This window comes from Pseudomonas sp. HK3 (assembly GCF_052920985.1).
In genome coordinates this window covers 1-57,671 of sequence record NZ_JBREXD010000003.1, presented here as the reverse complement: position 1 = coordinate 57,671, position 57,671 = coordinate 1, and the positions used below count along the sequence as shown (strand labels likewise).

Annotated in this window: 60 protein-coding genes and 1 pseudogene (1 of these 61 running past the window's edge); 15 read left to right on the top strand and 46 right to left on the bottom strand. The window is 42.1% G+C overall.

The genetic code is table 11. The annotated features are described in order from the left end of the window. Nucleotides 1-571, top strand: the 3' portion of a protein-coding gene (locus tag ACU6U9_RS15575) for a YigZ family protein (RefSeq protein ID WP_446735935.1). 20 nt of this gene lie to the left of the window's left edge; the window shows 571 of its 591 coding nt (coding positions 21-591); its start codon lies off the left edge, out of view; it ends in the stop codon at nucleotides 569-571. Here ACU6U9_RS15575 and ACU6U9_RS15570 read toward each other — a convergent pair. The 9 genes from ACU6U9_RS15570 to ACU6U9_RS15530 all read right to left on the bottom strand — a co-directional run bounded on the left by ACU6U9_RS15570 (nucleotide 538) and on the right by ACU6U9_RS15530 (nucleotide 9,224). Next, nucleotides 538-921, bottom strand: coding sequence for a hypothetical protein (locus ACU6U9_RS15570; RefSeq protein ID WP_446735934.1), 384 nt, complete (start codon nucleotides 919-921; stop codon nucleotides 538-540). The genes ACU6U9_RS15575 and ACU6U9_RS15570 overlap by 34 nt on opposite strands. A 112-nt stretch (nucleotides 922-1,033) precedes the next feature. Continuing rightward, a complete protein-coding gene (locus ACU6U9_RS15565; protein ID WP_446735933.1) occupies nucleotides 1,034-1,483 on the bottom strand; it encodes a secondary thiamine-phosphate synthase enzyme YjbQ in 450 nt (149 codons plus the stop codon). Between the two features lie 82 nt (nucleotides 1,484-1,565). After that, nucleotides 1,566-2,801, bottom strand: coding sequence for an NADH:ubiquinone reductase (Na(+)-transporting) subunit F (nqrF, locus tag ACU6U9_RS15560; RefSeq protein ID WP_446735932.1), 1,236 nt, complete (start codon nucleotides 2,799-2,801; stop codon nucleotides 1,566-1,568). Between the two features lie 15 nt (nucleotides 2,802-2,816). Beyond that, complete coding sequence (gene nqrE, locus ACU6U9_RS15555; protein WP_446735931.1) at nucleotides 2,817-3,425, bottom strand: NADH:ubiquinone reductase (Na(+)-transporting) subunit E; 609 nt, start codon at nucleotides 3,423-3,425, stop codon at nucleotides 2,817-2,819. Then, nucleotides 3,425-4,090: an NADH:ubiquinone reductase (Na(+)-transporting) subunit D gene (locus tag ACU6U9_RS15550; RefSeq protein WP_446735930.1), complete on the bottom strand. Its 666-nt coding sequence runs from the start codon at nucleotides 4,088-4,090 to the stop codon at nucleotides 3,425-3,427. Before ACU6U9_RS15550 ends, nqrE begins: the two co-directional genes overlap by 1 nt. A gap of 1 nt (nucleotide 4,091) precedes the next feature. Further along, complete coding sequence (locus tag ACU6U9_RS15545) at nucleotides 4,092-4,898, bottom strand: Na(+)-translocating NADH-quinone reductase subunit C (protein WP_446735929.1); 807 nt, start codon at nucleotides 4,896-4,898, stop codon at nucleotides 4,092-4,094. Between the two features lie 71 nt (nucleotides 4,899-4,969). Then, complete coding sequence (locus ACU6U9_RS15540) at nucleotides 4,970-6,178, bottom strand: NADH:ubiquinone reductase (Na(+)-transporting) subunit B (RefSeq protein WP_446735928.1); 1,209 nt, start codon at nucleotides 6,176-6,178, stop codon at nucleotides 4,970-4,972. Between the two features lie 2 nt (nucleotides 6,179-6,180). Next, the gene (locus tag ACU6U9_RS15535; protein ID WP_446735927.1) at nucleotides 6,181-7,512 is read right to left on the bottom strand and encodes a Na(+)-translocating NADH-quinone reductase subunit A; all 1,332 of its coding nucleotides are present in this window, start codon (nucleotides 7,510-7,512) and stop codon (nucleotides 6,181-6,183) included. A 260-nt stretch (nucleotides 7,513-7,772) separates the two neighbouring features. Next, nucleotides 7,773-9,224 (bottom strand): glyceraldehyde-3-phosphate dehydrogenase, encoded by a 1,452-nt coding sequence (locus ACU6U9_RS15530; protein WP_446735926.1) that lies wholly within the window; start codon nucleotides 9,222-9,224, stop codon nucleotides 7,773-7,775. Nucleotides 9,225-9,513: 289 nt separating this feature from the next. On the opposite strand from ACU6U9_RS15530, the pseudogene mfd reads away from it, so the two are divergent. Further along, a pseudogene (mfd, locus tag ACU6U9_RS15525) lies at nucleotides 9,514-12,960 on the top strand (transcription-repair coupling factor). Then, on the top strand, nucleotides 12,957-13,658 hold the full coding sequence (locus ACU6U9_RS15520; protein ID WP_446735925.1) for a CsiV family protein: 702 nt from the start codon (nucleotides 12,957-12,959) through the stop codon (nucleotides 13,656-13,658). The pseudogene mfd and the gene ACU6U9_RS15520 overlap by 4 nt, the downstream one beginning before the upstream one ends. Before the next feature lie 119 nt (nucleotides 13,659-13,777). Here ACU6U9_RS15520 and ACU6U9_RS15515 read toward each other — a convergent pair whose 3' ends face one another. The 11 genes from ACU6U9_RS15515 to ACU6U9_RS15465 form a co-directional block, all read right to left on the bottom strand. Continuing rightward, nucleotides 13,778-14,530: an S-methyl-5'-thioinosine phosphorylase gene (locus tag ACU6U9_RS15515; RefSeq protein WP_446735924.1), complete on the bottom strand. Its 753-nt coding sequence runs from the start codon at nucleotides 14,528-14,530 to the stop codon at nucleotides 13,778-13,780. Nucleotides 14,531-14,545: 15 nt separating this feature from the next. Continuing rightward, nucleotides 14,546-15,175, bottom strand: coding sequence for a mechanosensitive ion channel family protein (locus ACU6U9_RS15510; protein ID WP_446735923.1), 630 nt, complete (start codon nucleotides 15,173-15,175; stop codon nucleotides 14,546-14,548). Then, complete coding sequence (locus ACU6U9_RS15505; RefSeq protein ID WP_446735922.1) at nucleotides 15,159-15,776, bottom strand: mechanosensitive ion channel family protein; 618 nt, start codon at nucleotides 15,774-15,776, stop codon at nucleotides 15,159-15,161. Before ACU6U9_RS15505 ends, ACU6U9_RS15510 begins: the two co-directional genes overlap by 17 nt. A gap of 2 nt (nucleotides 15,777-15,778) precedes the next feature. After that, complete coding sequence (gene nagZ / locus ACU6U9_RS15500; RefSeq protein WP_446735921.1) at nucleotides 15,779-16,771, bottom strand: beta-N-acetylhexosaminidase; 993 nt, start codon at nucleotides 16,769-16,771, stop codon at nucleotides 15,779-15,781. Beyond that, nucleotides 16,772-17,269 carry a L,D-transpeptidase family protein gene (locus tag ACU6U9_RS15495; protein ID WP_446735920.1) on the bottom strand — a complete coding sequence of 166 codons (498 nt, stop codon included), beginning with the start codon at nucleotides 17,267-17,269 and terminating at the stop codon, nucleotides 16,772-16,774. A 10-nt stretch (nucleotides 17,270-17,279) separates the two neighbouring features. Continuing rightward, nucleotides 17,280-17,912, bottom strand: coding sequence for a TetR/AcrR family transcriptional regulator (locus tag ACU6U9_RS15490; protein WP_446735919.1), 633 nt, complete (start codon nucleotides 17,910-17,912; stop codon nucleotides 17,280-17,282). A gap of 173 nt (nucleotides 17,913-18,085) precedes the next feature. Continuing rightward, a complete protein-coding gene (locus ACU6U9_RS15485; protein WP_446735918.1) occupies nucleotides 18,086-18,676 on the bottom strand; it encodes a hypothetical protein in 591 nt (196 codons plus the stop codon). After that, entirely contained in the window at nucleotides 18,645-19,343 is a 699-nt protein-coding gene (locus ACU6U9_RS15480) for a hypothetical protein (RefSeq protein ID WP_446735917.1), read from the bottom strand. The genes ACU6U9_RS15485 and ACU6U9_RS15480 overlap by 32 nt, the downstream gene beginning before the upstream one ends. Nucleotide 19,344: 1 nt before the next feature. Continuing rightward, on the bottom strand, nucleotides 19,345-20,130 hold the full coding sequence (locus ACU6U9_RS15475; protein WP_446735916.1) for an outer membrane lipoprotein-sorting protein: 786 nt from the start codon (nucleotides 20,128-20,130) through the stop codon (nucleotides 19,345-19,347). A gap of 18 nt (nucleotides 20,131-20,148) precedes the next feature. Further along, nucleotides 20,149-22,500, bottom strand: coding sequence for an efflux RND transporter permease subunit (locus ACU6U9_RS15470; protein WP_446735915.1), 2,352 nt, complete (start codon nucleotides 22,498-22,500; stop codon nucleotides 20,149-20,151). A gap of 26 nt (nucleotides 22,501-22,526) precedes the next feature. Next, nucleotides 22,527-23,225, bottom strand: a complete 699-nt coding sequence (locus ACU6U9_RS15465; protein ID WP_446735914.1) for a TetR/AcrR family transcriptional regulator — start codon at nucleotides 23,223-23,225, stop codon at nucleotides 22,527-22,529. A gap of 176 nt (nucleotides 23,226-23,401) precedes the next feature. Here ACU6U9_RS15465 and lexA point away from each other — a divergent pair, with 176 nt between their 5' ends. Then, on the top strand, nucleotides 23,402-24,004 hold the full coding sequence (gene lexA, locus ACU6U9_RS15460; RefSeq protein ID WP_446735913.1) for a transcriptional repressor LexA: 603 nt from the start codon (nucleotides 23,402-23,404) through the stop codon (nucleotides 24,002-24,004). Nucleotides 24,005-24,073: 69 nt separating this feature from the next. Here the strand turns inward: lexA and ACU6U9_RS15455 are convergent, their stop codons facing one another. The 6 genes from ACU6U9_RS15455 to ACU6U9_RS15430 form a co-directional block, all read right to left on the bottom strand. Continuing rightward, nucleotides 24,074-24,322, bottom strand: coding sequence for a hypothetical protein (locus ACU6U9_RS15455; RefSeq protein WP_446735912.1), 249 nt, complete (start codon nucleotides 24,320-24,322; stop codon nucleotides 24,074-24,076). An 88-nt stretch (nucleotides 24,323-24,410) separates the two neighbouring features. After that, nucleotides 24,411-24,857, bottom strand: coding sequence for a DUF6586 family protein (locus tag ACU6U9_RS15450; protein ID WP_446735911.1), 447 nt, complete (start codon nucleotides 24,855-24,857; stop codon nucleotides 24,411-24,413). A 2-nt stretch (nucleotides 24,858-24,859) separates the two neighbouring features. Continuing rightward, a complete protein-coding gene (locus ACU6U9_RS15445) occupies nucleotides 24,860-25,411 on the bottom strand; it encodes a YfaZ family outer membrane protein (RefSeq protein WP_446735910.1) in 552 nt (183 codons plus the stop codon). Nucleotides 25,412-25,571: 160 nt separating this feature from the next. Beyond that, the gene (gene htpG, locus ACU6U9_RS15440; protein ID WP_446735909.1) at nucleotides 25,572-27,461 is read right to left on the bottom strand and encodes a molecular chaperone HtpG; all 1,890 of its coding nucleotides are present in this window, start codon (nucleotides 27,459-27,461) and stop codon (nucleotides 25,572-25,574) included. A 330-nt stretch (nucleotides 27,462-27,791) separates the two neighbouring features. Then, nucleotides 27,792-28,232 (bottom strand): PaaI family thioesterase, encoded by a 441-nt coding sequence (locus ACU6U9_RS15435; RefSeq protein WP_446735908.1) that lies wholly within the window; start codon nucleotides 28,230-28,232, stop codon nucleotides 27,792-27,794. A 1-nt stretch (nucleotide 28,233) separates the two neighbouring features. Continuing rightward, nucleotides 28,234-28,737 carry a PaaI family thioesterase gene (locus ACU6U9_RS15430; protein WP_446735907.1) on the bottom strand — a complete coding sequence of 168 codons (504 nt, stop codon included), beginning with the start codon at nucleotides 28,735-28,737 and terminating at the stop codon, nucleotides 28,234-28,236. A 282-nt stretch (nucleotides 28,738-29,019) separates the two neighbouring features. Between ACU6U9_RS15430 and ACU6U9_RS15425 the strand changes: the two genes are divergently transcribed. Beyond that, complete coding sequence (locus ACU6U9_RS15425) at nucleotides 29,020-30,183, top strand: type III PLP-dependent enzyme (protein ID WP_446735906.1); 1,164 nt, start codon at nucleotides 29,020-29,022, stop codon at nucleotides 30,181-30,183. A gap of 68 nt (nucleotides 30,184-30,251) precedes the next feature. Here ACU6U9_RS15425 and ACU6U9_RS15420 read toward each other — a convergent pair whose 3' ends face one another. The 9 genes from ACU6U9_RS15420 to ACU6U9_RS15380 form a co-directional block, all read right to left on the bottom strand. Continuing rightward, nucleotides 30,252-30,542, bottom strand: coding sequence for a hypothetical protein (locus ACU6U9_RS15420; protein WP_446735905.1), 291 nt, complete (start codon nucleotides 30,540-30,542; stop codon nucleotides 30,252-30,254). Between the two features lie 49 nt (nucleotides 30,543-30,591). Beyond that, a complete protein-coding gene (locus ACU6U9_RS15415) occupies nucleotides 30,592-31,032 on the bottom strand; it encodes an acetyltransferase (RefSeq protein WP_446735904.1) in 441 nt (146 codons plus the stop codon). Between the two features lie 80 nt (nucleotides 31,033-31,112). Next, entirely contained in the window at nucleotides 31,113-31,628 is a 516-nt protein-coding gene (locus tag ACU6U9_RS15410; protein WP_446735903.1) for a ClbS/DfsB family four-helix bundle protein, read from the bottom strand. A gap of 184 nt (nucleotides 31,629-31,812) precedes the next feature. After that, nucleotides 31,813-32,259, bottom strand: a complete 447-nt coding sequence (locus ACU6U9_RS15405; RefSeq protein WP_446735902.1) for a methyltransferase family protein — start codon at nucleotides 32,257-32,259, stop codon at nucleotides 31,813-31,815. 60 nt (nucleotides 32,260-32,319) lie between these two features. Next, on the bottom strand, nucleotides 32,320-32,910 hold the full coding sequence (locus tag ACU6U9_RS15400; protein ID WP_446735901.1) for a Crp/Fnr family transcriptional regulator: 591 nt from the start codon (nucleotides 32,908-32,910) through the stop codon (nucleotides 32,320-32,322). A 330-nt stretch (nucleotides 32,911-33,240) separates the two neighbouring features. Continuing rightward, complete coding sequence (locus ACU6U9_RS15395; protein WP_446735900.1) at nucleotides 33,241-33,783, bottom strand: hypothetical protein; 543 nt, start codon at nucleotides 33,781-33,783, stop codon at nucleotides 33,241-33,243. Between the two features lie 130 nt (nucleotides 33,784-33,913). Beyond that, entirely contained in the window at nucleotides 33,914-34,330 is a 417-nt protein-coding gene (locus tag ACU6U9_RS15390; RefSeq protein ID WP_446733971.1) for a hypothetical protein, read from the bottom strand. Nucleotides 34,331-34,421: 91 nt separating this feature from the next. Next, the gene (locus ACU6U9_RS15385) at nucleotides 34,422-34,739 is read right to left on the bottom strand and encodes a hypothetical protein (RefSeq protein WP_446733970.1); all 318 of its coding nucleotides are present in this window, start codon (nucleotides 34,737-34,739) and stop codon (nucleotides 34,422-34,424) included. Nucleotides 34,740-35,164: 425 nt separating this feature from the next. Next, nucleotides 35,165-35,341: a hypothetical protein gene (locus ACU6U9_RS15380; protein ID WP_446735899.1), complete on the bottom strand. Its 177-nt coding sequence runs from the start codon at nucleotides 35,339-35,341 to the stop codon at nucleotides 35,165-35,167. 1,175 nt (nucleotides 35,342-36,516) lie between these two features. On the opposite strand from ACU6U9_RS15380, the gene ACU6U9_RS15375 reads away from it, so the two are divergent. Both ACU6U9_RS15375 and ACU6U9_RS15370 read left to right on the top strand, forming a co-directional pair. After that, nucleotides 36,517-37,152, top strand: coding sequence for a hypothetical protein (locus ACU6U9_RS15375; protein ID WP_446735898.1), 636 nt, complete (start codon nucleotides 36,517-36,519; stop codon nucleotides 37,150-37,152). Between the two features lie 179 nt (nucleotides 37,153-37,331). Further along, a complete protein-coding gene (locus tag ACU6U9_RS15370) occupies nucleotides 37,332-38,114 on the top strand; it encodes a zinc-dependent metalloprotease family protein (protein WP_446733966.1) in 783 nt (260 codons plus the stop codon). A 479-nt stretch (nucleotides 38,115-38,593) separates the two neighbouring features. Here the strand turns inward: ACU6U9_RS15370 and ACU6U9_RS15365 are convergent, their stop codons facing one another. From ACU6U9_RS15365 to ACU6U9_RS15350, 4 genes are all read right to left on the bottom strand, one after another. Then, the gene (locus ACU6U9_RS15365; RefSeq protein WP_446733965.1) at nucleotides 38,594-39,883 is read right to left on the bottom strand and encodes a uracil-xanthine permease family protein; all 1,290 of its coding nucleotides are present in this window, start codon (nucleotides 39,881-39,883) and stop codon (nucleotides 38,594-38,596) included. 16 nt (nucleotides 39,884-39,899) lie between these two features. Next, nucleotides 39,900-40,526 carry a uracil phosphoribosyltransferase gene (upp, locus tag ACU6U9_RS15360; RefSeq protein WP_446733964.1) on the bottom strand — a complete coding sequence of 209 codons (627 nt, stop codon included), beginning with the start codon at nucleotides 40,524-40,526 and terminating at the stop codon, nucleotides 39,900-39,902. A gap of 382 nt (nucleotides 40,527-40,908) precedes the next feature. Next, nucleotides 40,909-42,465 (bottom strand): ATP-binding protein, encoded by a 1,557-nt coding sequence (locus ACU6U9_RS15355; protein ID WP_446733963.1) that lies wholly within the window; start codon nucleotides 42,463-42,465, stop codon nucleotides 40,909-40,911. 58 nt (nucleotides 42,466-42,523) lie between these two features. Next, on the bottom strand, nucleotides 42,524-43,264 hold the full coding sequence (locus tag ACU6U9_RS15350; RefSeq protein ID WP_446733962.1) for a response regulator: 741 nt from the start codon (nucleotides 43,262-43,264) through the stop codon (nucleotides 42,524-42,526). 455 nt (nucleotides 43,265-43,719) lie between these two features. Here ACU6U9_RS15350 and nrdA point away from each other — a divergent pair, with 455 nt between their 5' ends. From nrdA to ACU6U9_RS15325, 5 genes are all read left to right on the top strand, one after another. Then, complete coding sequence (gene nrdA, locus ACU6U9_RS15345) at nucleotides 43,720-45,990, top strand: class 1a ribonucleoside-diphosphate reductase subunit alpha (protein WP_446733961.1); 2,271 nt, start codon at nucleotides 43,720-43,722, stop codon at nucleotides 45,988-45,990. 114 nt (nucleotides 45,991-46,104) lie between these two features. Next, entirely contained in the window at nucleotides 46,105-47,235 is a 1,131-nt protein-coding gene (nrdB, locus tag ACU6U9_RS15340; protein ID WP_446733960.1) for a class Ia ribonucleoside-diphosphate reductase subunit beta, read from the top strand. Nucleotides 47,236-47,248: 13 nt separating this feature from the next. Further along, nucleotides 47,249-47,719 carry a class I ribonucleotide reductase maintenance protein YfaE gene (yfaE, locus tag ACU6U9_RS15335; protein WP_446733959.1) on the top strand — a complete coding sequence of 157 codons (471 nt, stop codon included), beginning with the start codon at nucleotides 47,249-47,251 and terminating at the stop codon, nucleotides 47,717-47,719. Nucleotides 47,720-47,742: 23 nt separating this feature from the next. Further along, nucleotides 47,743-48,210: a thioredoxin-dependent thiol peroxidase gene (gene bcp, locus ACU6U9_RS15330; protein ID WP_446733958.1), complete on the top strand. Its 468-nt coding sequence runs from the start codon at nucleotides 47,743-47,745 to the stop codon at nucleotides 48,208-48,210. Between the two features lie 139 nt (nucleotides 48,211-48,349). Further along, nucleotides 48,350-48,988 (top strand): hypothetical protein, encoded by a 639-nt coding sequence (locus ACU6U9_RS15325; protein ID WP_446733957.1) that lies wholly within the window; start codon nucleotides 48,350-48,352, stop codon nucleotides 48,986-48,988. 72 nt (nucleotides 48,989-49,060) lie between these two features. Here the strand turns inward: ACU6U9_RS15325 and ACU6U9_RS15320 are convergent, their stop codons facing one another. Together ACU6U9_RS15320 and ACU6U9_RS15315 are read right to left on the bottom strand one after the other, a co-directional pair. After that, nucleotides 49,061-49,321 (bottom strand): hypothetical protein, encoded by a 261-nt coding sequence (locus ACU6U9_RS15320; protein ID WP_446733956.1) that lies wholly within the window; start codon nucleotides 49,319-49,321, stop codon nucleotides 49,061-49,063. 323 nt (nucleotides 49,322-49,644) lie between these two features. Then, nucleotides 49,645-50,493 (bottom strand): Na/Pi symporter, encoded by an 849-nt coding sequence (locus ACU6U9_RS15315; protein WP_446735897.1) that lies wholly within the window; start codon nucleotides 50,491-50,493, stop codon nucleotides 49,645-49,647. A 271-nt stretch (nucleotides 50,494-50,764) separates the two neighbouring features. Here ACU6U9_RS15315 and ACU6U9_RS15310 point away from each other — a divergent pair, with 271 nt between their 5' ends. The 3 genes from ACU6U9_RS15310 (at nucleotide 50,765) to pnuC (ending at nucleotide 53,631) form a co-directional block, all read left to right on the top strand. Continuing rightward, nucleotides 50,765-51,637, top strand: coding sequence for a hypothetical protein (locus tag ACU6U9_RS15310; RefSeq protein ID WP_446735896.1), 873 nt, complete (start codon nucleotides 50,765-50,767; stop codon nucleotides 51,635-51,637). Nucleotides 51,638-51,720: 83 nt separating this feature from the next. Further along, entirely contained in the window at nucleotides 51,721-51,993 is a 273-nt protein-coding gene (locus ACU6U9_RS15305; RefSeq protein ID WP_446735895.1) for a hypothetical protein, read from the top strand. 9 nt (nucleotides 51,994-52,002) lie between these two features. Continuing rightward, nucleotides 52,003-53,631, top strand: a complete 1,629-nt coding sequence (gene pnuC / locus ACU6U9_RS15300) for a nicotinamide riboside transporter PnuC (RefSeq protein ID WP_446735894.1) — start codon at nucleotides 52,003-52,005, stop codon at nucleotides 53,629-53,631. A gap of 40 nt (nucleotides 53,632-53,671) precedes the next feature. Here pnuC and ACU6U9_RS15295 read toward each other — a convergent pair whose 3' ends face one another. The 5 genes from ACU6U9_RS15295 to ACU6U9_RS15275 all read right to left on the bottom strand — a co-directional run. Continuing rightward, nucleotides 53,672-54,970, bottom strand: a complete 1,299-nt coding sequence (locus ACU6U9_RS15295) for a type II toxin-antitoxin system HipA family toxin (protein ID WP_446735893.1) — start codon at nucleotides 54,968-54,970, stop codon at nucleotides 53,672-53,674. Continuing rightward, on the bottom strand, nucleotides 54,970-55,368 hold the full coding sequence (locus ACU6U9_RS15290) for a hypothetical protein (RefSeq protein ID WP_446735892.1): 399 nt from the start codon (nucleotides 55,366-55,368) through the stop codon (nucleotides 54,970-54,972). The genes ACU6U9_RS15295 and ACU6U9_RS15290 overlap by 1 nt, the downstream gene beginning before the upstream one ends. A gap of 502 nt (nucleotides 55,369-55,870) precedes the next feature. Then, the gene (locus ACU6U9_RS15285) at nucleotides 55,871-56,389 is read right to left on the bottom strand and encodes a class I SAM-dependent methyltransferase (RefSeq protein ID WP_446735891.1); all 519 of its coding nucleotides are present in this window, start codon (nucleotides 56,387-56,389) and stop codon (nucleotides 55,871-55,873) included. A 149-nt stretch (nucleotides 56,390-56,538) separates the two neighbouring features. Then, the gene (locus ACU6U9_RS15280; RefSeq protein WP_446735890.1) at nucleotides 56,539-57,381 is read right to left on the bottom strand and encodes a methylated-DNA--[protein]-cysteine S-methyltransferase; all 843 of its coding nucleotides are present in this window, start codon (nucleotides 57,379-57,381) and stop codon (nucleotides 56,539-56,541) included. Nucleotides 57,382-57,424: 43 nt separating this feature from the next. After that, on the bottom strand, nucleotides 57,425-57,671 hold a 247-nt coding region (locus tag ACU6U9_RS15275), incomplete at its 5' end, for an SDR family oxidoreductase (RefSeq protein ID WP_446735889.1).

Sequence of the window (57,671 nt, the reverse complement as noted above, 5' to 3'; positions counted from 1 at the left end):
TGCCAAGCCATGCCACAGTGAAATTGAAATTAAGCGCAGCCAATTCTTAGGCTTCGCTGCACACACCCCCAATCTACAAGCCGCCAAAAATTTTATTCAATCGCTAAAAGACAGCTACCCAGATGCACGACACCACTGCTACGGGTTCATGGCTGGAGCACCTTGGGACAGCAATTTATATGGCTTTTCTGATGATAACGAACCTAGCGGCACAGCAGGTATGCCTATATTTTCTCACCTAAAACACAACAATATTGGTGAAATAACGATTGTGGTGGTTAGGTATTTTGGCGGCACCAAACTCGGCACAGGTGGACTAGCCAGAGCCTACAGTGAAGCGGCTAAAATAACGCTTGAAGCACTAGAGCTTCAGGATTTTGTAGAAATGGAAACAGTAAACTATACGTTTGAGTTTTCACAAGAAGCACAAATTAGAAGAATTATTACGAATGTAGGCGGTGACATTATTAACGCAACATACACAAGCCAGGTGAATTTAACCGCACGTATTCCCGTAGGCGAAGAGATTCAGCTACCTTATTCAGTCACTTTATCGCGCTCAACGATATAACGGGCAATGTGACGATAACCATCTTGTATCATGTCGTTAAAGCCCATGTGAACTTCAAAATCTTCTTGAGAAACTCGTCTGATACTCTGTATTTGGGCCTGAGTTTCAAGCTGTATGATCTCACCCGATGTAAAATAGAGACTTAATGAAATCACTAAAATAGGGAATTTAGGCTGGCTTTCAAAGCTGCTACTCCCATGAAGAGACGTTATTTCTTCTTCATTACAGCAGACACAAACGCCACGCGGAGTAATTTGACTACCCGAAAGAGAGTACGTACGAGAACCATCTAATGCCATTGCATCAATCGTTAAATATGGGTTCGATATGGTTTGGCTAATCGCGTTCATAGTCATATGTCAAAAAATATACCAATGCGTGTAATATAAGTAATAAACTAGATCGTTCATTTTTCAAACAATTGATACAATTTATAACAAAAATAGCACTCCTATCACATACTTAATTACTAGAAATAGCAATCGAGTTCTCAGTTTCCCCCATAATTGTGACCAAAAGACGCCTATTCCCAGCAGATTTCCTATATTCACCTAAATAAATCCCCTGCCACACGCCTAAATTAAACTGGCCATTTGTCACTGGAACCGTTAATTGTGCTCCCAATAAACTGCTTTTAATATGCGCAGGCATATCATCTAGGCCCTCATCAACATGTTCGAAGTAATCACAATTTTCAGGCACCAGACGATTCATGAACTGCAATAAATCCGAGCGAACCGTAAAATCAGCATTCTCATTCAAGGTAATACCAGCCGAGGTATGCTGAAGAAGTAAATGCGCAAGCCCAACTTTAAGGCCTTTTAATTCTGGCAATTGCTTCAGCAGCTCATCGGTAATTAAATGAAACCCATAAGGCTTCACATCTAATACTATTTCTTTTTGTAGCCACATATTCGGTTAACCTTTCAAAACAATCAGAAACAAAAAAGGCCCATAAAACAAAGTTTTATGGGCCTTTTTTTACGATAACTTATTAACCGCCAAAGTCATCTAGCATGATATTTTCAGGCTCAACACCTAAATCTTCAAGCATTTTAATCACAGACTGGTTCATGATTGGAGGCCCACACATGTAGTACTCACAATCTTCTGGCGCTGGGTGATCACGTAAATATTGCTCGAACAATACATTGTGAATAAAGCCCGTTAACCCTGTCCAATTGTCTTCAGGCTGTGGGTCCGACATAGCAACGTGCCAGTCAAAGTTAGAAAACTCAGCAGCCAATGCATCATATTCGTCATCATAGAACAGCTCACGTGCAGAACGTGCACCATACCAGAAGCTCATTTTACGTGAAGACTTCAAACGCTTAAGCTGATCAAAAATATGTGAACGCATAGGTGCCATACCCGCACCACCACCAATGAATACCATCTCGGCATCGGTGTCTTTAGCGAAGAACTCACCAAATGGGCCGTATACTGTCACTTTATCGCCTGGCTTCATGTTAAATACATAACTAGACATGATGCCTGGATTAATACCTTCAGTGCGTGGAGGCGGTGTCGCAATACGAATATTGAATTTCACCACACCGCGCTCCTCTGGGTAGTTAGCCATAGAGTAAGCACGAATCACATTTTCTTTACTAACGGTTTTAAGGTCAAAGAACTTAAAGTGATTCCAGTCGCCACGATATTCTTCTTCGATATCAAAATCAGAGAAGTTAATTTCAAATGGTGGAGACTCAAGCTGAACATAACCGCCGGCACGGAAATCAACATTCTCGCCTTCAGGTAGTTTAAGCGTTAATTCTTTAATGAAGGTAGCAACGTTAGGGTTAGACTCAACCGTACACTCCCACTTCTTAACACCAAAGACTTCGTCTTCAACTTCTACTTTCATGTCCTGCTTAACAGGTACCTGACAAGACAAACGCCAGCCTTCACGAGCATCACGCTTAGTGAAATGTGACTCTTCAGTTGGCAACATAGAGCCGCCGCCTTCTGTCACCAAACACTTACACTGAGCACATGTACCACCACCACCACAAGCTGATGATAAGAACACACCATTACTTGCAAGGGTTTGCAGCAACTTATCACCCGCTGCCGCTTTAATGGTTTTCTCTGGATCACCATTAATTTCAATTGTCACTTCGCCAGAGCTTACTAGCTTGGCACGCGCACTTAATATCACAGCAACCAAGGCAAGTACCATGGCTGTGAACATAAATACACCTAAAATAATTTCTGTATATTCACCCATACTCTGTCACCGTCCTTATAGAGATACGCCGGAGAATGACATAAAGCCAAGAGACATTAGGCCTACCGTCATAAAGGTAATACCTAAGCCCTCAAGGCCTTTTGGCACATCACTGTATTTTAATTTTTCACGGATACCGGCAAGTGCGGTAATGGCTAACGCCCAACCAACACCAGCACCAATACCGTAAACCACTGACTCACCGAATTGATAGTCACGCTCAACCATGAATAAAGACGCACCCATAATGGCGCAGTTCACAGTAATCAAAGGCAGAAACACACCTAAGGCGTTATAAAGTGCAGGTACGTACTTATCCAAAAACATTTCTAAAATTTGAACAATCGCAGCGATAACACCGATGTAGCTTAATAAGCCAAGAAAGCTTAAATCTACTTCAGGGAAACCCGCCCAAGCCAAAGCACCTTCTTTCAGTAAGTAGGTATAAATTAAATTATTCACAGGAACCGTAATCGCCAATACAACAATTACGGCAACACCCAAACCAATGGCCGTTTGGATTTTTTTAGAGATAGCCAAAAAGGTACACATACCTAAGAAGAAGGCTAACGCCATATTTTCAACAAATACGGCTTTCACAAATAGAGATAGATAATGTTCCATTAGTGGGCCCCTGATGTTTCAGTGTTTGGTTGAATTTTAAAATCAGCCTCTTCCACTTGAGCAGGAATCAAACTACGCGATGCCCAAATAAATAAACCAATAATAAAGAAAGCACTTGGTGGCAATAGCAATAAGCCGTTGCTGTAGTACCAACCACCATTGGTGACAAGCGGTAAGATCTCAAAACCAAATAATGATCCTGAACCTAGTAACTCACGGAAGATAGCAACAAAAATAAGCACAACACTGTAGCCTAAACCATTACCGATACCATCAAGAAAACTTAAGCCCGGTGGGTTTTTCATTGCAAACGCTTCAGCACGACCCATTACGATACAGTTAGTAATAATCAAACCAACAAATACAGAAAGCTGCTTACTGATTTCGTATGCATACGCTTTCAATATTTGGTCAACTACAATTACTAACGACGCAATGATCGTCATTTGCACGATGATACGAATGTTGCCAGGAATATGATTTCGAATCAGAGCAATTGCAAAGTTCGAACACGCAGTAACCGAGGTTAATGCAATACACATTACCAACGTTACATTTAAACTTGTGGTTACAGCTAGCGCTGAACACACACCCAGAATCTGTACTGCAATTGGATTATTAAGCAGTAACGGCTGAGTTAAAACTTCTTTAACAGATGTCGACATGTTAAACCCCCTGCTCTTTAAAACCAGCTAGATAAGCAGCAAAACCTTGCTCACCAAGCCAAAACTGCATTAAGTTAGCAACGCCCTTACTTGTAAGAGTCGCACCAGACAAACCATCCACTTGGTTCTTAGCTTTTGATGATTCAGGGTCCACTTTGCCCTTAATTACATCAATGGCCACGTCACCTGAAGCGTTATAAACTTGCTTGCCTTGCCATTGCGCTTTCCAAGATGGGTTATCAACTTCACCACCTAGCCCTGGAGTCTCAGCATGAGAGTAAAAGCCCAAACCAGCGATGGTTTCAGCATCACCTTCTAAAGCAACAAAGCCATACAAGGTTGACCACAAACCGTAACCATGGACAGGCAAGATAATGCGATCAATCGCACCGTCTTTTTCAACAAGATAAACTGCAGCAAAGTCTTCTTGGCGCTTAATGCTCGCGATGTCTTCGCTGCCTTTTAGCTTCTCACTGAACTTAGGATTTTTTGCTAACTTTTTCTGATCAAACTTTTCAACTGGAAAACCAGCAGACGCCAACTTGCTTAACTCTTCATCAGATGCGTATGAACCTGTCTCTAAGTTAACGATACGAGTTGTAACTTGCTTGAACTGTTCATCAATGGTCTTGCCTGGTACGAGTAAACCCGCCGCCGCCAAGATATTTTTCTTTTTATCTTCAAGTTTGTTTTTAACTTGAATCGGTTTTAATGCAACCGCTGAACCTGCCACGATGATGGAGCAGACAAGGCAAAGCAGCACGGCAACCATTATGGTTTTTTGAATGCTATCGTTTTTAGCCGACATTGCGAGCCATCCTCCGTTCAGACATTAGTGCTTGAACTAACTTAGACATATTTTTTCGAGCGATAGAGTTATTAACTGGCATTGCGTGCAACCCTCCGCTTGATATTTGCTTGAACGACAAAATGATCGATTAATGGTGCAAATAAGTTTGCAAACAAAATCGCCAACATCATGCCTTCTGGGAAAGCTGGGTTAATCACACGAATCAACACAACCATCACACCGATCAAGGCACCAAAGAAATATTTGCCGATATTTGTCATGGATGCAGACACAGGATCAGTAGCCATGAAAATCATACCGAAAGCAAAACCACCCACCACTAGATGCCAATACCAAGGCATAGCGAACATGGCATTCGTATCAGAACCGATAAAGTTTAGTAATGTGGACAGTGCCACCATACCGATCATTACACCGGCAACAATACGCCATGACGCAATTCCCATAACCAGTAGAACCGCACCACCAATAAACACAGCAATGGTACTGGTCTCACCAATTGAGCCTTGAATCGTGCCTGAGAATGCATCAAACCAAGTCAAACCTGAAGCAACAACGGCATCAATACCGCCTGTCGCAGCTAGGCCTAACGGCGTTGCACCAGAGAAACCATCAACGGCTGTCCATACTGCATCGCCTGAAATTTGCGCAGGGTATGCAAAGAACAAAAACGCACGACCTGTTAAAGCAGGGTTTAAGAAGTTTTTACCCGTACCACCAAAAATTTCTTTACCAATTACCACACCAAAACTGATACCAAGGGCCACTTGCCACAATGGAATATCAGGTGGGCAAATTAATGCAAAAAGAATCGATGTAACAAAGAAACCTTCGTTGACTTCATGACCACGGATAGTGGCGAATAGCACTTCCCAGAAGCCACCCACGATAAACGTCACCGCATAGATAGGTAAGAAGTACGTTGCACCAAAAATTAAATTATCCCAAATACTGTTAGCGTCATAGCCTGCAATCAAAGAGATAATCGCACCACGCCAGCCTTCAATTTCAGCTACGCCCATGCTATCTAATGCATTATTTGCTTGAAAACCAAGATTCCACATGCCAAAAAACATAACAGGGAAACAGCACAACCAAACAGTGATCATAATACGCTTAAGGTCGATACCGTCGCGCACATGAGATGTATTATTCGTGACTGACGGCGGAGAATACAAACCCGTATCAATCGCCTCATACAGAGGATACATTTTCTCGAATTTACCGCCTTTCGTAAAATGCGGTTCGAGGCCTTCTATAAACGATCTTACACCCATAATTATGCCTCTTTCTCAATACGCTCAAGGTTACCGCGTAAAATTGGACCATACTCATATTTACCAGAGCACACATAAGTACAAAGCGCTAAATCTTCTTCGTCCAATTCAAGTGCACCTAAATTAATGGCTGAATCCATATCTTCTACAATTAATGCACGCAGTAATTGAGTCGGAAGAATATCCAACGGCATAATTTTTTCGTAAGCGCCTACTGGCACCATCGCACGCTCACTACCATTGGTAGAAGTCGTTAGGCTCAATAACTTTTTAGGTAAAAGCTTAGACAGATAAATATTTTTAATTGAATGGCGATCGATACCTGCACGCAAGTAATGCAACAAATAACGCTCACGCCCTTCTTCTAAAACCGTTACCTGATTAGCAAAGCGACCTAGGTATGCTGTCGGCCCAGTAGCCGTCAGACCACCAAAAACAGAACCAGATATAATACGATTTTCACCGTCTTTCAGTTCACTTGCCGTAAGTTCAGTCAAACATGCGCCTAATTGAGTACGTACTAAGCGAGGCTTATTAACTTGTGGCCCAGCCAAAGCAATAACCCGATCGGTATTCAATTTACCTTCCGTAAACAGCTGGCCAATTGCGATCACATCTTGGTAACCAACATGCCAAACTGTTTTAGTCGCACTAACCGCATCAAGTTCATGAATGTGCGTACCCACCAAACCAGCCGGGTGAGGCCCAGTTACATCAACAACTTGCGCTTTACCGGCAGGGACAGAGGCAGCAGGTGACTTCGTCACAAATAGCTTCTTCGCTAAGCACGATAAAACAGCCAAACCATTCGCAAACGCTTCTTTTTGCTCTGCAATTACAATTGCAGGGTCTGCCGCCAATGGATTTGTATCCAATGTTGATACAAAAATAGAACTCGGTTCGCTTCCCGGTGCTGGCGCCTTAGAAAATGGACGCGTACGGATCGCTGTCCACAAACCGGACTCGATTAATTGAGACTCAACTTGTTGACGAGTTAAAGAGGCGAGTTCGTTAGCACTGAAGCTGTTAAACGTCACTTCTTCATTGCCTTGCACCTCAATAACAAGCGACTCAAATACTCGACGCTTACCACGGTTGATTTCAACAACCGTACCTGAGGCAGGAGCCGTATATTGCACTCCTTCGTTTTTCTTATCGGTAAAGAGCAGTTGCCCTTTTTTGACCTTGTCACCTACCTGCACAAGCATGGTAGGCTTCATGCCCACGTAGTCGAAACCCACCAATGCTACCCTAGAGACACCATTACCTTGAGTAATGTGTTGCTCCGGTTGTCCAGCAATTGGCAGGTCAAGACCTTTCTTGATATTAATCATATGCCTTGCCTAATCACAGTTTCGAAAAAAATCTTTGTGTGCGTCGCATGACGCTGCTTTTTTGCTTATTATTCAAACAGTTATAAGCCGAGTAAACGCTCTATTTCAACTGTCTGCCAGTATAATCATCCAATAACAAGGTGACTAGCTATAACTAAGCAATATTCTCAAAGCAATTGGGAATAAGTATAGCCAGAGTCATCTAGATTGCGCATATTTTGATCATACAAAAAAGCCGCTGTCTTGCAGCGGCTCTTTTTTTACTGATTAACCAGTGGATAGGCTGGGTAATTAACACCGCATAGTTGCTCTGCAATGCGCACTACCTGACAGCTATAACCGTACTCATTGTCATACCAAACGTACACATTCACACGATTTTTGCTCACGATTGTCGCTTCACCATCGACGATACCCGCACAGCGGTTGCCAACGAAATCACTAGAAACCACTTCAGGGCTAGCAACATAATCGATTTGCTTCTGCAAAGAAGAATGCAACGACGTATCACGTAAGAACGCATTCAAATCTTCACGAGACACTTCTTTATTAAGTGTCAAAGATAGAATCGCCATTGAAACATTTGGCGTTGGTACACGAATCGCGTTACCTGTTAGCTTACCTTTTAGTTCAGGTAGTGCTTTAGCAACCGCGCTCGCCGCGCCTGTTTCAGTAATAACCATGTTCAATGCAGCTGCACGACCACGACGATCACCACTGTGGTAGTTATCAATTAGGTTTTGGTCATTGGTATAAGAGTGAACTGTTTCAACGTGACCACAATCAACACCGTACTCATCGTTTAACGCTTTCAATACAGGGGTAATCGCATTCGTCGTACATGACGCAGCAGAAAGGATAGTATCTTCTGCTTTCATGTCGCGATCGTTAACACCATAAACGATATTCTTAATGTCGCCTTTACCAGGCGCCGTTAGCAATACGCGTGCAATACCTTTACAGGCCGCATGCTGGCCAAGGCCATCGGCATCACGCCATACACCGGTATTATCAATCAATAGCGCATCTTTAATGCCGTATTGAGTGTAATCAACCTCAGATGGGTTAGCGGCGTAGATGATATTAATGTAAGTACCGTTAACGATCAGTGCACTGTTTTCGTCATCAACCTGAATAGTTCCCTTAAAAGAACCATGAATAGAATCACGACGCAGCAAGCTTGCGCGCTTAACTAAATCATCGCCCTTACCTTTACGTACAACAATCGCACGTAAACGCATACCTGTACCACCGCCGGCTTTCTCAACCATGATACGTGCAAGCAAACGACCGATACGACCAAAACCATAAAGAACAACATCTTTACCTTCAGACGCTTCCGCTTGCTGAGCCGTTAACTCAGCTAACTGTTCTTTAACGAATGCTTCTAAAGAAGCGCCGTTACCATTATTACGGAAGTTAACCGCCATCTTACCAATATCGATATGGCAAGATTTAATGTCCATCTCTTTCAAGATAGTAATAACAGGGCAAGTTTCTTGAACAGAAAGCGCTTCTTTTTCTACCTGACGCACAAAGCGGTGGGCTTTTAAAATATCAATCACAGAACGATTGATCATAGGTCGACCGTACACAGACAACACAACGTTGTTCTTACGGTACAAACCACCAATTAATGGGATCATGGATTCTGCGGTTTCTTCACGCAACGTCCAATCAGACAAGCTGGCTTCACGAACATCTTGGCTCACGGATACACCCCCGACACTAAGCTAAAAAATTGTGCGGTATTATGCCCACAAAGCCCGTCAATCTCAATAATTATGCGCGCTTTAATGGCTTCCGCTCAAAGCATTGAACCTCATTGTTCACACTTTAAGCAATCAACACCTGCTAAGTGTAAGCAAAGTACTCTTGAATTCACAATTTTAAAAATTATCCACTAAAAACAAACAATACACTCAATCCCATGCACCAAGCCTTAACACGCACTATTGCTTTGAGTACACTAGCCCTCTTTAAAACTCTCTAAGGACAGTCATGGTGGCCAACCCTCCTGTGCCAAGCAAATCTGGTGATATTTTATCTTGGGGTAATATTCAGGGCTCTCACCTTGCACACGCCATCGCAAATACTGCTCACGACTATTCAGGCTTAACCATTGTCGTTGCCAATAACAGCAGTGACAGCCAAAGACTAACAGAAGAAATTCGTTACTTTTTTCAAGGTGAAGTGTTCAACCTGCCTGACTGGGAAACCCTGCCTTATGATTATTTTTCACCGCACCAAGACATCATAAGTGAGCGCCTAAGCACTCTGGTAAAATTACCTCAGGCAAAAAACAGCATACTGGTTATTCCTGCATTATCACTTCAGCTTAAACTGCCACCCGTCAATTACATTCTGGGTCACAGCTTTACGGTAAAAACAGGCCAAACACTCGACATAGACGAGCTAAAGCCAAAATTAATTTCTGCAGGCTACCAAGCCGTGGACAGCGTATTTGAACACGGTGAGTTTTGCATGCGCGGGGCTATCTTAGATATCTTCCCAATGGGTTCTGAGCAACCGTTTCGAATTGAATTATTTGATGACGAAGTAGAAAGCATTCGCTGGTTTAACGCTGAAACCCAACGCTCAACCGAAACCACAGATAGCATCGAACTACTGCCAGCAAAAGAAGTTCCGCTTGGATAAAAGCGGCATCCGGACATTCAAACACCGTTGGTTTGATTTCTTTGAGTGTGACCCAAAAGAGTCACCACTTTATATGGATGTGATAAAACAAATTGCACCGGGTGGCATTGAATATTATTTACCGTTATTTTTTGAAGAAACTGCCACAATATTTGATTACTTACCGATAAATTGCCAACTTATATTTAATCAAGACCTAGAGAAAAGCCTGCAACATAACTGGAAAGACATAGAACACCGCTATGAAGAGCGTCGCCATGACATTCGCCACCCGGTTTTGCCACCGAATGAAATTTACCTAAACGACAACCAAACCTTTGCACAGTTTAAACACTACGGCCGAATCAAAACCTTTACAGACAGCATAAAAGAGCAAGCAGGCCACCATAACTTCGCACTGCCTATATTGCCGTCGCTGCAAGTTAATCATAAACAAGATAACCCACTAGACGCCCTTGAATCATTTTTAATGAACAACAGCGAGACAGTTGTTTTTGTTGTGTTGAAAGTGCAGGCCGCCGCGAAGCCTTACTTGAATTACTTGAACGCATCAATATCAGCCCACAAATCATTGATTCTTGGTTTGATTTAAACGAGCACGATTTTGAATTCGCCATTACCACCGCCCCCATTGAAGACAGCTTTTACAGCCAAAAACTAAACGCGTGGTTAATAAGCGAGAACGCATTATTTGGTGAGCGAATTCGTCAAAGCCGCCGCCAAAAACAAGAGAAAGATCAAAGCGAAAATGTCATTCGCAATCTTACCGAACTCACAATGGGGGCGGCTGTCGTACACATTGACCACGGTGTTGGTCGTTATCGTGGCATGCAAACCATTGAGGTAGATGGTGACGCCACTGAGTTTGTCATGCTTGAATACGCAGACCAAGCCAAACTATACGTACCGGTTTCATCGCTACATCTTATCAGCCGTTACAGCGGTGCCGATACTGACATGGCACCCATGCACAAACTGGGCACAGAAAAATGGTCCGCACAGCGTCGTAAAGCACTGGAAAAAATTCGAGACACCGCCGTAGAACTCCTCGAAATTTACGCTAAGCGCGAAGCAAAACCAGGACATGGCTTCAAGTTTCCACGAGACGATTACGAAATTTTCAAATCAGATTTTCCATTTGAAGAAACCGTCGATCAAAAAAGTGCCATCAATGCCGTCATCACCGACATGATGAAACCCAACCCCATGGACCGCCTTGTTTGCGGTGATGTGGGTTTCGGTAAAACAGAAGTCGCATTACGCGCGGCGTTTATTGCGATTCAAAATGATATGCAAGTAGCCGTATTAGTGCCCACCACCCTTTTGGCACAACAACATTACGAAACCTTTAGTGACCGCTTTGCAGACTGGCCAATAAAAGTAGAAAGCTTATCTCGCTTTAAAACCGGCCAAGCAAAAACCAAATCGCTTAAAATGCTCGAAGATGGCACCGCCGATATTGTTATCGGCACACACAAGCTATTACAAGGCGATGTGAAATTTAAAAATCTTGGTTTATTGATTATTGATGAAGAGCATCGCTTTGGCGTTCAGCAAAAAGAAAAAGTAAAAGCACTGCGAGCTGAAATCGATATTCTTACCATGACCGCCACACCGATTCCGCGAACCCTCAATATGGCCATGTCTGGTGTGCGTGATTTATCTATCATTGCAACACCACCGGCCCGCCGTTTAGCGGTAAAAACCTTTGTTAAAATCTGGGACGAACACTTAATTAAAGAAGCCATACTGCGTGAAATTTTACGTGGTGGACAAGTCTACTTTTTACATAACGAAGTAAAAACCATTGATAAAACGGCTGAGGACTTAGCAAAATTGATCCCTGAAGCACGCATTGGTGTCGCGCACGGGCAAATGTCTGAGCGCCAACTTGAGTCCGTTATGGGTGACTTCTATCACAAACGCTTCAACGTGCTAATGTGTACCACCATCATTGAAACCGGTATTGATATTCCCAACGCCAACACCATTATTATTGAGCGTGCCGATAAATTTGGCTTAGCCCAGCTCCACCAGTTACGCGGTCGTGTTGGCCGAAGCCATCATCAAGCCTATGCTTACTTACTTGCCCCGCAAGAAAAGAAAGTCAGCAAAGATGCCGAAAAACGTCTTGATGCCATTACCAATGCACAAGACCTTGGCGCAGGCTTTATGCTCGCCACGCATGACTTAGAAATTCGTGGTGCAGGTGAGCTATTGGGCGAAGAACAAAGCGGCCATATTCAAAACGTCGGCTTCAGTCTATACATGGAGTTGCTTGATCGTGCGGTTGAAGCCATCAAGGACGGACGTGAACTGAGCCTAGACAACCCAACCGGGCATCAAGCTGAAATCAATCTACGCATACCAGCCCTTATTCCCGAAGATTACATGCCTGATGTTCATAACCGACTCATCATGTACAAGCGCATCGCCAATGCAAAAAACAACCACGAACTTAAAGATCTACAGGTGGAAATGATCGATCGCTTTGGCTTATTACCTCAGCAAGTCAAATATCTTATCCAAGTCACAGAATTGAAATTCAAACTTGCAACATTAGGCATAGTGAAGTTAGATGCCGGAGACAGCCAAGGGCGAATGGAATTTGGTTCACAAACCACCATTGATCCTTACACCATGGTGCGCATGGTGCAAACAAAACCAGCAAGCTATAAGCTGGACGGCTCAAATGCCTTTAAATTTATTTTTGACATGCCTGACGCACAAACACGCTTCAGCACCATAAACCACGTTTTAGATTTGCTTTCGCAACCAGGTACGCCATGATCGCTCGCTTATTATTGATTTTTTCGCTTATTTTAAGCCCATTAGTGGCAGCCGAAGATGAAGCTCCGGTAAAAGAAGCCAGATGGTATCAAGTTAACTTAACGCTATTCCAACAAAAAAAGGATAGCCACCTTGATGAATCATTTGGTTTTACTCCCCTACCAATGGATATGGCTGATATCGTCAAGCTTAAAAGTAACCATCCAATGCCCCTCGCAAACTCAGGTATGAATGCAACATTGGCTTTTCATCACGAAAACGCCAACAACCTTGCATTTACAGAGCAAACCATTGATCAAGACTGGGCTGATAAAATGTCAAAACTCGACCCAGTCAAGCAACCTATTTTGTACAATGCGCAGTGGCAGCAACCTGTCTATGACCAAAAACATAGCCTGCCCATTTACATTGAAAGCTCCATACAACACCTTGGTGCCCCACAGCTAAAAGGTTTATTTTATCTGCATGTTTCTCGATACTTGCACAGTAAAATTGATTTACAGTTTATTCCCGAAAACGCCAATACATCAACGGACCTCATCAGCCTTCAACAAAGTCGCCGCATGCGCAGTAAAGAAGTTCATTACATAGATCACCCATTAGTCGGCGTAATCATTCGCATACTGCCTGTTAAGCACCCACTCGGACGAAAAAACACCAAACCAACCTTAGACTCAGCTTTAAACGTTCGTCTATAAATAAAAAAAGCCCCTTAGTGATTAATCAATTGAACTGCACCCCAAAAGTTGGACACTCAATCCAACCTTTGGGGTGCAGTTCAAATAAGGGGCTTTTTTATAAAATTTAAAAGAACACATTATTTCGACGCAAGAAAACCAGCAATAATCGCCTGCACCTTGTGCATTCCTTGATCCAATACTCGTCGTATATCATCCATGGTTATAAGCTCATCACTTTTACCTGCTGCCTTATTTACCACTAAAGACAAACTGGCATATGGAATATTAAGCTCACGAGCCAAAACCGCTTCAGGCATACCTGTCATACCGACTACATCACAACCATCATTTTCTAGACGTTTTATTTCAGCGATGGTCTCTAAGCGCGGTCCTTGTGTTGCTGCGTACACACCTCCGTGCTGAGTGATAATGTTTTTCGACTCTGCGGCAAAATACAATTTAGATGATAAATCTTGATCATAAGGATGGCTAAAATCTACGTGATCCAATGGCAGATAAACACCATCATAAAAAGTATCTTCACGGCCGTGAGTATAATCAATCACTTGATCAGGAATACAAATGGCCTCAGCATCCATGGCTTCGGTGATACCACCCACCGCATTTACCGCGATAATTTCTGTCACACCGGCTTCTTTGAGCGCCAACAAATTTGCCCTGTAATTCACTTTATGTGGTGGTAATTTATGTGGATGCCCGTGGCGCGCTAAAAACACAACAGGCTGTCCCATTAGCTCGCCAAACATCAAGGGCGCGCTTACGTCGCCTAGATCAGTTGAAATACGCTGTTCATGAGTGATATTTAAACCTGGGTATTCCGTCAGGCCTGTACCACCAATAATGGCGGTTAATGATGCTAATTGAGTCATAAGTTTGCCCTATTATTAATCACTACCGCCATCTGACTCACCCACATCCGGCCCATTCTTGCTGACTTTTCTTCCTTTATGCTCGGTGCGGTTTGATTCATCTGTCTTTAATAATTTACCCGATTGTGCCTTATGCTGAGCATGCTCTGCGTCATTACGATCAACATTCTGTAAAGGCACATTGTTTTCCATGTAAATACTTCGACTTGGAAATGCAATTTCAGCATCTTCATTATTAATAATCTCACCTACCTTAAACAAAACTTCTTGCTTGATAGAATGAAACGCTTCCCAGTTGGTGGTGTGCGTAAAGCAATATATGAAAAACTCTAAAGACGAGTCTGCAAACGTATTAAAATTCACCATCAAAGTTTGCGACTCATCGATCTCGTCATGGCCTTGCAGGAACGCTTCAATTTTATCGCAAATTGTATGCACTTGAGCAAAATCACCATAGCGCACACCAATTGTTTCATAAATTCTGCGATGACTCATTCGAGATGGGTTTTCAATGCTCACTTGTGTAAACACTGAATTAGGAACATACAAAGGTCGCTTATCAAATGTACGAATTCGGGTTACGCGCCAGCCAATGTTCTCAACTGTGCCTTCGATATTACGATCAGGACTACGAACCCCAGTCACCTACCGCAAATGGCTTATCCAAATAAACCATTAATCCACCAAAAAAGTTAGCCAATAAATCTTTTGCTGAAAACGCAATAGCCGCACCGCCCACACCACCAAATGCAATAATACCGCTAACCGACAAACCCAGCGTTTGAAACACAACCAAACATGTAATGGTAATAACAGAAATGCGCAGCAATTTAAAAATTGCTGTAATCGTTGTCTTGTCTGCCTTGGTTTTTACGTCACCTTTTAAAATTTGATCTTCACGTATCCGAATTAACCGCATGACAAACCATGAAAAGAATACAGACAGCACAATTACATATAAATGGCTTGCCTTAGGCAATAACTTAACTTCAAACTCCATTTGAATAATGCACAGCACGTAAATAAGGATGCACGTTAAAATACCGTAATGAACCGGCGCCTCAAGTGCGCCGGTAACGGCATCGTCAAATAAATTACGGGTCTTGCTGGCCTTTCTCTTCAGCTGACCAACAATCACCTTGGCCACAATATATACAATACCACCGACCAATGACCCCACTAAGGCTTGCACCCACCAGATTTCTAGTAAGTCCATCCAATTTTTAATATCCAACATTTCCAACATATTTAATCCAATTCTGCTAACAATGCTAAAGCATGCATATATGCCTGCTTATTTTCGTTTAAAGATGCGATAGGTTTGTAAGCCTCTAAGCTAAAAGGTTCCACACTTAAAGCTTCTAACCCTTTCAAAATTTCAATGGAGGCCTCAGCATGATTACACGCCAATAAAATATCGCAACCCGCGTTAACCGCTGCCAACGCACGCTGCTGATAATCACCTTTTACTGCCGCACCCGCCATACTTAAATCATCGCTGACGATACGCCCTTCAAACCCCATTTTTTTCCTTAAAATATCTTTGAGCCACACCTGTGAAAAACCCGCAGGCTCACTGTCAACGCTTTCATACACCACATGCGCAGGCATCATCCAGTCAATAGCGGGTAGTAACTGCTTAAACGGTTCTAAGTCTTGCTGTTCAATTTCTGTAAAACTGCGCTCATCAATCGGACACGCAACATGGCTATCTAAATTAACCCAACCGTGCCCCGGAAAATGCTTTGCTACGACGGCAAAATCCATTTCTTTTAAACCAGACATAAAGCTGGCCGCTAGAATTTTAATCACATTTTTATCCGCGCAAAAACCTCTGTCACCAATAACATTATTGCGATCATAATTAATATCTAATACGGGCGCATATGTGAGGTCGATGCCAACTTCTTGTAATTCATACGCTAAAACAATGGCCGCTGACTTTGCTAACGCAACCGCTTTATCAGGGTCATGCGAATACAGAGCGCCAATTCTCCCCATAGCCGGGACATGCGTAAAGCCCTCACGAAAACGCTGAACCCTTCCCCCTTCATGATCAACCGTAATCAATAACCGAGGGTTAATCGTTTTAATTTCTTTAACTAACGCGGCTAATTGATCACGGCTTTGAAAGTGGCGAGTAAATAAAATAATGCCACCTAAAAAGCGATGCTTGAGCCACTGCCTTTCTTCATCAGATAGCGCTGATGACTGCACATCTGTTATGAATGTTACTTGCATTTACACCTCGATCATCACTGGGCAACCGATCGGCACCCAATCAAATAACGTAATAACATCGCAATTTCGCATACGAACGCAACCATGGCTTTTTGCCACGCCCATTGGCTCACTATCAGGCGTGCCATGAATATAAATATACCGAGCCATTGAATCAACCGACCCCAATCGATTTTTACCCACCTCACGACCACACAGCCACAAAATACGCGATAATATCCAATCTCGTTTAGGGAACTGTTCTGCTAATAGCGGGGAGTAAATTTCGCCAGTGGTACGACGCCCAATAAAAACAGAATTAGTCGGCTGAGCTTCACCAATTTTTGCACGAATATAATGCGGCCCAACCGGTGTTTTGCCTGAGCCCTCATCACACCCGGCACCATTTAAAGCCGTAGACACGGAAAATTCGAAGATCTTTTGCTGATCTTCGAATGCCGATAATGTTTGATTATGAATTGAAATGTGCAAATAACGCACTGGATTACTCGCTAGCAAAGTTTGATGCTTACTTTGCCCGAATACCTGCCGCAAGGAAAGGCAAGAGATAGCCAACGACTTCTTCTTCTGTGCATTTAGTATCGAAATCATGCTCAACAATGGCACGCAAGTTTTCCATGCTCGATAAGGTAAATGCTGCGGAGCCAAGCATAAAGTGAAAACGCCAAAAACGCTCTACTGGTTGCAGATCAGGTGTAGCCTTGGTGATAAGTGACATGACGCGTCGGAATAAACTGCGATATTCCGTCTGCAAGAATTTACGTAAATGCCCCTGCCCCTGATTATAAGCCAAGCCCAATAAACGCATAAAAATAGCCAAACGACTGCGATCACCTTGCGTCACACTGGCCATAGCCCGTGCAACGAAGCGTAAAATATCTTCAATCGATAGAATCGTATCTGGGTGTTGTTGCTCATGGGCATCAAGACTGGACTCAACCAGCTTATAGAACGGGCCTAAAAAGCGAGCAAATACGGCCTGAATAAGAGCTTTCTTTGAGCCAAAGTGGTAATTGACCGCGGCCAAATTCACATCAGCACGAGCCGTTATGGTACGCAAAGACGTTTCTGCAAAACCATGTTCTGCAAACAACTCTTCTGCCGCGTCTAAAATCCGTGTAACCGTATCAACTTGTGCCATGGTGTAAACCCAAACAAACAACTGTTTGAAACATACGTTTAACTCAAAATCATGTCAAGTAATCAAGCCAACACACTGCTTTTTCAGCACATTGCCTCACACTTTATAGCACATACACAATAAAAAATGGGCTCCAATGAGCCCAAAAGAAAAGTCTGACTAAAAACAGGTTCTTACAAATAATAAGACATGGTTAACTTTATGAAGTCCTCATCACGAAAACCCCATAAAGGATTGTCGTCCTTAGGCGCAAACACACGAGCCTCAATTGATAACGTCATGTTATTCAACACCCGCGTATCCCCTTCGATACTCAAACTATAATCACCATACTCATAATCAACCAAAATACCTGCCAACAGCGTAGAAGATGCCGCATCGTTAGCCGCCCAACGGGTCGCCAACAATACATCATGTTCAAAGGCCCCTGCACTGGCCTCATCTTGACGAGAGTCATACAAGTGCTCAACCACCCAGCCAAGCTCAATTCGCGTATCAAAAATACCTACTTGGGTATATTCAAATCCCGCGGTTGTAGCAAAGTATTGCTCGTCATCGCCAATCGCTAAGTTCATGCCATTATAAAACACAGGCCACTTACCAGCTGGTGTAAGCATGTCATTTTCTGGCATGCCATCCCGTAATACACCTTCAAACTTCCAGGCCCAACCTTCTGTTAGGTACTGCATTTCAAGACCAAGCTGAGTGATTTGAGCGTAATAAGGCAACACCTCAGGAGCAAGAGGATTTGACCCCATCGACACCGAGGGACGCCTCACGACTGGTTCCATGAAATACCGATACCGCGTATTCGAACTCATCAATGTACGTATAAAAACGCGCAGCAACATCTACATGGTTTTCTTCATCTGAACTTTCGTATTGCGCATCTGCATAATTTTGCCCAAGGCCTAATCGCCCGTCTTCGCCGACAAACGTACGCTCACGATGATACGGCAACACAAATAAATCCAAATTCCCCCAGTCCCGCTCAAGCAGTAACTGCACCATGGGCTGGCCCAGTTTTTCTTCGCCATCTAAACTTTCAACCGCATCAGTTTGGTTAATAATATCCACTAGATGTTGTGACTCAGTCACACCCCAGAATACCTTACCAATACCCGCTTTAAGTTCGTATTCGTCAGCGACTTTATGCCAGATCAATTCGCGAATATCACCATGTGTACGCTCATCATCTGTTTCATCAAAGCGATAAAACGGTTTAAACGTCACGGAGTGATCATTTTCAAACGCTTTATATAACTCGGTGCGCAATGCGACCGAGTTATTGATACGAGTATCATTGTCGCTGCTCTGGCTATCTGCAAAGTAACCAGACACCTCATAATCAACCTGAGTCGTCACGCTTAACTCAGCCTGAGCCGCGTTCGTTAGCAGTACAAAACTCGCTAATAAAGAATAACCCTTCATATTACTTAGCTCGTTTTAAGCTATTTTTGGTAAATTCTCTGTCATTCAAGCCAACTTTAAATTCATAGCCTTTGTATTCTAAGCGAGTGCCTTTACCCGTTTGATGATTTTTCATCACGCTTAGAGCTGGGCGCCAGAATTTTTCTAAGTACAGCGTGTAGTCTTTATTTTCTAATGTTTTTAGCAAGCTTTTTTTACGATCATAAAACTCGATTTTTAACGCACGATATTCCGCTTTATCAATCCAAGCTATTTGCTTGGTGTAACCTGAATATTTATCCGTTGGAATACGTTCAACCACAAAGCAATCTTTGCCATCAAACGTTTCGTCACGTAGGTGCTTATAGGTATATTTTTCTATTTCCTGTGAACTAATGTCTTCGAAGGCAAATTCACTGCCGACAAACGGGCCCGATTTATTTTTGCTCGATATTTTTTTCACACGCTTAAGCGCAGGCAAATACAACCATTGGTCATCTGATTTTTCTTTGTGGGTGTAGGTCAACATAGCCACACCTTTTTGGTCAATTGGCGTATCAAAAATCATGAGTGATTTATCGCCCTCTTCACCAACACCTTCTAGTGTTTTTACACGCATATCACGCGGTGCTTCATCGCCCTTGCTGTCAACCAACACCATTTTCAATTCGACTTGCGTATCCGCAAATCCTTCATCGCGTTTATCAGCCTCAACCGCAATCGCCAAACCTTTTTCTTCTGGGGTCTGTGCTAAAACAGATACATTAAACAGGGTTAACAACACTGTTACTAAGAGGTATTTCATCATCTTAAAACTCCTTATTTATTATGCTTGAACTTTAATTTTATGATCAGGTGACGCAATTTCGCTCGAACCATTAGTACTATCTTCATTGTCATCTTTATCCAGCTTTAGCAGCAAAGGGGGTAAGAAAAAGAAATCAACAATTAAGGCCAACCCGATGGTTAACGCACTCATGATACCCATGTGTGTATTGATCGCGAATGGCGATAACGCCAGCACCATAAAGCCAGCACACAAAACAATCGTGGTCGCCGTTAACGCAACACCCACGGTATGGAAGGCATACTCGATTGCCGCTTCTGTTTTTAACCCAAGCTCTCGCTTAGCGCGCACATATTTCGTCATGAAGTGAACGGTATCGTCAACCACAATCCCCAAGGTCACACCCATCACTACCGATAAGCCCAAACCCACTTGCCCATCGAATACCGCCCAAAGCCCAAAGCCCATTCCTGCTGGTACTAAATTAGGGATCAAGCTAATAAAGCCAAGCTTCACTGATTTAATTGCCAACATAATAATAAATGAGATCAAGAATAACGCGCCCACAACACCACCAATCATACTTTTGATGTTACGTTCGGTTATATGTGCAAACATCACGGCGGTACTGGCACCCTCTGTCACCATATATGACGGTGCGTTTTCTTCTAACCATGCAACCGCACGATGATCCAAAGAAATAATTTCTTGAGCTGTAATTTTGTCAATTTGTACCGTTATACGACTTGCTGATTTATTACCGTTTACTTGGTTGGTCAGATCTAAACCATAAGGTAAAGAAAGTTCATATAGCAGCATATATTGCGCAGCCAGTTGACGATCATCTGGGACTTTATAATAGGCTTCATCATCCGCGTTCATATTTTTGTTTAAACGCTTCATCACATCACTAAAGCTATTCACGTGACGCACTTCAGGCTGGGTACGTAAAAAATCAGCAAACGCATCAATCGTATTCAAATAATCAGGATCAATGACACCCATTTCACCATCGGCTTTCAGTGAGTAGTTCATACTTTGTACACCAGTCAAGGTGTCGGAGATCATTTCACTGTCGCTTCTAAACTTGATGCTCCAATCAAAATATTCAATCGTATTATCATCTAGCTCATTCAGCGGAATCAGTGCAATTAACACCACAATCACAATTGAAAAACCAACCAACAGCGCACGATAATTTTTAATCACAAAATCCGAAATCATCTGCATTTTTTTATTTTCATTGAATGATTCAGATACTCTTTTAGATGGCAGCAACATCATTAACGCAGGTAAAAAGATAACCGCTAAAACAAACGCCGCTAACACACCAATACACACAATATTGCCTAAATCATGAAATGGCGGTGCATCAGAGAAATTAAGCGTCAAAAAGCCAATAGCCGTGGTCACACTCGTCAGTAAAACAGGTTGAAAGTTAATACGAATGCTTTCTACCATTGCCGCTTGCTTCGATTCGCCTTTGGCTATGCCATGGTAATAGCTCATCAAAATATGAATACAATCGGCAATGGCAAGTGTCATGATCATCACCGGCGCCGACAATGTGGTTGGCGTCACTTCAGGACCAGGCCAGCCGAATAAACCCATTGCAACGGCACTAGAAAACACAACAATGCTAAACGTTGCCAATGTGCCCCACATGCCTTTTAAAGAGAAAAACAACAACACTAAAATGAGTAAAATCATAATAGGGTAAAGCTGCTTAATATCTTGCGCACTGGCTTCAGGAAATGCGTTATTGGTCATGGTTACGCCAGTCAAATAAAAGCCCACCTCTGGGTAGGCTTCTTCATATTTGGCCACCATTTCTCGCACAAAACCCACTACTTCAGGCACTTCTTGTGCTTGATTAATACCGGGTAAGTTAATGGTAATATTAATACCCGTTGCTTTACCGTCATACGCAATAAGATTACCGGCTAATATTGGGTCTATTAAGGCAACCGCTTTTTTCGCTTGAATCTCTTCTGGGGATAAATCAGCCGAATATTCAAATAAACTTTCAACGATCATGTCGTCTTCTTCAGCATAGGTATGCTGAAAGTTCGAAATCGAATCAACTCGACGACTATAAGGCACCTGCCATGATTCTTCGGTCAGTTCTTCGACTAATGTCAGAATGCGGGTATTAAAGACTTCACCATCTTTAGGCACCATGGCAATGAGGATATTATCAACTTTATTGTATTGGTCTTGCAAATCTTCAAAAGCTTGTAAATGCGGATTATCACTACTGAAAAATGCGCGATAATCGGCATTTAATTTGATATTTTTCGCACCATAGCCACTGGCACCAACCAGCAAAATGGCGGACAACACAACCGCCCAAGGGTGACGAACAAGCCACCAGGTTATTTTTTCAATCATGTGATTTCCTTATTGTTATATTTGTATTATTTAACGTAAAAGATTTGTTTAGCTTGTGCCTGAACCATTGCAAAATCATGACTAACATCGTCTCGCTTAGCACCAAGACCATCTAAAAAAATATGTAAAGATTCAAAAAAATAATGCTTGGGATCGTCAAAGCCGAATTTTGACATTTCCCAGTCGTTGGCCAGTACATCTTGTACTCCCCATTTCATGGCCCACCAACCAAACGCACCCACTTTAATTTTATCGGCACTGATATCAGTTTGATCCGTAAAAAGGCCAATCACACGGGACAAAATATTTTGATCAATGATTGAAATAGCGTGTTGATGTGACTCGGTGACTTTTTTCTGGAATTCGGGGGATTTCACCATAGACACCAGACCCGCTGTTTCTGATTCTTGTTCAGCGTTAATAAAAAATGCCCAACTCACCATCACCACTTTATGGCGCAAGCCTGCACTATTATTAAGTGCAATATCTATGAGCGAGATTAAGCGCTCACCACAGCGAATCACTAATTTCGCAAGTACATCTTCTTTACAACTAAAGTGTTGATAGATGGTTCCTTTTGAGTAATCGGTTTGATTAGCAATCGCTTGCATGTTTAAACCATGAAACCCATCTCTTTTTAGTAACGACAAAGCCACCTGAAGAATTAATTCTTCACGTTCCATACGCATTTGATCTTTATGGCTTATTGCTTGTACTGATTTCAATTGATTGTCACTTTTATTATTTTTTGACACGCTGTCATTTTTTGACGCGACGTCAAATTTAAAGATATTAGCCAATAAGGTCAACTGTTAATCATTAAACTATTTTTGAATACTTTACACATGTACAGTACTGTATATAATCACAATATGTATATAAAAACAGATAAGAAGCCATAATGATCAAACTTACCGCTCGCCAGCAAGAAGTATTGAATTTAATTAAACAATCCATTGAGACAACCGGCTTTCCCCCTACACGCGCAGAGATTGCAAAAGAGTTGGGATTTAAAAGCCCTAACGCCGCTGAAGAACACTTAAAAGCACTTGCACGTAAAGGCGCAATTGAAATGACACCCGGTGCTAGCCGCGGCATTCGCTTAGCAGAAGATCAAAGTGGCATCCCACTTATTGGTCGTGTCGCAGCAGGCGAACCTATATTGGCGCAAGAACATGTCGAGCGTTATGTTGAATTACCAAGAGAGTTTTTTAAACCAAGTGCAGACTTTTTACTTGAAGTGCATGGCGAGAGCATGAAAGAAATTGGCATTATGGATGGCGACTTAATTGCCGTGCACAAAACTAACCAAGCCAGCAATGGCCAGATTGTTGTGGCCCGTGTAGGTGAAGAAGTAACCGTTAAGCGTTTTCAAAAAGACAAACACATCGTGCAATTACTGCCTGAGAATCAAGACTTTCAACCAATTGTCATTGACCTGCAAACAGAATCTTTAGAGATTGAAGGCCTCTATGTTGGGGTTATTCGCCGACATATGCACTAGCCTACCCTAAACACTAGGCATAAAAAAACGCTGCATGGGCAGCGTTTTTTTGCTCTGAAAACGGGCTATTTAATGAAAAATACGCTCTTCATAATCGGCAATGGCGGATGTATCTTCAACATGCACACCACTTAGCTCACCTACTTTACGCACACCCGCTTCAATCATTGCTTTCGCAATTTCGACATGTTGCTCAGGGAAGCTGTCTTTCGCATCACCCGAAAAGGTAATGCGTACTAATGGCTCGCCTTCACCATCGCTACGTTTTAGCGCAATGTCGCCATCGTCTAATTCTACAATTTCAAATACAGCAGCCATAATAACTCTCGAAACTTGGTGACACGATATAAAGGGTGCGGAGTATATCACTGCAAAACAAGCACTCCAACGCCTAAAAAATCAGCAATTAGTTTTCTTGATAGTGCAAACGCATACGCTGAATGGTTTTTTCTAATTCAATCAACCAGTTACGCAATAAGTCAACATAGTCAGACTGGGTTGTAATTAATTGTACAGACTGTACCACCGCGCTTTCATCAAAGCCTGTCAGCAACATCCGGTTATATTGCGTCAATAATGCCGCCAACCAACTGTTTGGCTCTTGGCTTAAAAGGCTCAATTCATACAGTTCAGCCGGCAGTTCTTTACGGGCAAATAGCTCAGCCAACGTACCAAAAGGCGGTAATCGATATTGAGCGACAAGCTCATTAGAGAAAGACATCAAACCAGCGTAGAGATGCGACAACGCAGCTTCTTCTTGCTGGCGCTTCTCTTGGTCAGCGCTTTGCTCAGCTTGCTTTAAGCAAGAGCGAGCAAAGAACACCACCTGATTGGTACGGCTAACTGGGCTCATGATTAAAAGTTGATGCGTAAGCCAAAATGGCCCGCATTCACAACGTCAATGTCACCCTTTTCATCATCCGCTTCAACAAAGCGGTAGCCCAAATACACCATCGCAGTTGGCAGCAGCATGAACTCGACACGGGCACCCACATCAATTAGGTTCTCAGTCGTCGAGAAAGACAACACGCTTGGCGCATAATATAAATGGCCGCCAAAACCCAAACCGTTTAGTTCAGGTGGCATATAGCGCGCAAAACCACCAATGGCCAATGCACCACTGTCATTGGCATCGGTGAAATAACCGTAAAACTTACCGCCTACACCAATGCGCAAACTGCTTTGCTGGCTACGAACGTCAACTGCATTTAAACCAAGAGACACTAAATCGCCGTCATCTTCATGGTGTAAAAAACCAGCGGAAACATGCATAGGGCTACCCATACGCGTGGCGTCATAATCAAGACCCGCCATGCTGTCATTAATACTTAAATCCAGCGTGCCTCCGGCATAAACCGTTGAACTCATCAATAAACAGATTGGGGCCAATAGGCGCAGCAATTTCATGAATCACCTTTATTATAAATTTGTAAATGAAAGATGGCGCTATGATACGACATGACAAAGCATAAACCTAGTCGTCGATTGCGTACTAGTAGGCTGATTTGAAACAAAAAAAATGGCTCACAGAATTTCCTCTGCGAGCCATTCTTCAGGCCATCAATGCTTAGTCGTCTAGTAAACCAACTAATAGTTTATTGATGCGATCCACATAACCTGCCGGATCCTGCAACTGGCTACCTTCTGCTAGTTGCGACTGCTCATAAATGATATCTGCCATTTCAGCAAAGCGGGCTTCATCACTTTGTTTATCCATTTTCACAATCAATGGGTGCTCAGTATTTATTTCAAGCACACGCTTAGCTTCTGGTAATGCTTGGCCGGCGGCTTCCATCATACGGCGCATTTGCATGCCCATATCATCTTTACCCACCACTAAGCACGCAGCCGATTCAGTCAAACGAGTTGAAATACGTACATCTTCAACTTTATCGCCTAGGGTGGTTTTAATACGACCAATTAGGCTTTCGTTTTCTTTTTCAGCTTTTTCTTGTTCCGCTTTATCGGTGTCGTCTAATGCTAGATCACCTTTAGTAATGTCTTCAAAGGTTTTGCCTTTGAATTCACTTAGGTGAGAGATCATCCACTCATCAACGCGATCGGTTAACAATAGAACTTCAAGACCTTTTTTACGGAACACTTCTAAATGCGGGCTACGTGAAGCCGTTAAATAGTTTTCAGCTGTTAGGTAATAAATTTTATCTTGGCTATCGTCTGCACGCTCAAGGTAAGTATCTAGTGATACCGATTGCTTGTCGTCTTCGCCTTTAGTTGACATAAAGCGGAATAGCTCAGCAATTTTTTCTTTGTTGGCGAAATCATCTGCTGGGCCTTCTTTAAGCACTTGGCCAAACCCATCCCAAAATGTTTGGTATTGCTCTGGGTCTTTTTTAGCCAGCTTTTTCAGCATGTCTAAAATACGTTTTGTCAGCGCAGTACGCATTGACGTAATGCTGGCATTTTCTTGTAGTATTTCACGGCTTACGTTAAGCGGTAAGTCATTACTGTCAACCACACCTTTAATGAAACGCAAGTAAGGTGGTAGGAACTGCTCTGCATCGTCCATGATAAAGACGCGCTGAACGTACAATTTTAAACCACGGTTGCCTTCACGGTTCCATAGATCAAACGGTGGACGCTTAGGCACATACAACAAACTGGTGTACTCAAGTTTGCCTTCTACCTTGTTATGAGACCACGTTAATGAGTCTTCATAGTCATGTGCAATGTGCTTGTAGAACTCTTGGTATTCTTCGTCTTTAACATCAGACTTGCTACGTACCCAAAGCGCTTTGGCACTGTTTACCGCTTCCCACTCGTCTTCAGCAGGGGCTTCGTCTTCACCAGTATGCTCTTTAATCATTTGCACAGGCACAGCAATATGATCTGAATATTTTTTAACAAGATTACGCAGGCGGAAACCATCTGCGAACTCTTTTTCATCGGCTTTTAAGTGCAACGTAATTTGCGTACCACGACCGGCTTTTTCAGTGGCTTCTATCGTGAAGTCACCCTCACCGGCTGACGTCCAAAGAACCGCCTCTTTTGTATCGCTACCTGCACGACGAGTCAATACTTCTACTTTATCCGCCACAATGAACGAGCTATAAAAGCCCACACCAAATTGGCCAATCATGTTTGCATCTTTTTTCTCGTCGCCTGATAATTTTTCTAAAAACGCAGACGTACCTGATTTCGCAATCGTACCTAGGTTCTCGATGACCTCATCACGATTCATACCAATGCCGTTATCTGAAATAGAAACCGTATTGGCTTCTGCGTCAAACTGAATGCTCACTTTGATCTCTGGGTCGCTTTCGAACAAGCTATCATCATTTAACGCTTCGAAGCGCAGCTTATCGCAGGCATCCGATGCATTCGAAATTAATTCACGTAGGAAGATCTCTTTGTTGGAATATAGAGAGTGAATCATTAAATGAAGCATTTGCTTCACTTCGGTTTGAAAGCCTAAGGTTTCTTTTTGAGCTGTTGTCATAAAGCCTCACTGTCCTTTATAAAAAAACGCTGAGGGACTTATATATGGGCAGGAATTTGGAATTCAAGGGGATTTTTTCAATGAAGGTGAGAATCACCTGTTTAAAGGCCGTCTGCCGATAAGTTGTTAATAAGCTGTATGTTATGCATACACCATGCGGAGTATGCACGCGCAATCGCTCAGTTATGAGCTGAATAAACCAGCGGAACCCGCAATCTCACACTTGCCACCAGCAATATTCAATACACTTATAAGCTCACCGACCACACTGCCACTACCTTGCATTAAAGCAAGCCTGAAAAACGCATGACGCCAAAGCCAGTTAATCCCCTAAGGTGCCAATAAAAAGTGCGCACGGGCCGTGGCAACGGCTTCTTCACGTTTTGTCTGCCAAGCATTGATGATCACATTAGCCACACGGGAACCTTGACGAATGACTTGGCACTCGGCGAAAGTATCTCGACCACCGCGTACAGCGCGTAAATAGTCCAATGAGAAATCCACGATCTTCGGCATGGCTGGTGTGTCCAGCATCATTAATAAATGAATCGCTGCCGACATCTCCATAAAGCCGCCCACGACACCACCATGCACAGCAGGCAAAATTGGGTTGCCGATATTGCTCGGGTTATCGGGTAGTTTAAAAATCACATCATTGCCAAAGCGCTGAAAATCAATGCCGATCAACTGGGCATACGGAATCGCATCGACCACAGGTTTATAATCACCACCTTCGTGGGCGGCTTGTAAAAGTGCTTTAAAATTCGACATATTATTTCCCTGCCCCCTGCTTAGCATCCAGCAGACTGGCACCTAAAACGGCATTTTTAAAATCAGGTGGTGATAAGTGAGAGCCAATACGCATGAACGTGCCCACACAATTGGCCACAGGTTCATTCACATCACCTTGATGCACCGTGCAACGGGTAAACACCACATGACGGCTCACACGGTATGCTTCGGCAAACGCAAAAATAGACTTTTTCGGCTCCGCCGCGCGCACGTAATCAACACGCAGATCTAACGTTGGGCACAGCTCAAACTCTGGCAATGCATTGATCACCATGGTGCCGCAGGCGGTATCCATTAATGTGGTCAGTACACCACCGTGAATCACCCCCGTGGATGGGTTGCCCACATGCTGCTCATTATAAGGCAGCTCAATGGTAAGGCTTTCTTTGCTCGCCTCTTTTATTTGCATGCCTAACACCTGGCAATGCTTTAACAAACCAACAAAACGCTGGGCACGACCTAAATATGGGTTGCTCTCGCTCATGGCTCTCTCAATAAGTTAATTAGATATTCTAAGAATAGACTGAATATTTGCCGCGGTTTATACAACAAAATGCGCCAACATTGTAGGCAGCAGGCCCTAATGTCACATTAAGCCCATCAATATGAGCGCATTTATCAAACCAAAGCCACTTTGATTAAAAATTGTAATCTTAAAGGCAATAATTTATCGCTGTACTGCACGCACAATCAGCCTATATTCCGCACTTTCACACCCATCAATGAACACTCATTAAATTTAACCCAGTAGGAGCATCACACACTGATGCAGATTCAACCTAAGGACTACTACGAAGGCGATACCTTCGAACGCATTAAAAAGCACGCTGACACACTAGACACACCTTGTTTAGTGATCGACACCGCGATGTTTGCTCGCCAACTAGATGAATTAATGGCGTGCTTTCCTTATGCAAAAACTTACTACGCAATTAAAGCCAACCCCGCTGAAGCGCTATTAAGAATTTTGGATGATCGCGGTTGTAACTTTGACGTGGCCTCACGTTATGAGCTCGACAAAGTGCTGTCTATTGGTGTGAAAGGTGATCATATTAGCTACGGCAATACCATCAAAAAAGCGAAAGACGTCCGCTACTTCCATGAGAAAGGGGTTGATTTGTTCGCCACTGACTCAGAAGCCGACTTACGTAACATTGCCCAAGCTGCACCGGGTGCACGCGTATTTGTGCGCATTTTAACCGAAGGTTCACAAACCGCAGACTGGCCGCTGTCGCGTAAATTTGGCTGCCAAACTGACATGGCACTCGACCTTTGCGTATTAGCAAAGGAACTTGGCTTAGTGCCTTACGGTATTTCGTTTCATGTGGGCTCACAACAGCGTGACATTGGTGCATGGGATTCAGCCATTGCTAAAGTAAAATGGATCTTCGAGCGCTTACAAGAAGAGCACGGCATTCAGCTTAAAATGGCAAACTTGGTTGGTGGTTTTCCGGCTAACTACATGAGCCGAACAAACGACTTAAAAACTTACTCAAAAGAAATCACCCGTTTCTTGAGCGAAGACTTTGACGATAACTTCCCAGAAATCATTCTGGAACCAGGTCGCTCATTAATCGCTAACGCAGGTGTCTTAGTGAGTGAAGTAGTATTAATCAGCCGTAAAAACCGCACCGGTTTAAACCGCTGGGTATTCACTGACATTGGTAAATTTGGCGGCCTAATCGAAACCATGGACGAAGCCATCAAGTACCCAGTGTACGTTGAAAAACAAGGCGAAACAGAAGAAGTGATCATCGCTGGACCAACCTGTGACAGCGCGGATATTTTGTACGAGGACTACAAATATGAACTGCCACTTAACTTGGCAATGGGCGATCGTATGTACTGGTTTTCAACCGGGGCTTACACCACAACTTACTCGGCCATCGAATTCAATGGCTTCCCGCCGTTAAAAGCGTACTTCATTTAGTTCATAATAATTAAATTAAAAAAAACGCTGCCCTTTTGGGGCCGCTTTTTTTTATTATAAAAGGGTCATTAATCATCTAAAAGATTAAAGGCATAACCCTCTGTCATCAACAATATCAATATCAAAGCACCGCCAATTGTAAGCGCTATTGCATACGAATCCAAACGGACTACTGCGAATGGCCCAGAAACTAACAGCAACCAAACTAATAAAAATGCGAATCGCGAAGCTTTTAAAGCCACCTTACATTTATCGCATTGAATCACGCGGCGTTTAAACGGGTTCCTATGCTTAGGTCCACGCTTAATCGCGTTATTATCAATTATTTCACCGCATGCTGGGCATTTTATTAAGTTCATATTATTCCCTTAAAAACACATGCCAATTTCATTCCTGCTTATATTTTGGCTATGTTTCTAGTAATTTCATATGAATCAATGGAAAAGGATTACCTTGCCCATCTAGTGGTGAACGGCCAACCGCACTAAAACCTAAATGCTTGTAAAAACCAACCGCATCTGGGTTCTGTTCATTTACGTCAACTTTATTAGCGGATTGATTGGCTATTGCATTGTTCAATAATAACGAGCCAATGCCTTTATTTCTGTCATCTGGTAAAATGAATAGCATCTCAATATTCTCAGCGGCCACACCAATAAAACCCATAATTTTGTGCTCATCATTTCTAGCCACACGCAAATCAACCGCATCAAAATAGTGTTCAAGTATTAATGGCTTAAGCGATGCAATATTGCTTTCACTTAAAAAGTCATGAGTCGCGCGAACAGATGCTTCCCAAATTTCAATCAGATCTTCATATTCATTTTTTGTCGTCTTATCAATTTTCATATTAACCTTTAGCAGACATAAGATATCACTAAGAGGAAATAAGCATTCACCAATATTTAAGCCACTTGCTATGTAAATATTTATTTTATGCCATTGCTCTTTTTAAACTTTCTCACTTTAGTGCGAATATTTTTCATTGGTGAGGACGTATTGAATTGCATCATTCGGCCTAATGTGTACTTTTCATACCAAGTAACATGATAAAGATCATGATCACTCAATGAGTGAACAAGCAATAATATATCGTTTATGGTTGATTTAAACTCAGTAATCAAATCGGCGTAATGCCACTTACTGTATTCAGTATGGAAGCTTTGAGCTAACAGCCCTAACTCATTCCATGCATAACCCTTTTCTGGAAAATCAACAGGTTGACCAGCCTGAGTAAGGCGATGCCACTTAAGAACCAACCGCCCCCAGCCAATTAAATATGCAAGTGTGTCACAGACACTTACCTCAGCACCCTTAATATTGCCTTCTACACCTATTTCTCGTGACAATTCATTCGGAATACTTAAATAATCAGCAAGAGTTTTATCAAACGAAAGTTCAATAGCCTGCTCTAATTCTTGCTTGTTTTGAGGGATTGATGTCAAGTTTGACTCCATTCACATAACGCTTAGGTAATAACAAGAAATCATTATTTAAAATAAGCGGCATAACATTAAACTTAACAATACCAATCCTGTACATATCAAAACTCATAGCTAAAAGACCCATCACAGCCAATTAAGGACGGAACACCCGTGCGCCACCCTCTTTTAAAATCAGACTATACCGCTATAACCACCGCCTAACGCTGTAGCAATATTCTTTATATTCAGAACCAAATTTGCTTGTCATGGCCTGCTCTTCAAACCCTATGTACCATCTATCCGTAATAATGAAAAACAAGCCGGTTAATACAAAAGATGAGATGCTTGCCCCCATCAGAAAAGAGAAACCCAGCAAGGCAATTACAAAACCTAAGTACATTGGGTTTCTGCTGTATTTGTATACGCCTTCGGTGACCAATACGTCTGGCTTTTCAAAGGTCATAATATTGGTGCCTAGCCCTTTAAACAGCTTTTTACCTGCCATCGCAAGCCGCAAACCAACAACAATAAATACGAGCCCTATCAAGTTATAAGGGTATGCCACGTTATGTTGGGAGCCCATCCCCCAACAAACAGCCACCATAAGCACAACAAAAATAACAAACAAGATAGGCGGTAATATCTTTTTCATATCAAATCTCCATAAAAGTGATTCATCATTTTAGGAAGTATTGATCGCCGTTACCTTAACCTATGTTAAGCCCATCTCTCTTCGAATCCTTGACAACGCAACATCCGTGATTCCAATATACATCGCTACCTGGCGAAGCGGTATAAACTGGCTGTCTTCTTTGAATTCATTTAAAAAATGTTCATAGCGCTCTTTTGCAGACATCAATAAGAAACTTGCTTCTCTTTTTTCTTTTTTGAGAACAAGACGCTCTAAAATTTTTCGTAAAAAAGCACCCCACTGGGCATTACTTTCTGAGAGCACAACAAGAGCATCGTATTTTATTGTTGCTACTGTGCATTGTGTAATAGCTTGGGCAAAAAAGGGGCTTGGGCTTTCCTCTATAACGGTGCTGAGGCTCGCGAATGCACCGCCGCTGCGGACTAAGGATTTATTACGCTCTTTACCCTCTTTATCAATATAGAAATATCGTCCAATGCCCGTAATAACAAAATGAACGTCTTTAGGCTTATCACCACAAGAAAAAACACACTCTTTTGGTGCGTATGTATGAAAAGAAAAAGCAGGCAAGCCTTTGTCCCACTCAGTCTGACTAAACGAAACTATTTTTGAAAATATACTATGCAATAACGAATGATGAGCACATTTCATAAGAACAGATCCTTGTTAAGTCATAACCCCAGTACTATAAATAAAGAATTCAGAATAAAACCACTTAACTTCGCGCTGTTAAATACTGTGACATTAAAAGTGACTACAGCCCCTTTAGTCACTACTACAATCAGACCCAGTGTCGGCTCCGTCATTGTGATCACAACTACCTACCGAATTTAGCAATAAGGGTAATAAACGCCGAAAGAAAAAGGATAAAACACAATAGGCAGTAATAAACTATAAACCCGATTATCTGAAGCAATATCGGTATACTGCCACGTGCTTGCTAGTCCGATGATGACAATAAGCCAAACCTCATGTAATCCCCTAACGAGACTTAACACCGCAACCAGATAATACTCTAAAAAATGCACGATTTGCTTTTTTCGACACAAGTTCAAATGGAGACTTTCGAGAGCGCTTTGCATACAAAAATACAATTAAATACAGCGTTAACCCTACAGTAATATTAGGCCATGCATTGAGCTCCCATTGATACTGCCAGCCTAATTCTACCGCACCAGAAAATGGTTCAAAGTAAGCAATCGGCGACTGATACCCATCAGGGCCTCTAGAACCAATTAAGTCACAAAATATATGTAAGTTAAATATAATGAACACCATATAAGCAACTTTTAACTTATTTACGCTTGCCGATAAATATGCAGCAATTGTAACAAGCAAGCAAAAGCCTAGGTTATGAAGAGCATGATGAAATTCTCCCCATAAATTTGAGCTGTAGCCAAACACCTTCAAAACCGGATCAATTAACAATCCAAACCCATCTATATCTGGTGCAATACCAGAAACTGTCATTATTCGACGCTCTCTAACACCGCCGTTGATTAGATTTGATGAAAGCCAACTCATCAATAAATGACTACTTGGGCTGATTATTAATACTCCTTCACGTAACATCTACATTTTGTAAAACAAGCAGTTTGTTTACTACGACACAAAAAAGACCAAAACTGTTCCACCCAATGCACTTACCTTAGGTCTAATCACCTATTTTATTGGCAAAAACACCATTTTGTATAAAACCCGCTGTAAACCTAAGTGAAATCCGACCCGCTGGACCTTCGACTATATCCCACAAGCAGATTTCTTCTTTAACTGTAGTGTTATAAATAAAATTACCTGCCTCCCAGCTACTGGCAATACAAACCTTTTTATTTTTCTCTCGCCAATATGATATTTCGTTGTACTCATGCTTAAACTTTAATGTTTCGGCTGGGTTAGAAGATACATAGTTCGTACCGTAAGTTCGATCATGCCTAAGATCAAGATATCCCTTTTCTTTATATCCATTAATTTCAATTTCCCACACCCAATAACCCGGAAGCTGGTTTTCTGTTCGGGTTAAATTAGAGCAACTGACGAGGAATAGAGAGCAGATTAGTATACTTGTTTTCATATTGCTTCACGCCTACCGATAAAAGGCGATATTAAATACCATACAAACTACTCTATGGTTCGCCAAACTTTAAATAGCCTTACTATCAAAGTTAATCAAAATACCAACTAAATGAGACAACCGTCGCAGCGACACCAACCACCCTATACATTGAGCTATTAGAGTTATCCCCATACAAACTCATAAATAAAAATGAAGCACTCAGCACAACAGGCAAAACTGACTTTTCACCCCTATCAACGTCTGAATTTTCAAAATTACCTTTAAACTGTGACTTGAAATTATATGCATCCATCCCTAGCGGATCATTGTAATCAATATTTTTATCTATTGTCAGCTCTAAAGATTCTGCAGAAACGCCTACAGATAAAACCTGGATGAAAACTAACACTAATAATTTCTTATACATACATTCCCCTACAATAAAGTCTAAATAGTCAGTAAAAACACACCGTAATCACGCCAAAAGCACGGGTCACATTCTTCACTATATGATCCTTTAGCACGACAATAATCGCAGCCACTTCGATTATAGACCATTATAAGTTATTGCGAGCCTATACCACCGCTAGTATTAATCGCAGGTAATTGGGACTCATATGTTTTGTGTAAAAGTGCCACATTAAAAATCTAACCTAAAGCGAGTATACCTAACCTTATTATGGTTAATCATATATTACTGCTCCACTTAGAAATTCGCAGAATCCTGATTTATAGAATTCTTTAATCCCTTTCGGTGTATTTTTGCTGCGCATGGCCTTCAGCGCATCTCGCTTTAAGATATAGCCTTCCAACAAAGTAATTGAATTTGGTAAGTGATAGGTTCCTATATCTTCAACCCTTTTCTACTGCAGCACTTAAGGCTTTGAGGCTTGCTAATGCCGCATCTTTTGTAAATGCGCTTTCTTCCCATTGATGGCTAGGCTCAATACTACTTTCACTTTTTGAACAGATATCGCCGGCATTTACAATATTTGATAATAGTACTAAAGCTATAAGTGTTATTTTCATGTAGTTCTCAACATAATGCATGAAAGCTGTGTCCCTGCGAAAGAAACAATTGATACTAGGACTTCATATTTATCACTACTACTTTCGATTAAACTTAACATCACTCACCACAAATCAACTCAAAAAATATACCTAACCATTACTAATATTTCATTCCTCTTCTGCCATATATAGTTTGTGCTTTAAAATAAGGCAAAAACTCTGATTTAAAATAATACCGAGTATCTTATGGTGCATAATTCAACCTAACTTTAAACTCACCATACAATTTACTCATTAAAATAGTGCATTACTCACCGCTCTAGCAATAAAGTTAAACTTAAAAATAGAAAAACACACTAATTCCGCCAATTAAAATCATTTACAAAATCATAAAAAAACTTAACTGCAACAAAACACAATTAATGAGAACAGCATCTCACTAACTTATACGATTAAATCTAAATTCTAGGTGAAAAATATTATTCATCCAACCTTCCCCAACAACCAACCAGCCTAAACGAAAAAAACATATAAAATTTATATTCAATAAACCCCTCAACTATTAAAACTATATAAAAAAAATTTTATTTCAATTTAAAATACAACTATCAAAGAGATCCTCATCACACTTTGCATTAAAAAATTTAATATTTACTGAGCTTTTTAACTACAATTACATTTAAATCTAATATTAAAGTAGTATTTAATTAAACATTAAAAAAACATTATTTATAAATTAAAAAAACTTAAATTTTTACAGATAATAAGTATTTACATTTATATAACATGAAGGTAGATTTCGATCACTTGCAAAAAACTTTAAAAAAAACAAAATTGATAATATTTTTAATATAAATTTTCATGAACATTATTAAATTAACACTACATCTACACCGCTCAACACCACTTATTAACCAAAAATAAACAGTATCAACTGCACAACCAAAATATAAAACCATTAAAAATAGTCTACTGTTACACACTTTAAATATTTAATTGTTTTTATTTACAATAAAAAACATATAAACAACACCACTACGATTCACTAAAAATAAAAAACCAAACACTAACCAGTAAAAGTATAGCTTTTAATACATGACCTGATTATGACTTAGTCATTTAAACAGCAAGCATGCATTAATTTTCACATCAATATAAAAACAAAACACTTAATTTTTAGAGGGTTATTATCTGTGAATAAAAAATCAATCGTTTTCATCAGTATTACAGCTGTCGCTATCGGCTCTTACGCTTACCTTTCAAGTAATAGTGATATCCATATGGTAGCCAACATGGGGATTACCCCCTCAAAAATCGACATAACAAAACCCGTAACCAAGCAAGAACCTATCGAAAAAAGAAAAACAATCGCTACGCCTCCAGAAAAGCCGCAACACACTAAGAGAACCGAACCCGTTCATATTGACGACCTAATGTTCACATCATCACAAAAAGCTGAAGAGTTTTTAAAAGCGTCCGGTAAATTACGGCCAGATCTAGCAGGCGAAGTTTATTTAGAAATTAATGCGGCGCAATTACTAGGATTAACCAAGGGCGACACTTTTAAGCTAGATATTCCAGAACTAAACATACTTCATGATATTGAGGTAAAAGAGGCCTACCAAGATCAGTTTGGCAATAAAACCGTCAAAGCACACCTATCAGACCAAGATGCAGCATACGGATCTGTCTTTACAATCAATGAACGCGCCATTTATGCAAATGTATCGACACCTGATGGCATATATGTAATGCAAGGCAATGGTCAATATGTCTGGATGGCCGAAACTAATGACCTAAGTAAAGAAGCGGTCATGGACCCTATGTGAAATTAAGACATCTTCATAAAAGAAAAATATGAATAAAAAGGTGAAGTAATCAATAGTGTTCAATCTGTCAATAAGATGGTCACTCTGTGATTTCCTATAACTTATAAGTGTTACCACCCTTTTTCAATTCAATTTTGATTGAAAAAATGCAAGACCACAATAATGAAAAGGAAAGTACCATGATAAACGCAATAACCAGAAAAAACTTGTTAGGCTTATCTCTTTCAGCATTAGTAAGCCTACCTGCTGTAGCAACCGATGTGATGATTGATGTTTATTATACTCCTGAGGCAGAAAGCAGAAGCTTTGATATCCAAACCGAGATATCTAATATGATTGAAACATCCAACCAATATTATGCAGATAGTGGCTTATCGATAGAACTAAAATTAGTCGCTAAGCCTTATGGTTTATCAACTAATTATGTAGCATCAAACCTAAGCGTTGACCGCTCTGCCGACGGCATCGAAAGTGTTTATAAAAATTCTTCGATCAGAAGATGGCGAGATGAATACAAGGCTGATTTTGTTGCTGTGTTAGGCTCTCGTGTTTCGTTCCCTGGTGGCGGTTATATTTGTGGTATTGCAGGTGATATATATGGCATGGCAATCAATCCTACTGACTATAAAAGATATCAAAGCTATGCCTATAACATTACGTCAACCGACTGCGGCAACCCAACCATGACGTTCATACACGAGCTTGGTCATAACATGGGTCTAGGCCATTCTGTCAGACAAGGTGCCGTTGGTGGTGTTTATGAATACGGTGTTGGCTATGGTGTCGATTATGAGTTTTCAACCATCATGGGATACCCTCATGAGTTCAATACAACTAATCAGTTAGCTGTTTTCTCTGACCCTGATCGTACTTGCACATCGGGCTATGCATGTGGTCGCAGTGACGCCGATGCACAAAAAGCTCTCAGCCTAGTAACAAAAGAAATTGCTGCATTTAAATAATCAATAGACGCTTTATTGAATAAGGGCCTTCATCTTAAGGCCCTTATTTTTTTGCATATCATGCTGTAAAGCATTTAGATTACATCTGCCAATGTTTTGTATATGACAATACTCATCTTACATCATGCAACGTTATATATTACTGATAACCATATGCATAATACATATATGATTGAATTTCATTCCCTTTGTGCAGTCCATATATCAACCTAAACTCTAGCACAAGCTGTCCACCATAGCGGTTAAGCTAACAATGTGATGCCTACAAATAAATGCGACACCTATTGAATGGCAATCTAATCTAAAACTTCAGCCACCCTGCTTTGTCGCAATAATGCACATCTATTTTTATGACACTGAACCCCAAGTTCATAAAGCAAAAATAAAAAAAGCCGCTTATTTTCATAAGCGACTTTTTCTTTTTATTTATTGCTCTACCTATCTTTCATTAATAATTAACGCTTCAAGCTAACGAGTGATTAATCGTCTTTTACCAGTTGATCCATCAATTCTTGCTCTTCGTGCAGGTCGTCGATGTCATCATTGGTATGAGGCAATATTAAGTTTAATGCGATTGCCACAAGGCCACATAAGCTTACGCCTTGTAAGCTGAAGTCACCAAAGGTAAACGCCATGCCGCCAATACCAAACACTAACGTGGTCGATACAATCACAAGGTTACGGCGCTCGTTTAGGTTAACTTTTGCTTTAATCAAAATATTCATACCCACTGCGGCAATGGAGCCGAACAGTAGAATCAGAATGCCTCCCATAACAGGTGTCGGAATGGTTTGTAGCAAAATACCAAACTTAGCAATGAAGGCTAACAAAATAGCGATACCCGCCGCCCACGTCATGATAACGGGGTTAAATGAACGGGTTAACATAACGGCGCCAGTGACTTCTGAATATGTCGTATTTGGTGGGCCGCCAAATAAAGATGCCGCTGATGTGGCTAAGCCATCACCTAATAAAGTACGGTGTAAACCCGGTTTTTCAACGTAGTTTTTGCCGGTTACGCTGCTGATCGCTAATACATCACCCACGTGCTCTATGGCAGGGGCAATCGCCACTGGCAACATGAACAAAATCGCCGCAAGGTGAAATTCGGGTGCAATGAAGTTTGGCATGGCGATCCAATCTGCATTGTTCACTTGCGCCATGTCGAGCATGCCACTGAAACCCGCAACCGCATAACCTACCGCAACACCCGCTAAGATAGGCACTAAACGAAAAATACCTTTGGCATACACAGCCACAATTAATGTACTGACTAAAGCAGACATTGAAACCAAAAGCGCTTGGCCATATGGGAACAATTCTGCGGCGCCATCGCCCGTTTTACCCATGGCCATGTTCACCGCAATTGGGGCTAAACCTAAACCAATAATCATAATGATTGGGCCAGTCACCACTGGCGGCATAATACGATGCAAAAAGCCTGGGCCGCGAATCGCCACAATACTGGCCAATACTACATACACTAAACCCGCACAAAAAAGCGCACCCATGGTGGCTGGCGTTCCCCATGTTTGCACACTGAAGGCAATCGGCGCGATAAACACAAACGACGATGCTAAGAAAACCGGCACGCTACGCTTTGTGACCACTTGAAATATAAGTGTGCCCACACCCGCCGTGAATAACGCCACGCTTGGGTCAAGGCCAGTGATTAACGGCATTAATACCAATGCGCCAAATGCTACAAACAGCATTTGTAAGCCCGCTAAGGCCGTTCGCCAGGTTTTGTTTTCAACTTGATTACTCATTAAACACCCTTACTTCTTATTTTGTACCGAAGATTTTATCGCCCGCATCACCCAAGCCTGGGATGATGTAGCCTTGCTCATTTAAATGACTATCTACGGATGCAGTATAAATGTCGACGTCAGGGTGTGCCGCTTGTACTTTTGCGATGCCTTCTGGTGCAGCAACCAATACTAATGCACGGATGCTTTCGCAACCCGCTTCTTTTAATAAGTCGATGGTGGCAATCATTGAGCCACCTGTGGCAAGCATTGGGTCAATCACCAACGAAATTCGCTGATCAATGTCGCCCGCTAGTTTGTCGAAGTAACTTACAGGCTCTAGGGTTTCTTCATCACGGTACAAGCCAACTACGCTGATTTTGGCGCTTGGTAATAATTCCAAAACGCCATCGAGCATGCCAAGGCCAGCACGCAAAATAGGCACGACGGTGATTTTTTTACCACGAATACGTTGTGCCGTAATTTTTCCGCACCAGCCATCCATTGTGTAATCTTCGAGCTCTAAGTCTTTGGTCGCTTCATAGGTAAGTAGATTACCGATTTCACCCGTTAGCTGACGAAAGCTACGAGTACTGCGATCACTTGCTCGCATCAAGCCAAGTTTATGCTTAACCAGAGGGTGGCTGATTTCATATACGCTCATGGGGAACCTCTATTGAACTTTGAAAATGTGTGCACTGACCGATTAAATGGAACGACGTCCAGAGTCAGTTTAACGCGATGATGCGAATTTTGTCACAGACAGGAAAAACAGGCGACAACAAATTGACCAAACGATCAACTTACCCGCTTTTTTAGCGCTTTTTTGCAAAAAAATATGTCCAACCCCATTTTTAGAGCAAAAAAAACCCGCCAAAGGCGGGTTAAAAGTAGAACCGAAGTTCTCGCTACATTCTCACTGTACTCCCTTACGGAAACACGAATGCATCATGAAACCTATTGAAATGCTTATCTGTAGCAGAAATGTATACTATTGTAACATCTTGTAAAATCAGGCTTTTTTTTAACCAAGTTTCAAATTTAGTCTATCTAGTAATGGATACTTGATGATTTTGCGGCCACAGCAAACTCATTTTTGCACCCTCCCAGCGGCTCTTATTAACAAAGGCTTGACCGCCATGCCAATAGATAATCCGACGTACAATCGACAAACCCAAGCCATAGCCGCCAGATGCTCGAGTGCGGCTATCGTCCAAGCGTGTAAAAGGTGAAAACACACGTTGCCAATCTTTTTCAGGAATGCCCTCGCCGTCGTCCTCAACATCAATGCGGCAAATACCATTATCAAAACTGTACTCTAACCAAACTTGGCCTTTGGCATAGCGGCATGCGTTGCCCACTAAGTTTTGTATGGCGCGATGCATATACCGGTATTCGACATCACTAAAAATTTGGTCTTCATTCACAGTTTGGCTATGCCAATTGATTTCAACTTTGTCTGTGCGTCTGCGCGTCTCTTCCACGACTTGATCCACCAAGTCCAGCATATTGGCTTGCTTGAATTCTAAAATTGGACCGCCCTCTTCAAGGCGAGCGTAGGTTAAAATTTCATCAACTAGTTCATCTAACTCTTGCAGGTCTTGATCCATTTCATGCAATTGTTTTTGCGTGTAATCATCTGTGGTGGTGTCTTCGAGCATCTGCACACCAAAGCGCATGCGCGCAACGGGGGTGCGCAGTTCATGGCTCACCGCGCGAATCATTTCTTTTTGCACCGCCATCAATCTCTGAATGTGACTGGCCATACGGTTAAACGACTCACCCAGTCGACCAAATGCATCTTGCGACTCCACTTTCACCCGTGAGTTCAAGTGTCCTGTCGCAATACGAGTAGCTGCACGCTCTAATCGCTGCAAGTTCACTTCAAAACGATACACCAACCAATAAACGGCAATGCCGGTTAAAATAATGGCCAAGGCAATCACCACAAAAACAGACTGCAATGACAAGCCTTGGCGAAAAACAATCGGGCCCATTTCAATGGTCTGCTGGGTTTCCGGTAGATAAGTATAAAATCGACCACTGCTGCCATCTAAGTCATAAAAGGCTGAGTAATTTGGCGCGATCATATTGGCCCGTTCATTTTCATATTGAGCCGCCTCACTTTGATCCAACACTCGTACCGGTAAATTATTTACATTGGAGTACAGTGCAATCAATTCAGACAATCCTTGCTCTTCACGCTGAACAAGCTGACGAATTAAAGAGGCGGCACCACGAATATGGGTCGTGCGGAAATCTAGGAACGTACCTTCTAAAAGATATCGGGTTTGGTTTAACGCGACACCTGCTTGCACCTTTAGGCCGCCATCGCCTGTGTTCGTTAAAAGATATTGGCCGTCTTCGAGTCTGGCTTTATCGATTGAGCTTAAATTAGATTGTTTGATAGGCGTTAGGGTAAGCGGCACGCCTAACAATTTAGAAACAGACGCAACGTCGCCTTTAGAGGCTTTAATTTCGCCCGTAGCAAGTAACAAAATACCGCCCATGATGCTTTGCTGATGTTGCTTATGATTTATATGATCAACCAGCCACAACGAACCTAACGTCGAAATGGAGACCAACAATAAAATCGTTAACACCCCGATATACACACGAGAAAAAATGGTGTCTCTCCTGCCTGCAAAAAAACGATTGTGCCTATATTTCTTTTACAAACAAGTAACCTTTACTGCGAACCGTTTTAATTCTTTTGGGCTGCAACGGGTCATCGCCTATTTTAGGCCGTATACGACTAATACGAACATCAATAGAACGATCTTGGCCGTCATACTCAATGCCCCGTAACGCCGTGAAGATTTCTTCACGACTGAGTACTCGCCCAGCATTGGAGCTTAGCAGCCAAAGCAGATCAAATTCGGCACTGGTTAAATCGATCGACTCTTCATCTAACCACGCTTCTCGCATGCTGTTATCAACCACAAGATTGGCAAAGGTCACTCGGTTTTGTTCACCGCTCGCTCCGGCTTTAGTCGCGTTATGATCAGGGGTTTCTTTCACTCGACGCAGTAATGCTCGAATACGTGCAAGCAGCACGCGCGGACGCGCCGGCTTTGCTAGATAATCATCAGCCCCCATTTCTAAACCAAGCACCTGATCAAGGTCATCATCTCGAGCCGTCAGCATGATAATCGGGCCGTTATAATATGGACGCACCAAACGGCAAATGGACAAGCCATCTTCACCTGGCAACATAAGATCTAAAATGACCAAGTCAGGCTGCTCACTTTTTATACGACCAACCGCAACCGAGCCATCACCCTCCACAGACACCTGCATGCCATTGGATTCGAGATATTCTTGCGTTAAGCCCGCTAAACGCTCGTCATCCTCAACAATTAAAATCTGCCACGCTTCATCAGATTGCTGTGTCTGTTCCATAGATCATCCTAGAATAGGTAAGTAACTTTAATATACATTAATTTAGACTCTTGTCGGCATCCTGCCCAATCTTGTAAATATTTTCAGCTTTTGCTTGAAAGATCATGTGCCCACATTTTAAGATTAGTTGATATTACTGATAACGACACTCTGGCGTTAGCCACTACTAACAGCCTCTATTTACACACTTATTACCCACCGATTACCCACAATTTATCCACAAGTTCATTTCCGCCTAAACACAACATATAGGTTGATTCTATTTCCCAAGCACAATATCCTGTGCTTATTCCGAGTTTGAGCAGTATTGATTGCTCGCATTTTGAACACAATTACTTAAAATAAGAACAAAGTGATCAATTGGCAGCCAAATCTTCATTCGGAACTTCAACAAACCAATTTTTTTATCCTCTCTATTATTAGAGTCGATGTTTTTGTATGGGTAAGGGGCAGAAATGAACAGCACACTTCATGTAACAAAGCGCGACGGAAATCGTGCTCCTTTAGATTTAGATAAAATTCATAAGGTGCTTACATGGGCTGCAGAGGGTCTAGATAACGTCTCTGTATCTGAAGTTGAATTACGCGCACAAATCCAACTAAATGAAGGTATTACCACTTCTGATATTCATGAAACGCTTATTAAGTCGGCGGCTGATTTAATCTCAGAGAATACGCCTGATTATCAATACATGGCTGCGCGTTTAAACATCTTCCATTTGCGTAAAAAAGCCTACGGTCAATTCGAGCCACCTACTCTATATAATCAAGTCGCTCGCTTAGTCGATAGCGAACGTTATGATCGCCACTTACTAGAAGATTACACCGAAGCTGATTTCCAAGAGATGGACAACTTCATTGACCATAACCGCGACCTTAACTTTGCCTATGCAGCGGTTAAACAACTTGAAGGCAAATACCTCGTACAAAACCGTGTGACAGGTGAAGTATTTGAAAGCCCTCAGTTTTTGTATGTCCTAATTGGTGCGTGTTTATTCGCCAGCTATGATAAGTCAATTCGTATGGATTACATTCGTCGTTTTTACGATGCGGTGTCTATGTTCAAGCTGTCACTACCAACGCCAATCATGGCGGGTGTACGTACTCCGACTCGCCAGTTCAGTTCATGTGTATTAATTGAAACCGACGACAGCCTAGACTCAATCAACGCAGCCGCGGGTGCCATCGTTAAATACGTATCGCAACGCGCGGGCATTGGTATCAATGCTGGCCGTATCCGTGCATTGGGTAGCCCTATTCGTGGCGGTGAAGCGTTCCATACTGGTTGTATCCCATTTTATAAGCACTTCCAAACAGCGGTTAAAAGCTGCTCTCAAGGTGGCGTACGCGGCGGTGCTGCTACGTTGTTCTACCCTATTTGGCACATGGAAGTTGAATCGTTATTGGTTCTTAAAAATAACCGCGGTGTTGAAGAAAACCGTGTACGTCACTTAGATTACGGCGTACAGCTCAATAAAGTGATGTATGAGCGTTTGATCAAAGGTGGCAACATTACATTGTTCAGCCCATCTGACACACCAGGCTTATACGATGCGTTCTTCGAAGACCAAGTGAAATTTGAAGAGCTGTACATTAAGTACGAAAACGATCCACATATTCGCAAGCAAACCATTAAAGCGGCTGAACTGTTTTCTATTTTGATGCAAGAGCGTGCCAGTACTGGTCGTATTTACATTCAAAACGTCGATCACTGTAATACTCACAGCCCGTTTGATTCAACCGTTGCGCCGATTCGCCAATCAAACTTATGCTTAGAAATTGCTCTGCCAACTAAGCCGTTAAAAGAAATCAACGACCCTGAAGGTGAAATCGCCCTTTGTACGCTAGCGGCGTTCAACTTAGGTGCCATTGAAAACCTAGACGAATTAGAAGAACTGGCTGACATTATTGTGCGTGCCCTTGATAACTTATTAAGCTATCAGGATTACCCAATGCCTGCGGCTGAAATTTCAAGCATGTCACGTCGCACATTAGGTGTAGGTGTCATTAACTACGCATACTACCTTGCTAAGAATGGCGTTAAATACAGCGACGGCAGCGCACTGGGCTTAACTCACCAAACCTTTGAAGCGATTCAGTATTACCTGTTAAAAGCATCAAACAAGCTGGCGAAAGAAGTTGGCCCATGTGAGAAGTTTAACGAAACAACCTACTCACAAGGTATCTTGCCAATTGATACCTACAAAAAAGAACTCGATGCCGTATGCAAAGAAGAGCTTCGTTACGATTGGGAAGCCCTGCGCAATGACATTACAACCCACGGCCTACGTAACTCAACACTAACCGCATTGATGCCATCTGAAACATCGTCTCAGATCAGTAATGCCACCAACGGTATTGAGCCACCACGTGGCTACATCAGTGTTAAAGCATCCAAAGACGGCATCTTAAAACAAGTTGTGCCTGACTTTGAAAATATCAAAGGTAATTATGAGTTGTTATGGCAGTGGCCAAACAACGAAGGCTACTTACAGCTAGTGGGTGTGATGCAGAAGTTTGTTGACCAAGCCATTTCGGCCAACACAAACTACGATCCATCTAAATTTGATGGCGGTAAAGTGCCGATGAAAGTCTTATTAAAAGACTTATTAACCAGCTACAAACTGGGTCTTAAGACGTTGTATTACCACAATACCCGTGACGGTGCTGATGATTCTCAACAAGACTTAGAAGACGATTGTGCAGGCGGTGCTTGTAAAATCTAGTACACCTAAAGCCCTAGCGGGCTTTTCGGTTTTCAAATCATTAAGGGCTGTATGTTTACATACTGCCCTTATTCAATAAGTGAAAACTTATTGTCATTTTCAGAAGTGTAAAACATGGCTTATCAAACATTTAATCGCAATACATTCGACACCTTTAGCCAGCCTATGTTTTTTGGCGAACACGTCAATGTATCGCGCTACGACACACAAAAATATAAAATTTTCGAACAGCTAATTGAAAAGCAATTGTCTTTCTTTTGGCGCCCTGAAGAAGTGGATCTTTCGACTGACCGTAAAGATTTTGCAAATTTACCAGAGCACGAAAAACATATTTTCCTAAGCAACCTTAAATACCAAACATTACTCGATAGTATTCAAGGGCGCTCTCCTAACGTAGCGTTACTGCCTATTGTTTCTTTGCCTGAACTAGAAACATGGATAGAAACATGGTCATTCAGTGAGACCATTCATAGCCGCTCTTACACGCATATTATTCGTAATGTCATCAGTGATCCTGCCGCCGTATTTGACGACATTGTTTCTAACGAATACATCACCAAGCGTGCAGAAAGCGTCACCAAATATTACGACGACCTTATTGAAAGCGTAACTTATTACCAAAACTTGGGTGAAGGTAAGCATGAAATAAACGGTAAAATCGTCGAAATAAGCCTGCGTGATTTAAAACGCAAACTGTATCTAACCGTTGCCTCTGTAAACGTATTAGAAGCCATTCGTTTTTATGTGAGCTTTGCGTGCAGCTTTGCATTTGCAGAGCGTGCAAAAATGGAAGGCAACGCCAAAATCATTAAATTGATTGCTCGTGATGAAGCGCTTCACTTAACGGGCACTCAGCACATGCTGCAAATTTGGGCCATGGGTAAAGATGACCCAGAAATGGGTGAAATCACCAAAGAATGTCGCGACGATGTGATCGAGATTTTCCGTGAAGCCGCCGAGCAAGAAAAAGAATGGGCTGAGTATTTATTCAAAGACGGCAGCATGATTGGCCTGAATAAAGATATTCTTTGCCAATACGTTGAATACATTACAAACCAGCGCTTAGCTGCGGTTGGCCTTGATAGCATTTTCACAACAAAGCAAAACCCACTGCCGTGGATCAACGCTTGGTTAGTGAGCGACAATGTGCAAGTAGCCCCACAAGAAGCTGAAATTAGCTCTTACCTAGTGGGTGCCATTGATAGCGCATTATCACTAGAAGACTTCAGCGATATCGAACTTTAAGCTCGACGTAACTATGTTGGCAATGCGAGATAAATCAAAAGAGTCAAACTCAGAGTTTCATCTTGAAGATGATGCCATCGACCATCAGGACTTTCAGCTTGAAAGTCCTGAGGCGCCCTCATCTTCTGACGAGGCTCGCCCACAATCTGAACTGTACCTGCCGGTTGGCAACCCAGAAGCCCCTCAAGATGACCAACAACTTGAAATCCAAGGCTTCGAGAAACCCGTATACAATCTGCAAATAGACGGCATCGCTGAGCCTTTAGCGTTTCACTATGCCAATAATTTACTTGAAAGCTTAGAGGCACAAGGTGTTCAACTGCCCTACCAATGCCGAGAAGGCTATTGTGGTGGTTGTCGCACGGACTTAGTCGAAGGCAAAGTGGCTTACCTGCAAGAGCCTATGGCTTGGATCAATGAAGGTGAGATATTACCCTGCTGCTGCGTCCCCAAGACTGCGTTAAAACTCAAGCTTAAAGGTTAACTTAAACACCGAAAGGACACCCTATGATTCGCCCTACCATTGGTAAAGTAGCTCCTGCCTTCACCACACTAGACGAAAACGGCAGCAAAGTAGCCTTGAAGGATTTTCGTGGGCAAACCGTCGTGTTGTATTTCTACCCTAAAGCCATGACGCCTGGCTGCACCACACAAGCGTGCAGTCTACGAGACAGCAAAAAAGAACTCGATAAGCTGAATGTCGTAACACTTGGAATTAGTCCTGATGCGCCAGCTCGCCTTCTAAAGTTTAAAGAACGTGACGAGCTTAACTTCACCCTTTTATCGGATGAGGACCACACGATTGCCGAAAAATACGGCGTGTGGGGCCTTAAGAAGTTCATGGGACGTGAATATGATGGCATTCACCGCATTACCTTTATTATTGATGAGAAAGGCAAGCTGATTCATATTATGGACAAGTTCAAAACCAAGACTCACCACGAGGATGTATTGAACTACTTAAAAGGTGAATAAATTAAATTATTCATCTAAATAAGCCTGTTACGCTACTCTGTCTATACTTAAGTTTGAATCACAGACAGAGTAGATCTTATTATAAAAAACGTCTGATTATTACGTTTAAGAATAAGACTCCCATTCATTCGGAGGAAACATGGCCAACCTAAATGCACATTACGACTTTGACCGCTTTGCAGAATATCTTTGTGTCACACTGGCTGACAATGCCGCACGCTGCGAGCACGGCCTCAATAAAATTCAAAAAATCCGCGTCTACACATCAAAAGACAAGCTATGGCCGACTCGCTTCAAGGTCATCTTAGACAACGAACTAATTGCATCCATGCAAACCCATGTCAACGACGACGCCAGCCATAACATCCAATACCGTTATCGTTGCCCAAGCAGCATTCCATTTGAAGCAAATGCAGGTAGCCGCATTACCAACTTATTTATTGAACAAGCAAAATCATTAGACGCTGATTTCTACCGTGAGGCATGGTCTTTTAATATACCCGGCTGCCTGCCTTTTTTATTAAAAGAACTGGCCTACCGTAACGTCACTCAAAACCTAGCAAAACAATTACAGCACCAAGGCATTCATACCACTGACGACTTCAGTGTGCAGTTTCATGATGGTGAAAACTTTTTAAGCTTTAATTACGGCAATATCGCTCAGCAAATTACACAACAAATTCATTTTTACCTCACCGACCCAAAGGTCAAACAGCTCGCTACGGACATCAGCTTTAAGCATCCTCAAAACAAGCAATGGTTTATGGGCCTAAATTAATCCATTTTCGACGAGCAAAAAAAAAGCCCCTAAGTAAGCTGCTTACTTAGGGGCTTTTTTAGTGAAATCGAATTATTTATTCGATTTCACTACGTTTTTAACCTTCTGAATTAAATTATCCATAAGCTCTTTGGCTTCTTGCCAAGCTTCTTCGCTTAATTCTAACAAGCTTTCACGACGCAAAGTTTCTTGACCGATCATATTTTCGAGATCTTCAATCACTTTATGTTGCGCTTTTAAAATCTTTTTGTTGGCCTTTTTTTCTAAATCAGCCAGCGTCGATTTTGCATCCTTGACCTGTTTTTGCAGTTCCTTAATTCGTTTCTTACCCATAGCTATCTCCTTAGCTCATGCTAGACATAATAAATACACACAAGCCCGGCAGCAGGAAGAATACACTCAGTACGTACAGTGCCGCTAAAGAGTGACGCTTTGTTGCTACTTCGGCTAAACGCTCGGCTGCTTTTAAAGGTATCTCTCTGAGGAAAGGAATACCGTATATCACTATGACACCCAGCAAATTATACATTAAGTGTACAAGTGCAATTTGCAGAGCAACCACTGCACCAACGCCTGATACAGCCGTTGCCGCTAATAACGCCGTGATGGTAGTACCAATATTAGCACCTAATGTGAACGGATAAATATCGCGAGGCTTAAATACGCCAGAACCAACAAGCGGTAATCATTAAACTGGTGGTCGTTGAAGACGATTGAACCAACACAGTCACAACCGCACCACTGGCAATACCAGAGATTGGGCCACGACCAATGGCACCGTGTAGAATTTTCTTAGCGCGACCAACCATAAGGCCTTTAAGCACACGACCAATAATCGTAATGGATACGAAAATTAATAGAATACCCAAAACAATAAGCGTAATTGCCGCTACTTTATCAGGGAACACACCTAACAGTGATTTAATTTCACTGATAACAGGCTTGGTAATGGGCTTGATGAAGTTAAAGCCCTTCATGCTCATAGAATCTGCGCCAATCATATGCGTTGAAAGCCAAGCACTGGCTTTCTCTAAGAAGCCAAAGATAATTTCAAGCGGAAGGAAAATCGCCACACACATAAGGTTAAAGAAGTCATGAACCGTAGCGGCTGCGAAAGCACGACGGAATTCCGATTTTTTGCGCACATGGCCTAAACTCACCAACGTATTGGTAATAGTCGTACCAATGTTGGCACCCATGACCATAGGAATCGCAATTTCGATAGGCAAGCCGCCAGCAACCAAACCAACAATAACAGAAGTAACGGTGCTAGAGCTTTGTACGAGGGATGTTGCAAGAATACCGATTAGAAGTGCGAGGAATGGATTTGTAGCAAAGGCGAAAAGCTCTCTTGCGCCTTCAGAGCCACCCGATACCCACTTAAAGCCTGAGCCGACCAAGCCCACCGAGAGTAAGATCGCATATATACCCGCTAATAAAATTAGCCAGCTTAAAATACGCTTTTGAGTGGTGTTAGTCAGTTGTTGTTCAGCAGATTCAGTCATGCCAGAACCCTATCTAAAAATTTGGCGCAAGTTTAACACTGCGTCTCCATTAGTACAGTTCTAAACCCACCTCTATTTAGATAAAAGGCAAAAAAAAAGCGCCTAAAAGGCGCCAAATAAAATAAGGAGTCACACAATGATCAGCTTTTAAACAAAACTGATGTGGCTAATATAGCCTAGCACTTAAGTCAATACCGTTTCTTTTATAAGGTATTTTGTAAACTTATGTAACAGAAGTGAATATTTTAAGGGCTTGGTCGATATATATTCTATGATGCGACCCTTTCATTACATGCTTGCGCTCTCCGTTATTCTGCACTGCCATACTTCATGGGCTGAGTTTTTCGGCGTTTATAGTGGTATTAACCAAATTCAACACCAATACCTTATCGATACCGCTGACGACAAAGAGCAAACCTATGGTGCCTCACTTGATATGCAAGCCTACCGAAAACAGCCAACAGGCTGGATGGCACGAGGCCCAAAAGCGCGAGCACAGCAAAGCACTAACCACATTGATCTAGATGTTCATGCTTCGCTATATCAGTTTCATACTCACCAAGGGGTTTGGCTAGAATTTGAATGGCAGAAAAACACTCTCGAAACGGTAATCGGCAGCAATCAAATATACATCGATGAATCAGGCCTTGCCCAATCCCTCACCAGCGGAGATACCGTCTTGCTTGAGCGGCAATTTTTACGCGGCCAGGCATCACTTGGCTACCTAAAAACCAAACTAAACAATTACAGTTTCAAATCAGAAGATAGCAACGGCAACGTTATTACAATTGATAAAGATGGCCGCTCGCAAGCACACGCACCGGAAATATCAGGTGCAACCGCTTTAAATATTAGCTTTACAGAATCAATAAAACTGCGATTAGAAACAGAATACAAAGACACCTATTACTTTTCTAATAGCCACGACCAAAAATCAGAAAGCTATCAACTTTGGCATGCCGCACTCAGCTACACCAAAGGCAATAGCAGCATAAGTTTACATGGCCACAATTTAACGGATGAAGACTATGCTGTTAAAGGGTTCTACTTTGGTAATGACCCACGAGACGGTTACGCTGCAAAAACCTACACTCAACTTGCTGCGCCACGCTTAATCACTATTCAAGCCACTCAGCATTTTTAACAAACCGTAGGTCGGGCACCGCCCGACAAAAACCTCGGCAGGCAATGCCTGCCCTACTACATTAACGCAAAACTGGAGCCCACATGGAACTATCCGTTGAGATCAGCAAATATCCATTGGCCGATGATTACATTCCGGCCATTAAAGATTTCATCGATCGCTTAAATGCCACCGATGGCATCAGCGTGGTGGGCAACACCATGAGCACGCAAATTTTTGGCGAATACGATTTAGTCATGTCTATTTTAAGTAAAGAAATGAAACGCTCATATGAGCAATTTGGTAAAGCGATTTTTGCGTGCAAATTTATTGGTGCGAATCTAGACCCTGCACTTAATCCACATGGCGACAACTAAGGTCTAATTATGGAAGCTGATATTCAAGCACCCACATCTTTCGCCGATACGTTTATCCAAAGTGTCATCTCCGCCGCGCAGGCCATGAGCTACTGGGAAGTCATCGCTGTATTACTCGGCGTTGCGTATTTAGTATTAGCCATGCGTGAAAACAGCCTATGCTGGTATGCAGCCTTCGGCAGTACGGCTATTTTTAGTTGGTTGTTTTTTGATGTCAGTCTAGTTATGGAGTCCGCATTAAATGTGTATTACCTAGCTATGGCAATATACGGCTGGTACATCTGGAACAAAAAGCCACAAAACTCCGCAATGCAAAATTCATTAACACCTAAGCTTCCCATTACCACATGGACTGGAAAACAGCATACACTTACCATTGGTGGCGTACTCGTCATGACGCTCATAAGTGGCTTCTTATTAAGCGAAAACACGACTGCTGTCATGCCCTACCTAGATTCATTTACCACTTGGGGTGCAGTAGTCACAACGTATATGGTTGCAAAAAAAGTACTTGAAAATTGGATTTACTGGTTTGTCATTGATGCTTTAGCCATATATTTATACATAGATCGCGAGTTATATTTAACCGCGCTACTCATGGCCGTATATGTGGTTATGGTAGTCTTCGGTTATGCTGCATGGCTAAAAATATACAAAGCACAAACAAACAACAACCAAAGCACAGCCCGCATAAATATGAAAATAGAGTCACAAGCCCTTAATGAAGCATTACAAGATTGGTCGCTATGGCCAATCTTAAACCAATGTAATCAAGCAGCTTGTACCTTTACACCACTAGAACAAGGTCTAACGAACGAAAACTGGCTGGTCACCCTTAGCAAAGTTAGACTATCGCTTATACACAGTAGCGATACACAAGACTTTACTCCACAAAACTCAGTCTTAGAAACACCTCAACAATTTGTCATTCGCATTAATGCGAGTAACGCACAATCGCTCAATATTGACCACAAAAGTGAATATGAAATAGTCGAAAGTATTAGCGCATTAGACCTTTGCCCTATTATTTTGTACAAAGAACCTAGCTTTAAATATTGGGTGCGCCCTTACATTGATGGCCACACATTAGCCGAGCTAGAAGCACATGATTTTAACATCAACAATGAACTGGCCAGCATTGCTAGAATATTAAGACAAGCACACAAGCAACCAATAAAATCACACTGGCCAAGCGTGGATATTATTGAGCGCGCCGAATATTTTTGGCAACAAATATTACCTAAACCAAGCATCAATACACCTGAGGCCTTAAGACTCAAACGAATACTTGATGACGCATTACAAATAGACAATCCACAAACTGCCTTGTGCCACATGGACACCAATATTCATAACTGGATCAAAGACTCCGACGGAAAGCTGCATTTAATTGATTGGGAATACGCAGGACGTGGCAACCCAATATGGGACTTGGCTGTGTTCAGTGACAGCGCAAAACTAAACACACAAGAAGAAGAGCAGCTTCTAGCTTTTTATGGTGAATATTCGTTAACTCAACTCCATCATGCAAAACTCCAAATGGAATACCTATCTATACTTTGGTTTGCGATACAAAAAAACACAGACGCAAACACGCTTTTATGTGAGCTTAAAAATTTAGCTTCACGCACTCACTAGAAAAAATCAATAAAATTCGACGCTAAAAGCAAAAAGAAGATCAATTAAACCATCTGAATGTACTGCCAATCGAAACCATCATCTCGCGTTTCACACCAGCCAACTCTGCACATTCAGGCCAAAACTGTAAACACGCCAACACGTCATCAATAATTTGTTTTGTTTTTTGCTTAGATAAACCCGTCTGCTCGGCCGCTGACAACAAATCACTCAAGATAAAATCATCACGTTTACCGTTAACGCTCATTTGATGTTTAGACGTCCACAATCCTTTTGGGTTATAGCTATACGCCACATCGAACGCTGGGCTTAATTGCCAATCACCGTTACGATCCATTAAAAACGCAATGTTTTTAGTGTGATCATCTTGGTTACGAAACACCAAATTAAACACCATGCGTTTAAATAATTGCGCCACATGCTCACGGGGAGTTTTCAATTGTCTTGCCAATACAAAGGCCTGCTCATAACTGGTAGAGGTTGGGTCATTAAAATCAAAATGCCCTAAACCGCATAAACTGGTCATGTGTAATTTATCACCATCAACGCGATCAAAACGCTTAGTCATAAAATGGGCGCGATTCCCCTCTTCTAATAACCGACTTTCCATCATTTCAATGCCTGCTTTTTGTGCAAGCAAATAATACGCATATTCAATACGGCCGTAGCCTAATGGGTCAGCCAATTCTTTATCTCGATTTTCGCTCACGCCATCAAATTTAATTAACCAGCCGTCAAACCCTGCTTGCGGTTTTACATGGCCTGGTAAAATAATATTTTCGGACTCATTCCAATTAATAATGGCTTTTGCACGAGCGCCCCCAGCGGATGTCCCTATCTGTAAGATCTGTTCGAGTGCCTCGCCATCTAAGTCATGACTGTCAATTTCAAACTGCTTTTTTTGCAACACTAAACTGGCCAAGCGCACCATTTTATCCAGCTCGATTTGAGAGCCTTCGTCGTGGTCAAAATATCGCTGGGTCGGTTTAAACTCTAACGCACCAATGGCACGGTCAGCGGTATAACATAAACGCTCGATAGGATTAAAATCAGATGGGCTGCGACCTTGTTTGATTAACCACTGGTCAATCAAGGCATTACCAAATTTATCAGGCAGCACATCAGCCAACATACCCGGTAAACCCTTAAAGGTCTCTTTGTTTAAGTTGGCAAACCGATACGGCGCGGCCCGTACAGGCATAGCGACTGGCGCTAATTCAATACCAAAGTTTTGAAATTCTGGCGTGTATTGAAAGTCAGCAACACTGGCTTGTTCATCCCAGCGCACAACGGCAATGGTTGTGCCCCACAACACCACCTCTGCAAGTTCAATGGCCATTAGTTATCATCCTTACCCGCCATAGGCCGCGCACTGGCTGGTTTTTCATCACCCCATTTTGGCTTAGGCTTACCTGCCATCTTAGGCTTCGTCACTCGCTGCGGCTTTTTAGGCTTTGCCTTATCCATTGCTAATTGCTCAATGGGCGATACGGCATCAGGGTCTGGCAAGGCCGTATGAATTTGATCAAGCAAGCCCAATGAGAATAGGTATTTAAACAAAATTGCAGTTTGCCCAGACTGACCAGACTCAATGTTTTGCGCCGCGCGTAAGCTGATTTCAGCCAATGCCGCTTGCTCTGCTTGAGTATGGCTTTGCTCAATACGAGTTTGCCGACACACCTCTCCAAGGCGCGCCAGCACTGCGTTGACAGCCTGACCAGGTAATTCAGATAACATAAATAAACCGCTTATTTGTACATATTAATTAGTAAATATAGATCAATATGCATAAATACACATATTTATTCAAGTTAAAATAAATATTTAAACAAAATAGTAGCTGATCAAGCTCAATGTTTTGCGCCGCGCCTCAGCTTATGTCAGCCAATGCCCCTTGAGTATGGCTTTGCTCACCGACACACCTCTCCAAGGCTCGCCAGTACTGAGCTGATAGCCTGATCAGGTAATTAAAATAAAACAAATAAACCGTTTATTTATACATATTGATTAATAAATATGGATCAATATGCATAAATACACATATTTTTTCAATAGCTAGTAATGTGTACTTTAGATATGGAACAACCGGCAGCCGAACATAGGCGTCACAGCACTAGACTGGCACTGGGCCAAGCGATCGCTTTAAACAAGCGAAGCGCCAGAAACAACACCAGAGAACAAAAGAGAAAAGAGAAAAGAGCAGAGAAAATAAATGATTTGCTTTGACTCAACATCGCAACTAGATTTTTCTTGCGACAATGAAGACAGACTCATAACTAACCTGCCATTCTCGCTCAATAACAAAGCCAGACGTCAATAATTTAGAAATAAGCTGACTTTTAGTAAAACGGTTAACATAAGGCGCTAAACCAAAGAACTGCATCGCAGAGATCAACCACCGAAAGGCAAAATTGATCTCCCCTATTAACGATGTACTTGAAATAAACACACCATTACGTTTTAGCAAGCGATAAATTTCAATAATCGCATCATCGACATCTTCCAAAAGATGCAATACATTCAAGCCCAAAACAGCGTCAAAATTTTCATTTTTGAATGTCAGGTTATCTAACGTACCCTGCTGAAATGTAATATTTGTTACTCCAGCCTCGATCGCCCTCTTTTTTGCCGCCTCTATCATCTTGTCAGATATATCCGTACCAACAACATGCTTCACATGAGGCGCATGACAAATGGCGGTGGCACCGCTAATATACTTTTCTGCCGATTCATCCCAAAACGCCTTCGAGTCTTTCATGGTTTATGTATTCCCAAGCATGCCCTGACAACCAAGCGAAAAGACATCATTCTATAATCACTTTTTGATATCAATCAGCAACATTTCACATATTAAATAGCATTGCTACTCAATAACTGCTTTCATCTTTATAGCCATTTTGTTTATTTTTAAGTATTAACCTTCGCTGCTTCCCAGCCCACAATGGCTGATTTTCGTGTCTCACCCCACATATAACCACCAAGATTACCACTCGCCTGAATGACCCTATGACATGGAATTAAAAATGCCACCGGATTACGACCTATTGCTGTCCCTACTGCTCTTGACGCTTTTGGTCTATCAATACTCTCAGCCATTGCACCATAAGTAGAAACCGTACCCAAAGGGATTTTCAGCAAGCTTTCCCACACCTTTAATTGGAAATCCGTACCCTTGAGATGCAATTTAATTTGATCAAGCTGCTGCCAATCTTTTTGAAAAATAAGTAACGCGCTCTGTTGAAATGCATCCACCACTTGGTGGTATTTAGCATTAGGAAAGTGAGCTTTCAAATTAGATAGTGCTTGAGCTTCATCCTCTTCAAAACACATTTGGCATATGCCTTTGGCTGTAGAAGCTACGATCAGTTTTCCGAACGGGCTATCAGCAAAGCAGTAGTTGATCACAAGATTTTCGCCCCCGTTTTTAAATTCTCCTGGGGTCATGCCTTCAATATTGACAAATAAATCATGTAATCGGCTTGTACCGGATAATCCTGCTTCATAAGCGGTATCAAGTAACGTTGATTGGTTGTCTTTTAATAATTGCTTGGCATATTCAATACTTAAATAATGAATAAACTTTTGAGGGCTAACACCCGCCCATTGCGAAAACAAACGCTGAAAGTGGAAAGCGCTTAAACCAACCACACCGGCAATTTCATTTAAAGATGGCTGATCTTTGAAATGCAACTTTATATAGTCGATAGCAGCTGCAATACGCTCATAGTTTATGTGTTGAGTATCAGCCATTTTTTAACCTTTTTTACATTCGTTGTGCATATCAACAATTTATTTAAGTCTTATTAATAGACACACCACCATCAACCAGCATAGCAGTGCCCGTTGTGAAACTTGAGTCATCCGAAGCAAGATATAGCGCCGATTTTGCCATCTCTTCTGGTGCAGCGGTACGCTTTAGGGCATGTATTTGCCTAACAAACTCAACCACTTCCGGTGCAGTGCCAAATTCTTCCGCCATTGGTGTATCTGTTCCGCCGGGCACCAACGCATTTACCCGAATGGCATGAGAGCCATATTCA

Coding starts and splice junctions, on each gene's coding strand:
- ACU6U9_RS15415 (WP_446735904.1), bottom strand. CDS start 31,032: ATGAAAATTGATAAGACGACAAAAAATGAATATGAAGATCTGATTGAA.
- nrdB (WP_446733960.1), top strand. CDS start 46,105: ATGGCTTATCAAACATTTAATCGCAATACATTCGACACCTTTAGCCAG.
- ACU6U9_RS15505 (WP_446735922.1), bottom strand. CDS start 15,776: ATGTTGGAAATGTTGGATATTAAAAATTGGATGGACTTACTAGAAATC.
- ACU6U9_RS15320 (WP_446733956.1), bottom strand. CDS start 49,321: ATGGGTAAGAAACGAATTAAGGAACTGCAAAAACAGGTCAAGGATGCA.
- ACU6U9_RS15285 (WP_446735891.1), bottom strand. CDS start 56,389: ATGAAAGACTCGAAGGCGTTTTGGGATGAATCGGCAGAAAAGTATATT.
- ACU6U9_RS15470 (WP_446735915.1), bottom strand. CDS start 22,500: ATGATTGAAAAAATAACCTGGTGGCTTGTTCGTCACCCTTGGGCGGTT.
- ACU6U9_RS15570 (WP_446735934.1), bottom strand. CDS start 921: ATGAACGCGATTAGCCAAACCATATCGAACCCATATTTAACGATTGAT.
- ACU6U9_RS15520 (WP_446735925.1), top strand. CDS start 12,957: ATGATCGCTCGCTTATTATTGATTTTTTCGCTTATTTTAAGCCCATTA.
- ACU6U9_RS15405 (WP_446735902.1), bottom strand. CDS start 32,259: ATGAAAAAGATATTACCGCCTATCTTGTTTGTTATTTTTGTTGTGCTT.
- ACU6U9_RS15365 (WP_446733965.1), bottom strand. CDS start 39,883: ATGAGTAATCAAGTTGAAAACAAAACCTGGCGAACGGCCTTAGCGGGC.
- ACU6U9_RS15420 (WP_446735905.1), bottom strand. CDS start 30,542: ATGAACTTAATAAAATGCCCAGCATGCGGTGAAATAATTGATAATAAC.
- ACU6U9_RS15435 (WP_446735908.1), bottom strand. CDS start 28,232: ATGTCGAATTTTAAAGCACTTTTACAAGCCGCCCACGAAGGTGGTGAT.
- ACU6U9_RS15400 (WP_446735901.1), bottom strand. CDS start 32,910: ATGAAATGTGCTCATCATTCGTTATTGCATAGTATATTTTCAAAAATA.
- ACU6U9_RS15385 (WP_446733970.1), bottom strand. CDS start 34,739: ATGTATAAGAAATTATTAGTGTTAGTTTTCATCCAGGTTTTATCTGTA.
- yfaE (WP_446733959.1), top strand. CDS start 47,249: ATGTTGGCAATGCGAGATAAATCAAAAGAGTCAAACTCAGAGTTTCAT.
- ACU6U9_RS15535 (WP_446735927.1), bottom strand. CDS start 7,512: ATGATTAATATCAAGAAAGGTCTTGACCTGCCAATTGCTGGACAACCG.
- ACU6U9_RS15370 (WP_446733966.1), top strand. CDS start 37,332: ATGATAAACGCAATAACCAGAAAAAACTTGTTAGGCTTATCTCTTTCA.
- ACU6U9_RS15350 (WP_446733962.1), bottom strand. CDS start 43,264: ATGGAACAGACACAGCAATCTGATGAAGCGTGGCAGATTTTAATTGTT.
- ACU6U9_RS15280 (WP_446735890.1), bottom strand. CDS start 57,381: ATGGCTGATACTCAACACATAAACTATGAGCGTATTGCAGCTGCTATC.
- nqrE (WP_446735931.1), bottom strand. CDS start 3,425: ATGGAACATTATCTATCTCTATTTGTGAAAGCCGTATTTGTTGAAAAT.
- ACU6U9_RS15455 (WP_446735912.1), bottom strand. CDS start 24,322: ATGGCTGCTGTATTTGAAATTGTAGAATTAGACGATGGCGACATTGCG.
- lexA (WP_446735913.1), top strand. CDS start 23,402: ATGATCAAACTTACCGCTCGCCAGCAAGAAGTATTGAATTTAATTAAA.
- bcp (WP_446733958.1), top strand. CDS start 47,743: ATGATTCGCCCTACCATTGGTAAAGTAGCTCCTGCCTTCACCACACTA.
- nqrF (WP_446735932.1), bottom strand. CDS start 2,801: ATGGGTGAATATACAGAAATTATTTTAGGTGTATTTATGTTCACAGCC.
- pnuC (WP_446735894.1), top strand. CDS start 52,003: ATGGAAGCTGATATTCAAGCACCCACATCTTTCGCCGATACGTTTATC.
- ACU6U9_RS15310 (WP_446735896.1), top strand. CDS start 50,765: ATGATGCGACCCTTTCATTACATGCTTGCGCTCTCCGTTATTCTGCAC.
- ACU6U9_RS15480 (WP_446735917.1), bottom strand. CDS start 19,343: ATGAAGGGTTATTCTTTATTAGCGAGTTTTGTACTGCTAACGAACGCG.
- upp (WP_446733964.1), bottom strand. CDS start 40,526: ATGAGCGTATATGAAATCAGCCACCCTCTGGTTAAGCATAAACTTGGC.
- ACU6U9_RS15395 (WP_446735900.1), bottom strand. CDS start 33,783: ATGAGTTGGCTTTCATCAAATCTAATCAACGGCGGTGTTAGAGAGCGT.
- nagZ (WP_446735921.1), bottom strand. CDS start 16,771: ATGCAAGTAACATTCATAACAGATGTGCAGTCATCAGCGCTATCTGAT.
- htpG (WP_446735909.1), bottom strand. CDS start 27,461: ATGACAACAGCTCAAAAAGAAACCTTAGGCTTTCAAACCGAAGTGAAG.
- ACU6U9_RS15550 (WP_446735930.1), bottom strand. CDS start 4,090: ATGTCGACATCTGTTAAAGAAGTTTTAACTCAGCCGTTACTGCTTAAT.
- ACU6U9_RS15425 (WP_446735906.1), top strand. CDS start 29,020: ATGCAGATTCAACCTAAGGACTACTACGAAGGCGATACCTTCGAACGC.
- ACU6U9_RS15325 (WP_446733957.1), top strand. CDS start 48,350: ATGGCCAACCTAAATGCACATTACGACTTTGACCGCTTTGCAGAATAT.
- nrdA (WP_446733961.1), top strand. CDS start 43,720: ATGAACAGCACACTTCATGTAACAAAGCGCGACGGAAATCGTGCTCCT.
- ACU6U9_RS15290 (WP_446735892.1), bottom strand. CDS start 55,368: ATGTTATCTGAATTACCTGGTCAGGCTGTCAACGCAGTGCTGGCGCGC.
- ACU6U9_RS15380 (WP_446735899.1), bottom strand. CDS start 35,341: ATGAAAATAACACTTATAGCTTTAGTACTATTATCAAATATTGTAAAT.
- ACU6U9_RS15305 (WP_446735895.1), top strand. CDS start 51,721: ATGGAACTATCCGTTGAGATCAGCAAATATCCATTGGCCGATGATTAC.
- ACU6U9_RS15445 (WP_446735910.1), bottom strand. CDS start 25,411: ATGAAATTGCTGCGCCTATTGGCCCCAATCTGTTTATTGATGAGTTCA.
- ACU6U9_RS15430 (WP_446735907.1), bottom strand. CDS start 28,737: ATGAGCGAGAGCAACCCATATTTAGGTCGTGCCCAGCGTTTTGTTGGT.
- ACU6U9_RS15475 (WP_446735916.1), bottom strand. CDS start 20,130: ATGATGAAATACCTCTTAGTAACAGTGTTGTTAACCCTGTTTAATGTA.
- ACU6U9_RS15315 (WP_446735897.1), bottom strand. CDS start 50,493: ATGACTGAATCTGCTGAACAACAACTGACTAACACCACTCAAAAGCGT.
- ACU6U9_RS15295 (WP_446735893.1), bottom strand. CDS start 54,970: ATGGCCATTGAACTTGCAGAGGTGGTGTTGTGGGGCACAACCATTGCC.
- ACU6U9_RS15515 (WP_446735924.1), bottom strand. CDS start 14,530: ATGACTCAATTAGCATCATTAACCGCCATTATTGGTGGTACAGGCCTG.
- ACU6U9_RS15565 (WP_446735933.1), bottom strand. CDS start 1,483: ATGTGGCTACAAAAAGAAATAGTATTAGATGTGAAGCCTTATGGGTTT.
- ACU6U9_RS15545 (WP_446735929.1), bottom strand. CDS start 4,898: ATGTCGGCTAAAAACGATAGCATTCAAAAAACCATAATGGTTGCCGTG.
- ACU6U9_RS15490 (WP_446735919.1), bottom strand. CDS start 17,912: ATGGCACAAGTTGATACGGTTACACGGATTTTAGACGCGGCAGAAGAG.
- ACU6U9_RS15390 (WP_446733971.1), bottom strand. CDS start 34,330: ATGAAAACAAGTATACTAATCTGCTCTCTATTCCTCGTCAGTTGCTCT.
- ACU6U9_RS15450 (WP_446735911.1), bottom strand. CDS start 24,857: ATGAGCCCAGTTAGCCGTACCAATCAGGTGGTGTTCTTTGCTCGCTCT.
- ACU6U9_RS15540 (WP_446735928.1), bottom strand. CDS start 6,178: ATGGGTGTAAGATCGTTTATAGAAGGCCTCGAACCGCATTTTACGAAA.